The sequence below is a fragment of the Rhizobium sp. LC145 genome (assembly GCF_001005825.1).
Classification (GTDB): Bacteria; Pseudomonadota; Alphaproteobacteria; order Rhizobiales; family Rhizobiaceae; genus Neorhizobium.
Map to the genome: position 1 here is coordinate 613287 of NZ_LBHV01000004.1, position 56946 is coordinate 670232.

The window sequence follows — 56946 nt, forward strand, 5'->3', positions numbered from 1 at the left end:
CTTGCGGGCATCTGGCATTGGGGCCATGGCGAAGTTGTCCTGCCGACCAAAGACCGCATGCTCTTCATGCCCCAGAAGGGCTATCTGCCGGCTGTCACGCTGCGTGAGGTTCTGACTTACCCGGCCAATCCCGCCGACTATGACGATGAGAGCCTGATGCTGGCCTTGAACGACGCGGGCCTGGTTCGCATGACGCGCCTGCTCGATTCGGCGGATCGCTGGGACAGGGTTCTGGACGAGGACGACCAGGTGCGGCTGCGCATTGCCAACGCGCTCATCCTCGCGCCGCGTTGGCTGATCATCGAAAATGCGCTTGAAGGCCTGGATCGCGAAACGCAGGAAACGCTCGCCCGGCTGCTCGCCGGAATGCGGGAGACGACGATCGTCTATATCGGCCGCTCGGACGTCTACCACGAAATCCTGTCGCCGCGGCAGATACATCTGGAGGTGATTGCCGGCGGCCAGGCAAACGGCTCGAAATAGGCGAGCTTCACTCGCCCGATATGGCGGTGGGGCGCGGCGGCGAGCGCCGCGCCCCAGCTTGTCAGAAGCCGATATAAGGCAGGACTTCCACGCCGCCGCGATAGATCATTTCCAGCGCGACATAGAGGATCACGGCCAGACCGACATAGGCGATCCAGCGGTGCTTGTTGAGGAGGCGCGCGATGAAGCTCGCCGCGATACCCATCAGTGCGATCGACAGCACGAGACCGAAAATCAGCACTTCCGGATGCTCGTGAGCAGCCCCTGCGACGGCGAGAACGTTGTCGAGCGACATCGAGACGTCAGCGATGACGATCTGCCAGGCGGCCTGCGCAAAGGTCTTGCGCGGCGCATTGCCGGCAACTGTCCCGTCCGCGTTGAGATCGGCATTCTCCAGAGCTTCCGTCGCTTCTTCTTCCTGCCCGTGGTTGGCGCGCAGTTCACGCCACATCTTCCAGCAGACCCAGAGCAGCAGGATACCGCCGGCGAGCAGCAGTCCGACGATCTGAAGGAGCTGTGTCGTGACGAGGGCAAAGCCGATACGCAGCACGGTCGCGGCGATAATACCGATGAGAATCGCCTTGGCGCGCTGCTCCTTCGGCAGGCCGGCGGCCGCAAGGCCGATGATGATGGCATTGTCCCCGGCCAGAACAAGGTCGATCATGATGACTTGCAGGAGCGCCGAAAAGGCCTCCGGCGTGAAGAATTCAGTCATTTGGCACCCGATCTCTTAAAATCTCAAAAGAGGGGCACCTGCATGCGTGGCCGACGCAATGGATCGATCGTTCTGAAGCCGCATATGCCGCCGCTGCAGAGTAGATCGTCAGAGTTATCGCCGGATTTCCACGGACACCAGGCACCCAGTTAGACGATCCAGTCCGACATCACAGCTCATGCGAGCTGCCAGAGGGGCCCGGTCTGGTGGCGAGACAATTAGCCTGAGGAAATAAAAAATCAAGTGGCCATAATACTGTCCACATTGACTGCCCCGCCTATCCCGGCTTTCGAACGGTATCGCCACCCTCCTTAACGGAACCGGATGTGGTGTAACCGCATTGACAGCGCTATGTTCATGAAGAAGAAATCTGCGACCTCTATCGGGATATCCTGCATATCCTTCGTCCCATCCGATTCCACGAAGAGTGAACAATGAAAGTAGCAGTCGCCGGGCTGGGTTACGTCGGTCTCTCGAATGCCGTCCTGATCGCCCAGAACCACGAAGTCGTCGCCGTCGACATCGCTCCGCAGCGCGTCGAAAGCGTCTTGAATCGTAAGTCTCCGATCGTGGACCCCGATATCGAGGCCTTCCTTTCGACCCGAAAACTGAACCTTACCGCGACGACGGACGGCAGCAAGGCCTACAGGGATGCGGATTTCGTCATCGTGGCGACGCCGACCAACTACGACCCGCAGACCAACTATTTCAACACGAAGGCAGTCGAGGCCGCGGTGGATACGGTCCTTTCCGTCAACCGGAACGCCACCATCGTCATCAAGTCGACCATTCCCGTCGGCTACACGGAACATTTGCGCAAGCGGACCGGATATCGCGACATCATCTTCTCGCCCGAGTTCCTGCGTGAAGGTAAGGCGCTGCACGACAATCTCTATCCTTCCCGGATCATCGTCGGCGACAAATCCGAAAGGGCCAGGATCTTTGCGGAACTGCTGCAGGAAGGGGCGATCCACAAGGACGCTCCCGTCATCTTCACCGGATCGAGCGAGGCGGAGGCGATCAAGCTGTTCGCCAATACCTATCTCGCCATGCGGGTTGCCTATTTCAACGAGGTGGACACCTATGCCGCCTCGCGCAGCCTGGCGACCAAGGAAATCATCGACGGCGTCTGCCTCGACCCCCGGATCGGCAGCCATTACAACAATCCCTCCTTCGGCTATGGCGGCTACTGCCTCCCGAAGGATACCAAGCAATTGCTGGCGAACTACAGCGAAGTTCCCCAGGCACTCATCCGAGCGATCGTCGATTCCAACTCGACGCGCAAGGACTTCATCGCCGACAGCATCTACCGCATGGACCCGAAAGTGGTGGGCGTCTACCGCCTGACCATGAAGGTGGGATCGGACAATTTCCGTGATTCCTCCGTCCAAGGCGTGATGAAGCGCATCAAGGCGAAGGGCATCGAGGTCGTGGTCTACGAGCCGTCCTACAACGAGCCGGAATTCTTCAGGTCGACGGTCATCCGCGATCTCGAGGAGTTCAAGGCGCGCAGCGACGTGATCCTCGCCAACCGCATCACGCCCGAGATCGCCGACGTTAAGGACAAGATCTATACGCGCGATCTCTTCGGCGTGGATTGAGCGGCCGGCCGCTCATACAACCGTTGCCCGCCCCTCGTCGATCTTCAGCACGGTCAGGTGACCGGAGAAAAAGGCACCCGTATCGATCCCGATCCGCCCCGGCCCGAACTCCAGTTCCTGAACCGGGGTGTGCCCATGGATCACGAGATAGGGCAATTTCGGGCCTTCCGTCAGGAAAGGGTCCCTGATCCACAGGAGATCCTGATCGCTCTGCTCTTCGAGAGAGATTCCCGGCCGAACGCCCGCATGCACGAAGAAATATTCCCCGATGCGGAAGGTGATCGGCAGCTCCTCGAGGAATTGGCGATGTTTCTGCGGCACGGCGTGTTCGAGAACCGAGCGAAGCGCCTCGCCGTCGGCACCGTAACGGGAGATCAGGTCCTGGGGATCGATGCCGTACGACATCAGGGTCTGCCGACCGCCGAGCTCGAGCCAGTCCCATAAGCGTTTCGGGTTCTGCAGGAAGCGCAGAAAAAGTTCGTCGTGATTGCCGCATAGGGCAATTCTTCTGAGATTATGGCGGTTCGGCGCGATGAGATGATCCAGAACCTCAGCCGAACGCGGCCCCCGATCGACGTAATCGCCGAGCAGCACCACGAGGCCGGGCCGCCCGCGCGCCATGATATCGGCCTGGATACGTTCCTCGGCAGCCAGGAGTTCGTCCAGGCAGCCATGCACGTCACCGATGACATAGATGGGGTAGCGCGGCGGCCTCTCGCCGAGATCGATCCGGCGCCGTGGGGGATTTCTCGACTCCGGAGAGTTCTTTCGCGCCAGCCAGCGCCCGATCTTCAGCATCATGCGCTCTTTCCGCCGGCCGCCCAGGTCTTGACCAGCGCAAGACCTTGTTGAAGCAGGGCCTTGGCGGCGTCTTCCGTCTCGGCTTCGACGTAGCAGCGCATCTCCGGCGCATTGCCGGAAGGACGGAAATGAATAATACGGCCATCCGCCAGGCTCACCCGCAGCCCATCCGTCTCGCTGGTCCAGGCAACCGGCCCGATCGGCGCGAGGAAAGCGGCGAGATTGTCCCGCGAGGCGCCAAGATGCGCCATCAGCGCGGCGCTGGTTTCAACCGGGAAATGTTCCAGACGGTCGGCGGCGGCGAATGGAAGCCCATAACCGGCGACGATCTCGGAGAGCGGGCGCTTCCGTTCCGCAGCGAGGTAGAGGGCCGCCAGCACCGGCAGGAAGCTGTCCCGCGTCGGCAGCGGGCTGATCCGGCCGGACGCGACGGAGAATTCGGAGGCCGTCAGCAAGCCGCCATTCGCCTCGAACCCCATGACTCCGCTCGCCCCTTCATCAAGCGCCTGCATCATTCCGGCGATCACGAAGGGAGAGCCGACCTTCGTGCGCACAACGCGGAAGCTGCCGGCCTTCTCGATCCCGGAATTGGATGTAACGGGGGTGACGACCACCTGGGCACCCAGGAAATTCGCTGCGATGAGACCGAGAAGATCGCCGCGCAAGGGCTCGCCGGTCTCATCCGCCACCAGCGGCCGGTCGCCGTCGCCATCGGCCGAGACGATCGCATCGAGCGCGTGCTTGGCTGCCCAATTGCGCAAGAGGCCGATGGTCTCCTCGGATACGGCTTCCGTATCCACGGGCACGAAATCCTCAGAGCGCCCGAGCGGCAGGGTCTCTGCCCCATAGCCCTCGAGCACCGTCACCAGCAGATCGCGTGCGGTGGTGGAATGCTGATAGACCCCGACCTTAAGGCCGGAAAGCGCCTTCGGCGGAAGAATGGCGGCATTGCGGGCGATGAACAGCGCTTCGGCATCCGCCGACTGGTCATTGGCGGCTCCCGGCGTGGCGTCGATCTCATCCCACTTCAGGCTTGCGGCGATCGCGGTAATGCGCGCTTCGTCCTGCTTGTCGATTTCGCCATCCGGTCGATAGAACTTGATGCCGTTCCGATCGGCCGGGATATGCGATCCGGTCACCATCAGCGAGGCTGCGCCGATCTGGAGACCCTGGAGCGCCAGAGCGGGCGTCGGCAGAGCGCCGCAATCGAGCGGCATCAGGCCAGCGCGGGCGAGCGCGCCGATGCAGGTGGCGGCAATGCCGGGGCTTGATGGACGGAAATCACGACCGACAAGCACGGGATCGCCCGCCTTCGCCATGCCGCTTCCCAGAAGATGCCGGGCAAACGCCGTGGCATAGAGCGCCGAAGCATGCCCTTCCAGATCGACGACAAGCCCGCGAAGGCCGCTGGTTCCGAATTTGAGGCTCAAGGCGCTCTTCCTGCTAAGTGCCGTTTCTGAAACGATGATTTCCATCAACGAGTTCTATGGAGCCATGTTCCAGATGGCAACCGCCTTCGCGCCGATTGAAAGGCATTCCGGTTCAGCAGGTAAAATCGGGTGGTGCACAGAGAGAGCGGTTTGCGGGCCCGATCGTCGTGCTGACGGACGCAAACCGGAACTATCCTGGAGGTAGCGGCTAATCCCGCAGAATCTTGGCGAGATAGCTTCCGTAGGCGCTCTTGCCAAGGTTCGTGGCAAGCAGTTCAAGCCCCCCGGCGTCTATATAGCCCATGCGGTAGGCCACCTCTTCGGGACAGGCGATCTTCAATCCCTGCCGTCGCTCCAGCGTACCCACGAAATCGGAAGCTTCGAGCAGGCTGTCGGGCGTGCCGGTATCCAGCCAGGCGAAACCGCGTCCCATCAGCGTTACGGAAAGGCTGCCGCGTTCGAGATAGGTGCGGTTGACATCGGTGATCTCCAGCTCGCCGCGCGCCGACGGCTTCAGATCGGCCGCGATATCGACGACCTGATGATCATAGAAATAAAGGCCGGTAACCGCCCAGCTGGACTTGGGGTGGGCTGGCTTCTCCTCGATGGATATGGCCGTCATGTCCCGGTCGAACTCCACCACGCCGTATCGTTCCGGATCGGTCACGTGATAGGCGAAGATGGTCGCGCCTTCGGTTTTCGTAGCGCCTTGCTGCAAAAGCTCCGGCAGGCTGTGGCCGTAGAAGATGTTGTCCCCGAGAACGAGAGCGGAGGGCCCGCCCGCGACGAAATCGGCGCCGATGATGAAGGCCTGGGCCAGGCCCTCCGGCCGCGGCTGCGCCGCATATTCCAGCGACAGGCCCCATTGGGAACCATCGCCCAGCAATCGCTGGAAGTTTTCCAGATCATGCGGCGTCGTGATGATGAGGATATCGCGGATTCCCGCCAGCATCAGCGTCGTCAGCGGATAATAGATCATCGGCTTGTCGTAGATAGGCATCAACTGCTTCGAGACCGCCTGGGTGATCGGGTAGAGCCGGGTGCCTGATCCGCCGGCGAGAATGATGCCCTTCATGATTTCACTTCCTCCCGTTGCCCTTCGAGCAGCACTTTCATGGTAGAAGCCAGCGAAACCCTCCAGTCGGGAAGCCTCAGGCCGTAGACCTGCTCCAGCTTGCCGGTGGAAAGCCGCGAATTGGCCGGCCGCCTGGCGGAAGTCGGGTATTCGGCGGTGGTGATCGGCCGCACCCGCACGCTCCTTCGGCCATACCCTTCGGCCAGCCGGAAGATTTCCTCGGCGAACTCCGCCCAGCTTGCCTCCCCCGTGGCAGCCATGTGGAACACGCCGCGCAGGTGCGGATCGGCGCTTTCCCGCAGCCTGCCGGCCGCCACCAGAAGCGCCTGCGCGATATCGAGCGCGGAGGTGGGGCAGCCGAGCTGGTCTGCGACGACGCAGACCTCATCCCGCGTCTCCGCGAGCTGCAGCATGCTCTTCAGAAAATTCTTTCCGTAAGGCGAGTAGATCCAGGCCGTGCGGAAGATCGCGTGGTTCAGCGTCGCTTGGCCGACCCGCCGCTCGCCTTCGAGCTTGGAGGCGCCGTAGACGGAGAGCGGCCCGACCGTGTCTTCCTCCGCATAGGGAGCGGGTTTTTGCCCGTCGAACACGTAATCCGTCGAAAGATGGATTATCGGAACCGACAATTCGCCGGCAACCTTGGCGACCTCGCCCGCGCCAAGGGCATTGACCGCGAAGGCGAGCTCCTTCTCGGTTTCGGCTTTGTCGACCGCCGTATAGGCTGCCGCGGAGATGATGACATCCGGCCTTGCGGCAAGAATGGCTTCCCGGATCGAGTGCGGCTCGGCTAGATCGAGCTCCGGCCGGCCCAGCCGCACCAGGTCGATGCCATGGGCTGGCGCTGCGCTCGCAAGCGCTTGCGCCACCTGACCTTGCTTGCCGGTCACCGCCACGCGCATCGGCTACACCTTCGTGAGCGTTCCAAGCCGCTCCCCCGAATAAACCTTCTCGCGCAAGGGGCGCCACCAGAGTTCGTTGTCGAGATACCAGATGATGGTCTTCTCTATGCCCGTGTCGAAGCTCTCGCGCGGGTTCCAGTCGAGTTCCGCCCTCAGTTTCGTCGCATCGATTGCATATCTGGCGTCATGCCCGGGGCGATCCGTGACATGGCTGATGAGCTTCTCGTGAGGTGCGCCCTGCGGTTTCAGCCGGTCCATGATGGCACAGATCCGCTTGACCACGTCGATGTTTCTGCGCTCGTTCTGACCTCCGACATTGTACTTTTCGCCGATCCTGCCGCGGGAGGCGATGAGATGCAGCGCGCGGGCGTGATCCTCGACATAGAGCCAATCGCGCACATTCGCTCCGCTGCCATAGATCGGCAGCGCCTTCTGCTCGAGCGCGTTGAGGATGGTGAGCGGGATAAGCTTTTCCGGAAAATGGAAGGGGCCGTAATTGTTCGAACAGTTCGAGACGACCACCGGTAATCCATAGGTCCGATGCCAGGCGATCGCCAGGTGATCGCTGGCAGCCTTCGAGGCCGAGTAGGGCGAGGACGGATCGTACGGCGTCATCTCATGAAAAAGCCCTTCGTCCCCGAGCGAACCGTAGACCTCGTCGGTGGAGACATGCAGGAAGCGGAAACCCTCCTTTTCCTCCCCCGAAAGACCGTTCCAATGGTGCAGAGCCGCCTGGAGCAGTTCGAAAGTGCCCATGACATTGGTGTTGATGAAGTCGGCCGCGCCGTTGATCGAGCGATCCACGTGACTTTCGGCGGCAAGATGCATCACCCGATCGGGCCGGAACTCGGCAAAGGCCTGCCGCATGACCCCGCCATCACAGACATCGGCCCGCAGAAAACGATAATTGGGCATGCTCTCGACGGAGCCGAGCGAAGCCAGATTGCCGGCATAGGTGAGCTTGTCGATATTCAGGACTTCAGCCCCCACGTCGTGGACGAGGTGACGCACCACGGCAGATCCTATGAAGCCTGCACCGCCGGTAACCAGAATACGCACGAGGAAGCCTCCAACCTCAATTGAGCGTCAGGGAAACAGATCGGCCTGGTCCGCGAGTATCGGATGTCCCCTGTCCTTGTCGGACAGAACAGCCTCCGCCTCGCCGATGCCCCACTCGATATTCAGCGCCGGATCGTTCCAGGCGATCCCCCGGTCGCTTTCGGGATTGTAGTAATCGGTGACTTGATAGAAGACCTCCGCATTATCGGTCAGCGTGACAAAGCCGTGCGCGAAACCTTCGGGAACCCAGAGCTGCCGGCCGTTTTCAGCGGAAAGCTCCGCGGCGACATGCCTGCCGAAGGTCGGCGAGGAGCGCCTGATGTCCAGGGCGATATCCCGGATCGCCCCTCTCAGGCACCGGACGAGCTTGCCTTGAGCCGCAAGCGGCGTTTGGAAATGCAATCCTCGGACCACGCCCTTTGATCTGGAAAACGACTGATTGTGCTGAACGAAACGGACATTCGGCGCATGCAGGGCGAAAACATCCTCCCGAAACGTCTCGCAAAACCATCCTCGACGATCTTCATGGCGTCGCGGGGTGATCAGCAACGGTCCCTGGATGGATAGTTTTTCGACAAGCATTCAATCCAACACTTTCTCGAACAGGAGAGCCCGCGACGGCCGGAAACTGTCAGCCATCCTTCCTATCAGAAAATTCCGTGCGGTGGATATCATCCGATTTGCCGATCCCCTCCCCCACTCAGGTGAGGTAGGCGGCTTCCGGATATCGACGGTGGGGGGCAGGTCGAGCCTAGCTCTTCCCCTCGGGCGCGCGGCCGTACCCTTGCGAAGTGAAGGAACCGCCCTGGAAGCGGCGGGCGACCGGATCATCCGGATCAGCGGCCACCTTGTCTGCAAAAGCTTCGGCATTGTCTTCGGCGCGGTAGCCGATGCGCGCCGCATCATCCTCTCCCCACCAGGAGCGCGTATTGGCCGAAACGCCCCACAAAAGGGCATGGCCGGTCTTTTCCGCTTCGATTGCGGCGATCACCATCCGCAACAGGTCCGGATAGGAAAACCAGGTGGAGAGATGGCGGATTTCCGTGGGCTCACGGATGGCTGAGCCGATGCGGATATGCACGCTTTCGATCCCGAACTTGTCGAAATAGAAGCTGCCGACATCTTCCGCGAAAAGCTTCGAAACGCCGTAGAAACCGTCCGGCCTCGGCCGATCCCTGACGCTGAGCTTCTTGCCGCGCTCGTAAAAGCCGATCGTGTGGTTCGAACTCGCGAAGATGACCCGCGCGCGGTTGACCCGCGCCGCTTCGAAGACATTGACCGTGCCGACGATATTGCCGGGCAGGATGGTTTCGAAGGATTTCTCGACGGCAACGCCGCCGAAATGGATGATCGTATCGGCACCCTCGGCGACCTTCGCAATCTTCTCCGCATCCGCAAGATCGGCCTGCACGAAACGTGCACCTTCCGGAACCTCGCCCGGAAACGGCAGGATATCGGTCAGCACGAGCCCCGGATAGCGCGAGGCAAGCTCGACGGCCAGGAAGCGGCCGAGCACGCCGGACGCGCCGGTCAACAGAACCTTGCGGCTTGCTGCGTCTGGCATCGGATCAAAGTCCCTTCATGCGTGAAACTGCAGCGCCCGCGACCGGCGCCTTGGCGAGGAAGATGCCGCCCGACAGCGGATATTCCGCAAGCCGCGCTGCGTTGAGCCTGTGGCTCGTGACAAGCATTGTCTTCATATCGGGCCCACAGAAGCACGGCATGGTCGGCGCGCTCGCCGGCACCGGATATTGCGCGACGATTTTGCCGTCCGGGTCATAGCGGTTCAACCGGGCTGCGGAAACGCCGGCACTCCAGTAGAAGCCTTCGGCATCGCAGGCGCCGCCGTCCGGCCGACCCGTCTCCTCGTCGGGATGAGCGATCCGCACGCCTTTGCCGATCTCTCCGGTCGCCGGATCGAAATCATGCCTGTCCAGCCATTTGCCCGCCGAATCCGTGTGGAACATCGTCCGCCCATCCGGCGCCCAGGCAAGCCCGTTCGAGGTGAACATGCCCGTCTTCTTCTTCACGATGCTTCCGTCCGCCGAGACCCGATAGAGCGTGCCGATCGGTTCGCGGTCGGTGCGCTGGTCCATCGTGCCGACCCAGAAGCAACCATCGGGCCCCACCTTGCCGTCGTTGAAGCGGTTGGTCTCGATCTCGCCCTCAAGCCGAGCAAGCGTCCGCCGCTCCCCGGTATCGGGATCGAAGAGGATCACTTCCCGCGCCAGTGCGACGACCAGCCGGCCGCTTTCGCAAAGGCCGAGCGAGCCGGCATTCGCCTCGAAGCTCCAGTCGCCGACGATCTCGCCGTTAAGTTTCAGCGCAATCACACGATTGTTGGTGATATCGCAAAGAAAGACCTGGCTGCGTCGTTCGTCCCAGACCGGGCTTTCCCCAAGCGACAGGGTAAGTCCTTCGATTGCCGTGAATTCCATCCGATCCCTCCCACCGGTCCTTCCCACTGGTTCTTCCATGTCCGGCCGCCGCTTCAGGCGGCGATCGGCTCCCAGCTTTTCAGCATCTGTTCAAGCTTGCTGCGGTCCACAGCATCCAATGCGGGAAGCCCCGGTCGGCGCACCGGCCCGACATCCTCGCCACGCAGCATGAGCGCTTCCTTGACGACCGTGACATTGGCACCATTGTTGAACTTGGTGCGCAACGTCTCGAAGCCTGCAATCTCCGCGACGAGCCTGCGAGCCGCCGCATAGTCGCCAGCCTCCAGCGCCTTCCATACCGCAAGAGAGCGCAGCGGATCGACATTGACAAGGCCGGACGTGAAACCCCTGGCTCCCAGCGCATAAAAGGGCGCTGCCCAGCCTTCCGCAAGACCGCAGATCCAGACGGCATCCGTCCCTTCGGTGGCACGAACGCATTCCGAAAGCAGCATCAGGTTGGAGGACGCGAATTTCACGCCGGCGATGTTCGGATGGGTCGCGACCCGCACGAGATCGGCCACGGGGATCGCATCAGAACGGATATAGGCCACCAGCGGCAGTTCGGAGGCTTCCGCGATCGCGATGAAATAATCCGCCTGACAGTGCGGCGCCGCAAAGGGATCGAGCGGGTGGTGTACCATGATACCATCCGCCCCTTCCCGCTTCGCGGCAGCAGCGGTTGCGATCGCCTCGCGTTCCGACCGGCCCGCCGCGGCGGTCACCGCCGCTTTGCCGTCAGCCGCGGCGATGCAGATCGCCTGCAGCCGAAGTACCTCCTCGAAGCGGAGGCTGTAGAACTCACCGGTATTGCCGCCCGAAACGACGTTGTGGACACCCGCATCGGCAATGCGGCGGATGATCTTGCCGGTGAGACCGGGCTCGATCTCCCCGTCTTTCGAGTAGGCGGTAACATGAACGCCCGAAATACCCGTCAGGACGCGCTTGTATTCGCGAATATCCATTCCCCGTTTCCCTTAGTTTTCGGAATGAGCCAGAAAGGCGAGGTGTTTCTCGCCCGAACGTATGACGTGATCGCGCATCAGCCGCTCTGCCAAATCGGGATTTCGCGTGATGATCGCGTTTGCAATGGCCTGATGCTCTTCGAAGGCAAGCAGCCGCTCCGGTTCATCGGAAAGCGCGTTTACACTCGCCGCATGGTCATAAATCTGCTGCCCGCTCTGGAGCCGGCGCAGATAATTGCAGCCCGATGCCTCGTAGATCAGATTGTGGAACTGCTCGTTGAGCCCGATAAGGTGCAACACATCGCTGGTTCTGGAGCCTGCCCGCATGAGCGGCAGAAGTTCCCGCATTCGCTTGATGTGATCCTCGGTGATACGCTTGGCGGCCTGACGCGCGATCATGCTCTCGAGCGCTGCCCGCGCCAGCATCATCTCTTCCGCCTGGGCAGCATCGAAGGTGACATAGATGCCGCGACGCGCTTCCGAACGCACGAGGCCTTCCGCCTCCAGCACGCGCAGCGCTTCCTTCAGCGGGGTCGTGCTGATGCCGAGCTGGGCTGCGAGCTGCCGCTCGTTGAACTTGTCGCCGCTTTTCAGCCGGCCGGAGAGGATCGCTTCGCGGACGAGGCCATAGACGTGGTCACGCAGGCTTTTCAGGAAAACCGGCTCGACTGACAGGAATGGATCCTGATCGGTCATCCTATCCTCCCGCGCCTCTCAGATGCCCAATCGCTACCATCTGAAATTTGATATATCAAGGCTGAAATTTGATATATCAATCCGCAAAAAGCCTGCTAAGTTGCCTGCCGGGAAGAGGTGGTCCCACCTCCCTATGTTCCGTTCCGCGAGTTTAGGAGACAAATCGGAAGGAGCATCGGACAGGGCCAAACAGGATATTCTGGAAGACGATCAATGAAAAAGGCAGATACTCTCCGCAGCGCGAGATGGTTCGCGCCCGACGACCTGCGTTCGTCCGGTCACCGGTCGCGTTTGATGCAGATGGGCTACGACGAGAAGGACTGGGGCAAGAAGCCCATCATCGGCATTCTCAATACGTGGTCGGATCTCAATGCCTGCCATGCCCATTTCAAGGAACGCGTCGAGGACGTGAAGCGTGGCGTTCTGCAGGCGGGCGGCTTTCCGGTGGAGCTTCCGGTGCAGTCGCTTTCCGAAAGCGCGTTGAAGCCAACGTCCATGCTCTACCGCAACTTTCTGGCCATGGAGGCCGAGGAACTGCTGCGGGCGCACCCGATCGACGGGACGGTGCTGATGGGCGGCTGCGACAAGACCACTCCTGCCCTCATCATGGGCGCGGTCAGCGCCGGCCTGCCGACGATCTTCCTGCCGGCCGGCCCGATGCTGCGCGGCAACTACAAGGGTGAATGGCTGGGCTCGGGCTCGGATGCCTGGAAATACTGGGACGAGCGGCGCGCCGGCACGATCTCCGACGAGCAATGGGTCGGCGTCGAGGAAGGCATCGCCCGCTCCTACGGCCACTGCATGACCTTCGGCACCGCGAGCACCATGACCGCGATCACCGAATCCCTCGGCCTGACGCTGCCTGGGGCGAGCTCCATCCCGGCTGCCGATGCCAACCACATCCGCATGAGCACGCGCTGCGGCCGCCGGGCCGTGGAAATGGTCTGGGAAGACCTGACGCCGGGAAAGATCATCACGCCTGCCTCGGTCAAGAACGCCGTGACGGTGGCGATGGCGACCGGCTGTTCCACCAATGCGGTGGTGCACCTGATCGCGATGGCCCGCCGCGCCGGCGTGCCGCTTTCGCTGGACGATCTCGATCTCGCTGGCCGCACGACGCCGGTGGTGGCCAATATACGGCCCTCCGGCAAGAAATACCTGATGGAGGATTTCTATTACGCCGGCGGGCTGAGAGCCCTGATGGCCGAGATCAAGGACCTTCTCGATCTCGATGCGATGACCGTCAGCGGCTTCCCGCTCGGAGAAACGCTGAAGGGCGCCAAGGTCTACAATGACGACGTCATCCGCCCGCTTTCCAACCCGATCTATCCGGAGGGCTCGCTTGCGGTTTTGAGGGGCAATCTCGCCCCCGACGGCTGCGTGATGAAGCCCGCCGCCTGCGAGGAGCGCCTGCGCGTGCATGAAGGCCCGGCTCTCGTCTTCGACAGCTATCCCGAGATGAAGGCGATGATCGACCGCGACGATCTCGACGTGACGCCGGATCACGTGCTGATCCTGCGCAATGCCGGCCCCAAGGGTGGCCCCGGCATGCCGGAATGGGGCATGCTGCCGATCCCGAAGAAGATCCTCAAGCAGGGCTATCGCGACATGCTGCGCATTTCGGATGCTCGCATGAGCGGCACCAGCTATGGCGCCTGCATCCTGCATGTCGCGCCCGAATCCCATGTCGGAGGGCCGCTCGCACTGGTCAAGACGGGCGACATCATCCGCGTCGATGTGCCGAACCGGCGGATCGACATGCTGGTGGATGAGGCGACGCTTGCCCGTCGCCGTGCCGAATGGGTGCCGCCGGCAGAGAAATATGAGCGCGGCTACGGCTGGATGTTCTCCAAACACATCAAGCAGGCCAATGAAGGTTGCGACTTCGACTTCCTGGAACGGGAATTCGGTGCCGCAGCCGGTGAACCGGACATTTACTAAGCGGGGAGACCTGATGACCGATTACGTGCTTTCCGATGCGACGCGCAAGAAATACGAAAGCGTGAGCTGCGCGACGCTCTGCACCGCGCTCTTCAAGCGCGGCCTGCGCAACCAGTTCATCCAGGATGTGCATCCGCTGAAACCCAAAGCCCGTAACATGGTGGGCCAGGCCTTCACCCTGCGCTATATCCCGGCACGCGAGGACCTGAACCCGCTTACCGTCTTCCAGAACCCGGAACATCCGCAACGCGCGGCGGTCGAGCGCTGCCCGCCCGGCCATGTGATGGTGATGGACAGCCGCAAGGACCCACGCGCGGCTTCCGCCGGCTCGATCCTCGTATCGCGGCTGATGGTGCGCGGCGTTGCCGGAGTCGTCACCGATGGCGGTTTCCGCGATAGCCCCGAGATCGCCGAACTCGATATCCCCGCCTATCACTCGCGGCCGTCCGCCCCGACCAACCTGACGCTCCACCAGGCGCTCGACATCAACGTGCCGATCGGCTGCGGCGACGTGGCGGTCTGGCCGGGCGACGTCGTCATCGGCGATGCCGAAGGCGTAGTGATCGTGCCCGCCCATCTCGCCGAAGAGATCGCCGACGAGGCAGTGGAGATGACCGCGTTCGAGGATTTCGTCACCGAGGAAGTGCTGAACGGCCGTTCCATCATCGGCCTCTATCCGGCGACGAAGGAAGAGACGAAGGCCGATTTCGCCAAATGGCGAGCCGCCAAGGGTCGCTAATCTCAACACGGCGCCGCGACGATCGATGTCGCGGTGCTCTACCGGCCTAAATCGGCAAGATAGGTATTTTCCGCTTTCGACTTGGCGAATGCCGCGGGGTCGATCTTCGCGATCAGCAGCGCTTCGCCTTCCACCGGCCCTTCGGCAAGCAGGCTGCCATCCGGTGCTGCGATCCGCGAAAGCCCCGCATAGGCGAAGTTCTCGTCCGCCCCGCAATGATTGATGTAAGCGACGAAAACCTGGTTCTCGAACGCGCGCACCCGGATCATATGCTCGGCGATGAAACTGCCGGACCAGCCTTTCGGCAATGCGGTCGGCACCACCACGAGATCGGCCCCGGCCTTTGCCAGACGACGCACGTTTTCCGGAAACTCCACATCATAGCAGATCAGGAATCCGAGCCTGAGGTTTCCCACAGTCACCAGCACCTCGCGCTGGTCTTCCTGACGGAACCATTGCCGCTCGTAGGGTCCGTAGAGATTGCACTTGCGGTAGACCGCGGTCTGCCCCTTGTCGTCGGTGAAGAAAGCGCTGTTGAAGACGGCTTCATGGGTCTTCTCGGCAAAACCCGCGACGATCGCCAGACCATGCCTTTCAGCCATTTCCGAAAGCCGCTCGGTGACCTCGCCATGGGCGGGAACGGCAAGCGACGGAAACTTCTCCGCCGCGCCATAGCCGGTCAACGCCAGTTCCGGCCCGATCAGCAGATCGGCCCCCTCAGCCTTCGCCCTTTCGGCGGCGCGATCGATCTTGGCGAGGTTCGCCTCGACATCACCCACGATCGATTCCATCTGGAGACCGGCAATCTTCATTTGTCTTCCGCCATGGCTCCGAGCAGTTTCGGCAGGTCGCCGAAGCGGGCGACGAGGCCGAAGACCACCGCTGCGATTGCCAGGAACAACACCGTGACCGAGGCCATGGTGGGCGTATAGCCGTAGCGCAGCGCGTTGAAGATCTTGATCGGCAGGGTTTCCATCGTGAAGCCCACCGTCATGTAGGCGACGATGTACTCATTGAGCGACAGTACGAAGGCGAAGGCATAGCCGGAGACCACATAGGGCAGGATCAGCGGCATCACGACGGTGCGGAAGATCGTCCTGTCATCCGCGCCCATGGTCGCGGCCGCTTCCACCAGCGAACGGTCGATCGCCGAAAAGCCGAGCGACAGCGTCACCAACGGCAGGGTCACGAAGAAGATCGCGTGGCTGATGACCGCGGTCCAAGGCTGGCCATAAAAGCCGGTCGTCGCCCAGAAGGTGAGCAGCCCCAATGCGGTGATGACCGGCGGCAGGGTGAAGGGTGCTACGCCGAGAAGCCGGAAGATGTTTGCCCAGGGCGCTACCCGCCGCCACAGGAACCAGGCAAGCGGCAGCGCGACGAGCAGCGCCAGCGCGGCCGAAAGCGCAGCCAGCGTGACGGAAGCGATGAGCGCATTGCGCCATTCGCTGTTGGTGAAGATCTCGCCATACCAGGAGAGCGAAAAACCCTGCGGCGGAAAGGCGAGCGTCTGTTTCTGGTTGACCGAGACGCCGGCGACGACGATCAGCGGCAGGGCCAGGAACAGGCCGACGAGGAAGAAGAAAAGGCGGCGCAGCGCGGTCATGCGGCCTCCTTCTGGCGTCCGGCATAAAGCGCCAGTCCCACGAGACCAAGCGTGACCAGCACGAGGAAGACGGCCATGGCCGCCGCGAACGGCATGTTCGACTGGTAGATCGCCTGGTCGGTGATCAGCACCGAAAGCGTCCAGTGCTGCGGCCGGCCGAGAAGCTGCGGCAGAAGATAGGAGCCAAGCGCGAAGATGAAGACCATGATCAGCGTCGCAAGGATGGTGTTCCTGAGCGCCGGCACGACGACGGTGAAAAAGGCCTTTACCGGAGAGGCGCCGAGGGTGCGCGCCGCTTCCGTCAGCGTCGGGTCGAGCCGCACCAGCGCCGGATAGAGAACCAGCACGGTATAGGGAAAGGCCTGGTAGGTCATCGCGGTCATCACCGCGCCGAAGCTCGGCGTCAGCGCCTGCGGCTGCGCCATCAGCCCCAGCCAGACGAAGAGATTGGTGAGACCCGCCGTGCGCGAGAACAGTGTAGACCAGGCAAAACCGATCATCACTTCCGAGAGCGACAGGATCGAGAGCAGCGCCACCAGCCAGAGGATCTGCACCTTCCGCGCCGTACGGGACAGGAGATAGGTGAAGGGAATGCCGATGACGACGCAGGCAATCGCCACCGCGATCGCCAGCATCAGCGAGAAGCCCAGAACCCGGCCGAAGAACAGGCTGAGGAAGCGTGCATAATTGTCCAGCACGAAGGCCGGCTGGTAGAAGCCGCCCTGCTCGCGCTGGAAGAAGGAAACCGCGATCATCGTGGCGAAGGGCACCACGAAGAACACGGTCAGCATGCCGGCCGGAAAGAAGAGCGGCCCATAGTCGGCGAGGCGCTGGGGCGGTTCGCGTCTCATTTTGCGAGCACCACGCTGGTTTCCGGATCGAGGCGGATGCCGACGCTCTGGCCGACCGTCACTTCCGGCCGGTTGCGCGGCGAGGAAACCGCGACGATCTGCTGGCCGCCCGCTTCCACGAAGGTTTCGATCGCGCCGCCGAGATCACGGATGAAGCTGACCGTGCCCGCGATTACGCCATGGCCGGGAGCAGTCAGTTGAACATCCTCCGGACGGACGGAGAGCGTTCCCTTCGCGCCCTGGGGGATCGAAAGCCCTTCGACCATCTCGCCGAGCACGGTGGCGCGCCCGGCATTATCCGCCGAGAAGGGAATGAGGTTGGTCTGGCCGATGAAATCCGCGACAAAACTGTCGGCCGGCCGGCGATAGATTTCGACCGGTGGCGCGGCCTGGCGGATTTCGCCGCCGTTCATGACGACGACCGTATCGGCCATGGTCATCGCCTCGCGCTGATCGTGGGTAACGACGATCGTGGTAATGCCGAGCCGCTGCTGGAGTTGGCGCAGTTCCACCTGCATGGCCTCGCGCAGCTTGGCGTCGAGCGCCGAAAGTGGCTCATCCAGCAGGAAGAGCTTGGGCGAGATGGCAAGCGCCCTGGCGATCGCCACGCGCTGGCGCTGTCCGCCGGAAAGCTTGCTGACGGAGCGGTCGGCAAAGCCCGGCAGATGGATCATCGCCAGAAGTTCGTCTACCCGCTTCTTCTGCTCCTCCTTACCGACGCCGCGGATGCGCAGCGAATAGGCGATGTTCTCGCCGACCGTCAGGTGCGGAAAGAGCGCCAGCGACTGGAAGACCATGCCGAGCTCGCGCTTGTGGGTCGGCACTTCGGTAATGTCGTGACCGGCAAGATTGATCGAGCCTCGGGTCGGCAGGTCGAGCCCGGCGATCATCCGCATCAGCGTGGTCTTGCCGCAACCGGATGGGCCAAGGAGGCACACGAACGTACCGTCGGGCACCGAGAGGCTGACATCGTTGACGGCGGTAAACGTGCCGAACTGCTTCGTCACGTGCTCAAGGTTCAATCCCGACATTCGGTCTCCGCTGCTAAGCCCCTCCCCCTTGTGGGGAGGGGTTGGGGAGGGGAACATTAGAGCGTGGGTATAACCCCTCCCGGCCCTTCGGGCCACCCTCCCCACAAGGGGGAGGGATGGGTGCCACACGCTTGCTTCTCCCCGCAAGCGCGGAGAGGGGATGAAAACTTACCCCGCAATCATCTCCGTCCACTTCTGGTTCAGGAAGTCGGACTTGCTCTGATAGAGATCGTAGCGCGGAATGATCGGCTCGATATCGGAGGAAACCGCTGCGAATTCCTGGTCCGTCAGGTCGAGCAGGTCGCGCTTGACGGTGGGTGAGGTGCCGACCTTGCGCGACAGCGTCGCCTGGATCGCCGGCTGGCACATGTAATCGATGAAGACATGCGCCTCCTCGGTCTTCTCCGAAGCCCGAGACACGGCCCAGGAGCCGGAATCCAGGATACCGCCTTCCTTCGGGAAGGTAGAGCGGACCGGGAAGCCGTCGGCCGCGGCAAGACCCGTCACGTCGTGATAATATTGCCCCATCGGGATTTCGCCGGATTTCAGCGCCTGCTCGAACTGCGCCTCGTCGCGATACCAGAGCCGCACGTTCGGCTTCACTTCGGCGAGCTTCTCCAGCGCTTTGATGATGCCCTCGTCGGTATCCAGCGCATTGGTGCCCCCAAGGTGGGTTTTCGCCGTCACTTCCAGCAGGAAGGAATTGGAGACGAGCGCCAGCAGCCCGAGCTTGTCGGCATTGGCGGGGTCCCAAAGCGCTGCCCAGGATGTGGGCGCTTCCTTGTAGACGTCGGTATTGGTCACCAGCGTGATGTACCAGGAAACGGCACCGATGCCGGCGATGCGCCCATCCGGATACTTGTTGATGAAACGGTCGATGAGGTTCTTGCTGTTCGGCAGCTTGGCGGCATCGAGCGGCGCCCAAAGATCGTTCGCCTGGCCCTTCAGGATCGCAACCTGAGACATCATCGAAACGTCTGCCGGGGCGGCGCCTGCGCGTGCGGCCTGCTCGAGCTGCACCAGCCAGGCCTCGCCGGTCGGCTCCGCGACCGATTCGACGGCAATGCCGGTCGCCTTGGTGAAATCGGCGAAGATGTTCTTGTCGAAAGAATCCTTGAAGAAGCCGCCATAGACGCCGACCTTCAGGCTCTTCTCCTGGGCCCGCAGCACCGCCGGCATGGCCAGCATGGAGACACCGGCAAGGCCGGCCCCGAGTACGGCGCGGCGGCCGAGTTTGGCGTTGAGAATGTCACGCATGATCTTTACTCCTTTATTTGCCCGCGCGGCCTAGGCCTGCCGGACGAGTTCCCACTCTTTATAGCGCATTTATCTCAGGCCCGCCCCTTCACGGAAGGGCTGAAGACCATCAAGCTGAGGATTTCAAACAATATCTGCGCGCCTGTCTGGGCGGTATTGCTGGTCGCGTCGTATTGCGGCGCGACCTCCACCACATCGCCACCGACGAGATTGATGCCCTTGAGGCCGCGGATGAGCTCCAGGACCTCGCGGGTGGTAAGCCCGCCGATCTCCGGCGTGCCCGTGCCGGGCGCGAAGCTCGGATCGAGGCTGTCGATATCGAAGGAAAGATAGGTCGGCCCGTCGCCGACGATCGCCTTGGCCTTTTCGATGATCGCCGGAATGCCCATGCCGGTCACCTCTTCCGCATGGATCACCGTCATGCCGGAGGCATAGGAGAACTCCCAGAGATATTCCGCGGCACCCCGAATGCCGATCTGGATCGTCCGGGTCGGGTCGAGCACGCCGTCCAGAACCGCATTGCGGAAAGGTCCTGCGTGATGGAACTTCGTCTCGTCGAAAAAGCCGCTCGTGTCGCAATGGGCATCGATATGGATAAGGCCGACCGGCGCCTTCTTTCCAACCGCCTTCAGGATCGGATGCGTGATCGAATGGTCGCCACCGACCGAGAGCGGCAGCACGCCCGCATCGACGATCTGGCCGATGCGCTTTTCGATGTCCTCGTGGCTCATCTCTAGGCGATAGCGGCTGCGGAAGGGAACGTCGCCGATATCCGCGACCCGCAGGTCGAAGACCGGCGCGCATTCCAGCACATGATTATAGGGACCAATGCGCTCGATGGTGCGCAAGGCCCTGGGTCCAAACCGGGAGCCCGGCCGGTTGGTGACGCCGAGGTCCATCGGTATGCCGAGGATCGCCACCTGCAGGTCCTCGAAATCCGGGTTTTCGGAATCCACCGGCAGGTGCGGCGCGCTCACGAAGGTGGGAACGCCGGAATAGGGCGCGACGCGGGTGCCGCGCTTGTTGAAGATCTTGTCGGCGACCTTGCGAAACTTCGGATCGAAGATTTCGCTGCCCTGGCCGTCGAGAAATTTCGTCCGCAATTCCTCGAGCTTCTTCGCGTCGAATGCCATGATTGCTTCACCTGTTCCTGAGTCTGCGCGTGCAGCCTATTTTTTGTTCCCTGAGGATCGCAGCCTCTGTTTTCATCATTATCCGCCGAGACGGGCTGGAAAAGCAATTGAGATTGTTCTAGCAGATGATGTGAGAAAAACTCACACTGGAGCATTCCGGAAATGACGAGCCGGCTCCCTCCCCTCAATCCCCTGCGCGCCTTCGAAGCGACGGCGAGGCGCGGCTCCGTCTCGGCGGCTGCCAGGGAGCTGAACGTCACCCACGGCGCCGTCAGCCACCAGATCAAGGCGCTGGAGGAATCTCTCGGCGTCACCTTGTTCGAGCGCGGCTCCAAACGACTGAAGCTTACTTCCGAAGGCGCACTTCTACTGCCGGCCGTCACCCAGGCTTTCGGCGAAATCGCGGCGGCGACCGCGCAGATGAAGCGCCCGGCCACCAGCGGCGAACTGTCGATCACCTGCGTTCCGGCGCTCTTCTCTTTCTGGATCGTGCCGCGCCTCAATTCCTTCACCGAGCAATTTCCGGGCGTCAGGCTCAAGCTCACCGCATCGAACGATCCCGCTGGACTGCATTCCCCTGATGTCGACGTCTGCATTCTCTACGGAGACGGCAATTGGCCCGATGCCTGGGCGCGCCTTTGGAGCAACCTGCGGCTTTTTCCCGTGGCGAGCCCGACGCTCCTGAACAGCCGACCGCTACGCTCCATCCGTGATCTGGAAGACCACGTACTGCTGCACGGCGATGCCGACGGGCGCGAGTGGAATACATGGTTTGCCGCGGCCGATGCGATCGACCTGCCCCGTCGCCAGCAGCATTTCATGGGCGATGCGCGGTTTTCCACGGAAGCCGCCTTGCATGGGCACGGCATCGCGCTCGGCGATACGATCACGGCGAGCAAGCTCATCGCTAAGGGGGAGCTGATCGTGCCCTTCGACCTGAGCGTTCCGGCAAACGATGCCTTCTATGTCGCCTGCAGGCCTGCCGTGCGGTCGACCCCGATCATCCGAGTCTTTATCGACTGGCTCTTCGCATCGCTGGAAGCCGATCATCTGCCGCAGGTGCAGACCTCCGCGCGCACGCTTATCCGCTCGCGAGGCGGCAAGGGCGCGGAAAAACCCGGCTCGTAATGCTCCTTTCCTCTCCGCCTTGAACTCGTTCCTTTCGCCGCTGCAGACCATGGACAGCGGGAATTGGAACGAATATTCCATCGCTCCTCTTGAGATCGGAAGACGAGAATGGCCGAGAATCCAAGGATTCCCGGTAAATTCTCCGTTTTCCACTTCCAGCACCGTTGACGCCAATCCAAAAAATGGAATAAATTATCCGCATTCCAGGGAAGCGGTGCATTTGTTCCGTTTCGCCGCCCGCGTTGGGAGCGCGGGGGAATGCGCAACCGGCCGGAGGGCCGGTTTCCGGCGAGAACAGGTGGCACCGGACACCGCTTGAGGAGGAAATCACCATGAAGAAGCTCTTTTTGGGTGCCGCGCTTTCCGTCTTGCTGAGCACCGCCGCGCATGCCGAAACCGTCGGCGTATCCATGGCGCTGTTCGACGACAACTTCCTGACCGTGCTGCGCAACGGCATGCAGGATTACGCCAAGACCATGGATGGCGTGACGCTGCAGGTGGAAGACGCCCAGAACGACGTGGCCAAGCAGCAGAGCCAGATCCAGAACTTCATCGCCGCGGGCGTCGATGCCATTATCGTCAACCCGGTCGATACCGATGCCACCACCGCGATGTCGAAGATCGCCGCGGATGCGGGCATTCCGCTCGTCTATGTCAATCGCGAGCCGGTCAACGTCGACACCCTGCCGGACAAACAGGCCTTCGTGGCCTCGGAGGAAATCGTTGCCGGCACGCTGGAAGCCAAGGAAGTCTGCCGCCTTCTCGGCGGCAAGGGCAAGGCCGTCATCATGATGGGCGAGCTTTCCAATCAAGGCGCGCGCATGCGCACCAAGGCGGTGCACGACATTGTCGCCACGGACGAATGCAAGGGCATGGAGATCGTCGAAGAGCAGACGGCGAACTGGCAGCGCACGCAAGGCTCCGACCTTGTCACCAACTGGCTGTCGAGCGGAATCGAGTTCAACGCCGTCATCTCCAACAATGACGAGATGGCGATCGGCGCCATTCAGGCGCTGAAAGCCGCCGGCAAGGACATGAAGGACGTCGTCGTCGCGGGTGTCGATGCCACGCAGGATGCGCTTGCCGCCATGCAGGCCGGAGACCTCGACGTAACGGTGTTCCAGGATGCGGCGGGCCAGGGCAAGGGCGCGTTGGACGCAGCCCTGAAGCTCGCCAAGGGCGAGACGGTCGAGAAGAAGGTCTACATCCCCTTCCAGCTCGTGACACCGGAAAACGTTCAGGAATTCGTCGCCAAGAACTGACGTGACCGAACCCGGGATGCGGGGACCCGCCCCGCATCCCGATTTGCCCGATCAAGCCTTGAGGAGATGGCGATGGTTGTCAGCCCGTCGACAATGGCTGCCGTGCGCAAGAGCGGCGCAGTTCCAAATGCGGAATACCTGCTTTCCGCCGAAGGTATCCGCAAGGAATTTCCGGGCGTGGTCGCCCTTGACGACGTCTCCTTCCGGCTAAAGCGCGGCAGCGTGCATGCGCTGATGGGCGAGAACGGCGCCGGGAAATCGACCCTCATGAAGATACTTGCCGGCATCTACCAGCCGGACAAGGGCAACGTGCAGCTGAAGGGTGTCGACATCCGCCTTTCCTCCCCGCTCGACGCGCTGGAGAACGGCATTGCGATGATCCATCAGGAACTGAACCTGATGGCCTATATGACGGTCGCGGAGAATATCTGGATTCGCCGCGAGCCGCTCAACCGTTTCGGCCTGGTCGATCACGGCGAGATGTACCGGCGCACGGAGGAGCTCTTCGACCGCCTCAATATCGGCATCGATCCCGAGGCGAAGGTCGGGGACCTCTCCGTCGCCAATCGTCAGATGGTCGAGATCGCAAAGGCGGTCTCCTATGAATCCGACGTCCTCATCATGGACGAGCCGACCTCGGCGCTGACCGAGCGCGAGGTTGATCATCTCTTCCGTATCATCCGCGGGCTGCGCGACCAGGGCATCGGCATCGTCTACATCACCCACAAGATGAACGAGCTCTTCGAGATCGCCGACGAGCTCTCCGTATTCCGCGACGGCAAATATATCGGCACCCACGCCTCCACTGAGGTCACCCGCGACGACATCATCCGCATGATGGTGGGCCGAGAAATAACCCAGATGTTCCCGAAGGAGGAGGTGCCGATCGGCAATGTCGTCCTTTCGGTGAAGAACCTGACGCTGAAGAGTGTTTTCAACGACGTTTCGTTCGATCTGCGTGCCGGCGAAATCCTCGGTGTGGCGGGCCTCGTCGGCTCCGGCCGGTCGAACGTCGCCGAAACCCTGTTCGGCGTGACGCCCGCAAGCTCCGGCACCATCGAGATCGACGGAAAACCGGTGGCGATCGATACGCCTACGACAGCCATCCGCAATCGCATGGCTTTCCTGACCGAAGACCGCAAGGACACCGGCTGCCTGCTGATCCTCGACGTGCTGGAGAACATGCAGCTCGCGGTGCTTCAGGACAAGTTCGTCAAGAACGGTTTCGTGCAGGAAAACCAGCTGGAGGAAGTCTGCGAGGAGATGTGCCGCAAGCTGCGCGTCAAAACGCCGAGCCTCGCCGAGCGGGTGGAGAACCTTTCCGGCGGCAACCAGCAGAAAGTGCTGATCGGCCGCTGGATGCTCACCCATCCGCGTATCCTCATTCTCGACGAGCCGACACGCGGCATCGATGTCGGCGCCAAGGCGGAGATCCACCGTCTCGTCTGCGAAATGGCCCGCACCGGGGTGGCGGTCATCATGATCTCTTCGGAAATGCCGGAAATCCTCGGCATGAGCGACCGGATCATGGTGATGCACGAGGGCCGGGTGACCGGCTTCCTCGATCGGGCGGAAGCGACGCAGATCAAGGTCATGGATCTCGCCTCGCGCTGACGCCAACGAAGACTTCAGGAGGAGAAGACAATGAGCACGGACGCTGCCGCCAAAGGCAATCTCAAGGTAACCCCGGCGCGACGTCGGCGGCGCATGCCGCCCGAAGCGAACATCTTTCTCGTATTGATCGCCATAGCGCTCGTCTACGAGCTGCTCGGCTGGATCTTCGTCGGCCAGAGCTTCCTCTTCAACCAGCAGCGCCTGACGATCATGATCCTGCAGGTTTCGGTTATCGGCATCATCGCCGTCGGCGTGACGCAGGTCATCATCACCGGCGGCATTGATCTTTCCTCCGGCTCGGTGGTCGGCATGACGGCAATGCTGTCCGCCAGTGTCGCCCAGTCCTCCACCTGGCCGCGGGCGCTCTATCCGAGCCTCACCGACATGCCCTTCTTCGTGCCGATCGGCGTCGGCATCATCGCGGGCCTGCTGGCCGGCTTCATCAACGGCCAGCTCATAGCCAGGACGAAAATACCGCCCTTCATCGCAACCCTCGGCATGATGGTGACGGCCCGCGGCATTTCCAAATGGTACACCAAAGGCCAGCCGGTCTCCGGCCTGACCGAGAACTTCACCTTTATCGGAACGGGCATCTGGCCGGTCGTCGTATTCCTGGCTGTGGCGATCATCTTCCACATCGCGCTGCGCTATACCCGCTACGGCAAATTCACCTATGCGATCGGCGCCAATGTGCAGGCGGCCCGCGTCTCCGGCATCAATATCGAAGCGCACCTCGTGAAGGTCTATGCGATCGCCGGCATGCTGGCGGGCCTTGCAGGCGTGGTGACGGCGGCGCGCGCTCAGACGGCACAGGCAGGCATGGGCGTGATGTACGAGCTCGACGCCATTGCGGCAGCCGTCATCGGCGGCACCTCGCTCGCCGGCGGCGCGGGGCGCATCACCGGCACTGTGATCGGCACCGTCATCCTCGGTGTCATGACCTCCGGCTTCACTTTCCTGCGCGTGGACGCCTACTATCAGGAAATCGTCAAAGGCATGATTATCGTCGCCGCCGTGGTGACCGACGTCTACCGCCAGAAGAAGCGAGCCAAGGTTTAAAACTGCTTCAAGCCCTCCTCCCAACTGCGGCGCTTCGGCGCCGCTTTCTTTTTGGACCGTAACTCAAAAAAAGCCGCCCGAGAGGCGGCTTTTTTGAGTTTAGGGAGTATGGAGAGAAATCACACCTCGACCGAAATCCAGCGCTGTTCGGTGAATGAACGGGCCATGGCATGCACGCTGCGCTCGATCCTGAGACCATCGTCGAAGCCGATGAGATGCGCCTTCTCGCCCTTGATCGCCGAGATCAATTCCCGGCATTCGATGATCTTCAGATCGTTGAAGCCAAGGCCGTGGCCGGGGGCCGGGATGAAGCGATTATACGGAGCGTGCTCCGGCGCGGCGAGTACCTTGCGGAAGCCGTGCTCGGCCTTGCCGCCCTTGTTCTGGTAAAGCTCGAACTCGTTCATCCGCTCCTGGTCGAAAAGGATCGAACCTTCCGACCCGAAGATCTGCAGCGCGATGCGGCCCTTGCGACCCCAGGCGGAGCGGTTCGCCATCAGCACGGCCGAGACACCGCCCTGGAGACGCACCAGAACGCTCGCCACATCGTGGTTCTCGACGGCGCGCTTGCCGCCGCCGGCAAGCGGCCGCTCCGCATAGGGCTTCACCATATCGGCAATGACCGCGTCCACATGGCCGAACAGCGTAAAGAGCAACGAAAGCGGATGCACGGCGAAGTCGTCGAGCGCGCCATAGCCGGATGACGCCTCGCTCTTCCAATAGAAGAGCGCCTGCGGATCGGCCATGAAATCCTCGTCCATCTCGACCCGGACGTGGTTGACCGCGCCGACAGCTCCCTCGGCGATCAACGCCTTCATATGGCGGATCATCGGGTTCTGGATATAATTGTAGCCCATCGCGGCCACCTTGCCGGACCGCTTGGCCGCGGCCTGCATGCGCTCCGCATCGGCAAGCAGCGGCGCCATCGGCTTTTCGCACCAGACATGCTTGCCGGCCTCGAGTGCTGCGATCGCCATTTCGGCATGGAAGGCATTCGGCGTGGTGACGGAGACGATATCGACAGCCGGATCGGCGATCACGTCGCGCCAGTTACCGGTCGAGGTGGCGAAGCCGAGTTCCGCCGCCTTGCGGGCCGCAAGATCGGCATCGACCTCCGCAAGCGCCACCAGCCGCGGCCGCTCGACATCACCGAAGACGCTCGCCACCGAATTCCAGGCCAGCGCATGGCACTTGCCCATATAGCCGGTCCCGATCAGCCCGACACCCAAGCCAGCCATCTCATCCTCCCAATTCCGATGCCGAAGATATTCAGGCCGGCGCGTCAGGGGTTGTCGCGCCGGTATATCCAGTCATGATCCGGATGGTTCTTGAACCGCCATTTGCGGATCGGCCCGGCCATCACGTTGAGATAATACATTTCGTAGCCATAGGGCGCGCCGCAGGGATGGTGCCCCTTCGGCACCAGAACAAGATCCCCATCCGCGACCGCCATGGTCTCATCCAGCGATCCGTCCTCCGTGAACACGCGCTGGAAACCGAAACCCTGCGCCGGATTGAGCCGGTGATAATAGGTTTCCTCCAGATAGGTCATCTCCGGATAGTTGTCCTCGTCATGCCGATGCGGTGGATAGGATGACCAGTTGCCCGAGGGCGTGAAGACTTCCGTGACGAGCAGGCTCTCAGCAACATCGCGCTCTTCCATGGCGATCGGGAAGATATAGCGTGTATTGGCGCCCTTGCCGCGCTCGGTGAGCGAAAGCCCCTCGGGACCGATCACGCGCGCCTCCCGGCCGGGCTTGGCCGGCGCGGTGCAGACGGCAAGCTGGCAATCGGTCGTGGCGGTCGCGTTCCATTCGGCTCCGGCGGGAATGTAGACGCAATGCGGCGCCTTGCGCTCGAAGACGTTCATGCGGTCGCCGAGTTCGCCGAAATCCTTGCCGCCGCCGGAAATCTCCGCCTTGCCTTCCACCAGAACGAGGATCACTTCCGTCTCGCCGGTCTGCTCGGCGGCATTTTCGCCTGGTTTCAGCTTGTAGAACCCAAAGCCGACATAACCCCAGCCGGCATCCTTCGGCGTCACATCGTGCACCTTGCCGCTGGTGCCCTTCGGTTTGCGCAACAGGTTGGTCATGCTCTCGCCTCCTCCGCCGGCCCCTTGTCGAGGCCGACTGCCTGCGCCATCGCCTTGAGCGAGGAAAGGCCCATGCTCTGGTATTCGAAGGGATTGCGGACATCCGGGTCCTGCTCCGCTTCGATCACCAGCCAGCCCTGGTAGCCGTGCTGGGTTGCAATCCGAAGGACCGGCGTGAACTCGACACCGCCTGCCGCATCGCCCGGCACGGTGAAGACGCCGCGCCGCACGCCCTCAAGAAAGGAAAGCCCCTCCTCCCGCACTTGGGCGGCGATCTCCGGCCGCACGTTCTTGGCATGGATATGCCCGACGCGCGCCATGTGCTTTCGGGCGGCACGCTCCGGATTTCCGCCGCCGAAGAGGCAATGGCCGGTATCGAGCAGCAGTTTCGCATGCGGGCCGGTGTGCAGCATCAGCCTGTCGATCTCGTCCTCGCTCTCGACCACCGTGCCCATATGATGATGGTAGACGAGCGTGATGCCCTGCCCTGCGGCAAACTCCGCCAGTGCCTCGACGCCCGCGCCGAAAGCTTGCCATCGGTCTTCCGCAAGGCGCGGCCGGTCGTTCAACGCCTTGCCATCGTCGCCATGGATAGCGTTCGACGTTTCGCAGACGATGATGACTTTCGAGCCCATCGCCTTCAGAAGATCGAGCGCCGGCTGCATCGCCGCCTTCTCCTCCTCGATCGAGTTGGTCAGCAGGTTCAGCGAGTGCCAACCGGAGACATAACGCAGCCCGCGCGGCTCCAGCACCGCCTTCAGCGCATCCGGCTCCTGCGGGAACTTATGGCCCTTTTCGATGCCGTCGAAGCCGATCTTCGAGGCCTCGTCTAGACATTGGTCGAGGCTGATGTGAGCGCCGAGCGTGCGGTCGTCGTCGTTCGACCAGGCAATGGGATTGGTGCCATACAAAATCATCTTATCGTCTTTCCTTCAGCGCAGTCTCATAAGCGGCGCGAGCCTCGTTCACTTCCCTGCGCGCCGAAACCTCCGGCACCGCCACATCCCACCAGAAGCCGCCCGCATCCGGCGTCGGATAAGGATCGGTATCGATGACGATCACGCTTGCGGCCTCGGCCTCCCGCGCCTCGGCAAGCGCCGTTTCCAGTTCCGCGATGGTCGAGACCTTACGCGCGCCCGCTCCCATGGAGGCGGCATGCGCGGCAAAATCAATCTGCATCGGATTGGCCTGGCTGGTGTGCTTGTAGAGGTTGTTGAACTCTGCCCCGCCGGTCGCCATCTGCAGGCGGTTGATGCAGCCGTAGCCGCGATTGTCGGTAACCACCACGGTGATCTTCATGCCCATGGCAACCGCGGTTGCCAACTCCGAATTCATCATCATGTAGGAGCCGTCGCCCACCATCACGATCACGTCGCGGTCCGGTTCCGCCAGCTTGATACCGAGCCCGCCGGCGATCTCGTAGCCCATGCAGGAAAAGCCGTATTCCATGTGATAGGAAAGCGGCCTGCCCGCCTTCCAGAGCTGGTGCAGCTCTCCAGGCATGGTGCCGGCGGCGCACATGACCACGGTATTGTCGCGCGAGGCGCGCTGTACGGCGCCGATCACCTGCATGTCCGTCGGCAGCACGTTGCCTTCCTTCGGCGCAGCCGTCACCGCGTCGGCCTTCGCGAACCACTCGGCTTTCAGCCGGCCATCCGGCGCCTCGAAGCGATGTTCGCCGAGCGCGGCGCTGATCAGCTCAAGGCCCACTTTCGCGTCGGAGACAAGCGGAATGGCCTCATGCTTGACGCTGTCATAGGACTGGACGTTCAAGGAAAGGATGCGCCGCTTCGGGTTCTTGAAGAGCGCCCAGGAGCCGGTGGTGAAATCCTGGAATCGCGTACCGACACCGATCACCAGATCGGCATTCTCGCAGACCGCATTGGCGCTCGTGGCACCGGTCACGCCCACGGGCCCAAAGTTACAGGCATGGTCCCATGGCAGTGCGGATTTGCCGGCCTGGCTCTCGACCACCGGAATGCAGAACCTGGCGGCAAAATCCTGCAACACCTCCGTCGCACCGGAGTAATGCACGCCGCCGCCTGCCACGATGACCGGATGTTTCGCGGTCCTGATCGCCTCAACGGCACGTTTCAGCTCGCTCTCGTCCGGCCTCGGCCGCCGCCAGTGCCAAACCTTCTTCTCGAAGAAGCTCTCGGGATAATCATAAGCTTCGGCCTGCACATCCTGGCAGAAGGCGAGCGTCACCGGGCCGCAATCGGCCGGATCGGTCATCACCCGCATGGCGCGCGGAAGCGCGGTTAACAGGTGTTCCGGCCGGCTGATACGGTCGAAATAACGGCTGACCGGTCGGAAGCAATCGTTGACGGTGGCGATGCCGTCGCTGAAATCCTCAATCTGCTGCAGCACCGGATCGGGCCCGCGATTGGCAAAGACATCGCCCGGAATGAATAGCACCGGCAAACGGTTCACATGCGCGAGCGCCGCCGCCGTCACCATATTGGCAGCACCCGGTCCGATCGAGGACGTCACCGCCATGGCTCGCTTGCGGCAAAGCTGCTTGGCATAGGCGATCGCCGCATGCGCCATGGACTGCTCGTTCTGGCCGCGATAGGTCGGAAGCTCATCCTGGACGCCTGCGAGCGCCTCGCCGATGCCTGCGACATTGCCGTGGCCGAAGATCGCCCACACGCCGGAAATGAAGGGCACGCCCTCCTCGGTCATCTGATTGGCGAGGTAGCGCACCATCGCCTGCGCCGCCGTCAGCCTCACGGTTTTCATCTTGTCTCTCCCTTTCCGCTTTTCGCCTCCGCGCGAACCGCATCCCAGAACATGCAGAGGTCGCGGTATTTGCCTGCCATATCGGCCACCGCCTCCTCGTCGCCGATCTCGCCCGCAAACCATCGCCGCGCAGCCTCGCCGAAGATCGTTCGCCCCACAGCAAAACCTTTGACGAGATCGAAGCGTGCGGCCGTCTTGAGGCTCTCCCTGAGCTCCGCCATCGGCGCATCGAGACCAAGCACAACGATACCACGCGTATAGGGATCGTGCTTCAGGATCGCTTCGCAGGCATTGGCCCAGGAAGCTTCGGTCTTCATCGGCTCGAGCTTCCACCAGTCCGGATAGATGCCGATTTCGTAGAAACGCTCGATCACCCGCGCCACCGTCCGGTCATCCGTCGGGCCAACCTTGGAGGGAATGACTTCCAGCAGCATTTCCAGCCGGTTCCGACGCGTCGCCGCAAAGAGGCGCTGGATGACGGCTTCCTGCTCGGCTCGCATCTGCCGCGCATCGTCCGGATGATAGAAGCAGAGCACCTTGGCGACGTTATCGAGCGGCCATTCGTTGAGCCCGCCGAAATCGGGGCCAAGCTCCGGCTCAAGCGTCAGCGGTCGCGACCCCGGCCATTCGACCGGCCGGCCGATCCAGAGACCGGTCCCCGTCGCCTTGTAGAGGGTCTCGCGCCCAAGGCGGTTGTCACAGAGAATGCCGTAGCCGTGCCGGTCCCCCGAAACCTCCAGTGCGGCCCTGAGGCAGAGCGCCTTGAAGTCGTCGATCAAGGCCTGTTCTTTCCCGGCTTCCTTGGCGATGGCTTCCAGTTGCATGCGATGATCGAACGCGAAAACCCGGATTTCCGGCCAGTCGCCTGTGCGCGTGGTGGACCAGTGAACCTGTTCCAGCGCCGCGTCCTTGCGCAGCGCCTTGTTTTGTATGCCGGTGCGGAAGAAATACTGCAGCTCCTCCCAGCTTGGATAGGCGGGCGTGCAGCCATGCCGCGAAACCGCGAAAGCACCGCAGGCATTCGCGTATTTCAAAGCCGTCGGCCAATCCTCGCCGGTGAGCCAGCCCTTCATGAGGCCGGCCATGAAGCCGTCACCGGCGCCGAGCACGTTGAAGACTTCGATCGGGAAGCCCTGCCCGGTTTGCCCGTCGTCCAGGCTGCCCGGAATTTGGCCCTCGAAAACCACCGCGCCGAGCGGCCCGCGCTTGCAGACCAGCGCCGCATTCGAAACTCTGCGCACCGCCTTCAGCGCATCCAGCGTATCGGTAGAGCCGCCGGCGATATGGAATTCCTCCTCCGTGCCGACGATCAGGTCGAAAAGATGAAGCGTGGATTGCAGCTTGGCAGTCACCTTGCGAGATTCGATGAAGCGGCTTTCGCCCGCCTCGTGCCCCGCAAGCCCCCAGAGATTGGGGCGGTAATCGATATCGAGCGCGGTACGGGCGCCGTTCTCCCTTGCAAGCCGCAAGGCCTTCAATACGGCCGCTTCGGTATTCGGGTGGGACAGATGCGTGCCGGTGGCGCAGACGCAACGCGCCTCGGCGATGAAGGCCGGATCGATATCGTCCTCGCAAAGCGCCATGTCGGCGCAGTTCTCGCGGTAGAAGATCAGCGGGAACTGATGCTCGTCGCGAATGCCGAGCAGAACCAGCGCTGTCAGCCGTTCCGGATCGGTCTTGACCCCGCGGACATCGACATTTTCGCGGATGAGCTGTTCGCGGATGAAGCGGCCCATATGCTCTGCGCCGACCCGCGTGATCACCGCCGATCTGAGCCCAAGCCGGGCAGCGCCCGCGGCGATATTGGTCGGCGAACCTCCGATATATTTGTTGAAGGAAGCCATGTCCTCCAGGCGTCCGCCGACCTGAGCGCCATAGAGATCGACGGACGATCTGCCGATCGTGATGAGATCGAGTGGCGTCAAAGTTCCCTCCCTGCCGACGGCGAAGCCCGCTTCCGGAACCGCCCCTCCGTTCGGCAATTCCGGACACTGTCAATAATAGACTATAAATTCCATTTTTTCACATTTCAATATGAATATTCAGCCAGACCGTCGTGTCCCGACAGCAACCGAAAGCGCGATCGCGAGACAGAGGGTCGCCGAAAGCGAGCGGAAAGCGCCGAAATCCACCTCCGAGACAGAGAGCGCAATCGCATCGAATTTCCGCAAAGGGCTGACGATCGTATCCGTGAGCGCCACCACCGGAATGCCGCGTTCCCTTACCGACTCCACGAGCTCTATGGTCTCGGACGAATAAGGGGAAAAGGTGATGGCGAGCAGCACATCCCCGGAGCGGATGGCATTGCGATTGTCGAGACGACCGACGGCGCTGTGCAGCATGGCCGGCACATCCATCTTCTCGAAGGCGTAAGCCATATAGCTGGCAACGGGAAAGGAACGCCTCAGCCCGATGATATGGATCATATGGGCGCCGGCGAGCGCCTGCACCGCCTGTTCTATGGTCTGCGGCTCGATCGTCTTCAGGAGGTTTTCCAGCGAAGCGCGCCCCGCCTCCACGAACTCTGCAAGCAGCGCAGAGGGGCTGCCCTCCGCCTTTTCCCGCAGATGATGCAGGCGCGTCGAATAGTCCGGCCAGCCGCCCACATAGGAATCGCGAAACAGCCGCTGCATTTCCGAAAAGCCGGAAAAGCCGAGAATCTGGCAAAAGCGCATGAACGCGGAAGGCTGGACGCCGGCTCCTTCCGCCATCTCCGCCACCGTGGAGACAGCAATGCGGTCCTTGTTGGCCGCAACATAGTCGGCGCATTGGCGCAAACGCTTCGGAAGGTCTTCCGACACTTCCAGCAAGCGCTCCTCGAACGCCTTGATGGTGGCCGGCCCGCCGGTCTCTCCCATGACTTCACTTCCCGTTTCACCGCTTGACATGAACGAAATCGCAATCTAGCAAAATAGAACATATATTCCAAATCGAGATTTGGACAATTCGAGCACTATCAGTTCGGGCCTATGGCGCAAGCAGAAGACGGCTTTGAATGGAATGGCTCAGGCATCCTTGAGAGGAGACACATGGTGACGAAACTGGCGCTGCTCGGAGCCGGGCGCATTGGCAAGGTGCATGCCCGCGCGATCGCGGAGGACAAGCGGGCGAAGCTCGTCGCGGTCGTGGACGCCATGCCTGCGGCGGCTCAGGCGATCGCCGACGGCGCCGGCTGCCGGGTCAGCACGGTGGATGCGGTAGAAGCCGATCCGGCGATCGATGCGGTCATCATCTGCACCCCCACGAATACCCATGCCGACCTGATCGAGCGTTTCGCCAAGGCCGGCAAGGCGATCTTCTGCGAAAAGCCAATTGATCTCGACGTAGCTCGTGCGAGAGCCTGCCTAGAAACGGTGCGCAAGACCGGCGCCAAGGTCATGCTCGGCTTCAACCGCCGCTTCGACCCGCATTTCCGCGCCGTGCGCCAGGCAATCGACGACGGAAAGATCGGCACGGTGGAAATGGTGACCATCACCAGCCGCGATCCAGGCCCGCCGCCCGCGGAATATATCAAGGTCTCCGGCGGCATCTTCCGCGACATGACCATTCATGATTTCGACATGGCCCGCTTCCTGCTCGGGGAAGAGATCGTCAGCGTCATGGCCTCGGGCTCCGTGCTCGTCGATCCCAAGATTGGCGAACTCGGCGACTACGACAGCGCGAGCCTGATCCTCACGACGGCGAGCGGACGGCAATGCGTGATCTCGAATTCGCGGCGCGCAAGCTACGGCTACGATCAGCGCATCGAGGTGCACGGCTCGCTCGGCTCGGTTTCAGCGGAAAACCAGCGGCCGGTATCGATCGAGCTCGCCACCAAAGACGGCTATACCCGCCCGCCGCTGCATGATTTCTTCATGACGCGCTACACGGCGGCCTATGCCGCGGAAATCTCCGCCTTCATCGACAACCTGGAGGGTGGCACGCCGCCTTCGCCCACAGCGGAGGACGGGTTGATCGCGCTGACGCTCGCGGATGCGGCCGTTCGCGCGGCGAGAGAAGGCAAGGCGGTCACCGTCAGCTATTGAAGCCTCATCTCGGGATTGGCGGGGGATCGGCCGCATAGTGCCGCTCCCCGCGCCGGCAGAGATAGACCTCCGGTTCGGGATTGGCCTCGATCACGAAACCGGAGCTCCTGAGCATGGCTTCCGTCGCCGCCTTGTTCGGGAAGAACCAGTTGGTCGGGTCGGAAGCATAGCGCTCCTCCACGAAGAAGAGCTTCGGGTAATCCGGGCGGTCGAAGATATCCTCCTCGGAGAAGTCATAGTCTCCCGCAAGGTCGGGAATGCGCTCACTGCCCCGCTGCAGGCACTGGAACAGCATGAGGTCGCCGACGACGTGATCGTGGATCAGGTCGAGCGCGAGCAGCGGATGGCGCAGGTGATAGAGCACGCCCATGAAGATCACGAGATCGAACATCGCGCCGAGCTTCGCCACGTCATAGACCGACATTTCCCGGAATTCGATTTCCAAGCCCGAATATTCCGCCGCGAACCTCGCCTGCCGCAGATAGTGCGGATCGGAATCGATTCCGAGCACCCGGCCGGCATTGCGCCGCTTCATCTCGAGTGAATAGAAACCCGCATTGCAGCCGATGTCGAGCACGCTGCGGCCCTGGAGATCGTCGGGCAATACGTGCTTGAACTTCGCCCATTTGAAGGCGGGATAGTCTCCGAGGAAATGATCCGGCGCGGTCCTGACCCCGCCGATCTCCATGTTGTGGAACCAGGGGCCCAGTTCCGCGATCTTTTCCTCCAGATCCGATCTTGCCCTGTTCGTCCTCGCATCCATGCCTTCAAGCTCCCAGGGAAATGCCCGTCGAATTCGACAACCGCCGAAGAGGCGGTTTGATCCGCGGTCGCTCATGATGGAGAGGCGTCGTGGAGAACCAGTCCACCGTCTGGCGCAATCCTTGCGAAAGCGGTATGGTCGGCTCCCATTTCAAAAGCGCCTTGGCCAGGGAAATGTCGGGCCGACGGCGCTGCGGATCGTCCTTCGGCAATGATCTGTGGACGATCTTGGAGGAGGACGGCACCATGGCGAGCACCATGTCCGCCAGTTCGTTGATGGTGAATTCCCCCGGATTGCCGAGATTGACGGGACCTTTGGGATTGGGGTCGACGTCCATCAGCGCGATCAGGCCAGCCACCATATCAGAGACGTAGCAGAAGGAGCGGGTCTGTTCTCCGCTGCCATAGATGGTGAGCGGCTCGCCCGACTGTGCCTGGACGATCAGGTTGGAGACGATGCGCCCGTCATTCGGCTGCATGCGCGGGCCATAGGTGTTGAAGATGCGGGCGACGCGCGCGTCCACACGGCCGGCGCGAAGCACATCGAAGCAAAGCGTCTCTGCCGCACGCTTGCCCTCGTCATAACAGGCTCTCGGACCGGTGCAGTTGACGTTTCCCTGATAATCCTCCCGCTGCGGATGGACTTGCGGATTGCCGTAGACTTCGCTTGTCGACGCCTGCAGGAAGGAAGCTCCATGCCGTTCGGCGAGCGCCAGCAGATTGCCGGTGCCGGCCACGCAGGTCATCATCGTATGGATAGGATCCGCCTGGTATTGCGGCGGCGAGGCAGCGCAGGCGAGATTGTAGATCTGGTCCAGCTGCTCGTCCATGTCATGGAGATCGCAGATATCCTTCTCGATCATTCGAAACTCGGGATGGTTCATCAGCGGCCGCACATTGGCTTCCGATCCGGTGATGTAGCTGTCGACGCAGATCACCCGGTCGCCCTGGGCGAGCAGCGCATCGCAAAGATGCGAGCCGACGAAACCGGCACCGCCGGCCACGAGAATGGTCTTGCCTTTTCCGTTTCGGGTCCGTTGCAGCATTCGACACTCTCCTTGAGCTTCAAGCTGAAATCCGTTCCTGGATGGCGAGCGGCGCCCGCGCCTCTATGTTCTCAAGCGCGCTTACGAGCTCGCGGGCGCGGGCAAGGCCGGTATGACCGCCGATCACGCGCGCCTCAGCCGCCGCCGCGATAGCCTTGCGGTGGTCTTCGTCGATCCGCGTCAGGGCCTCGACCACGTCTTCGGCCTGCCGTGCGATGACCAACGCCTCGCCATCCGGCAGAAGGTCATCGAGCCCGCGCCAGAAATCGCTGATGATCGGCGTGCCGCAGGCAGCGGCTTCGAACAGCCGCACGCTCGGCGACCAGCCCGCCGCGATCATGTCGGATCGCGTGACGTTGAGCGTAAAGCGCTGTCGGCTGTAGAAGGAGGGATGTTCTGCAGGCGGCAGATGTTCGATCCGCTCGACATTCTCCGGCCAGTCGATCTCTCTGGGATATTTCGGGCCGGCCACCACGAAGCGCATCTGCGGCAGCCGGTGCGCAGGCTCGATCAACAGGCTTTCGAGCGTCGGCTGGCGGTCCGGGCTATAGGTGCCGAGATAGCCGAGATCCCAGCATAGGCCCTCGCCCGTGTTCCTGTACCGGCCGGCATCAACGGAGCAATAGAGCGCCACAGCGTTACGCGAGCGGTACTCGCGTTCCAGCCGCGTCAGCACCTCGCCGCCCGAAAAAGAGAAATAGGCATCGAAAAGCGGCACTTGCCTGAGCGCCAGATATTCCTCATCGCCGCGGTCGAGCTTGGCGAGTGTGACCGGCGTGTCGATATCGTAAAAGCAGAGCCGCCTCGGCCGAAGCGCCACCACCTCGTCGATCAACGCGACACCGGCCGGCACATAGGAGCCGATGATGACCGCATCGGCAGACCGGATGCGGTCGGAATAGAGCTGAACCACCTCATCGATGTCGGAATAGTAGGCAAGTTGGCAGAAGTCCGGATCGGACATGTCGCGCTGGTTCGCATACCAGGGCACGTCCCGTTCCAGGAACAGCACGGAATGCCCCTCCGCCTCGAGGCCGCGGATCAATGCCCTGAATGTAGTGGCATGGCCGTTTCCCCAGGAAGAAGAAAGCGTCAGGCCGAGGAAGACGATGTCGAGCGGTTTCGTCATGCGGCGGCCTCCCCTCTGGCGGCATGAGCGCGGAAGATCGCATCCACCTTCTCGGCGCGATGGACATAGGTGTGCTCGGCAAGCACGCGGGCGAGCGCCCGCTCCCCGATCGTCTTTGCCCGCTCACGGCTGAGGCCGGCGAGAAGATCGGCAACATCCTGTCCGTCGCGGGCGACCAGCACCTCCTCGCCCGGCTTCAGGAAGAGATCGATTCCTTCCCAATGATCGGTGATGAGGCAGGCGCCTGCTCCAGCGGCCTCGAAGACACGGGTTGCCGGCGAGAAGCCGTTTTCCGCCATGCTCGCGCGCGAGATATTGAGCACCGCCTTGGGCGTGACGTTGAAGGCGTTATGATCCCGCGTTGAGACATGGCCGATATATCCGACATTCGGCGGCATCGGCTTGTCCTGCCAGCCGGAGCCGCCGAGCAGGAACGTCTGTCCCGGCAGACGGAAAGCGGGTTCGAGGAAGAAATGCTCGACGCGCGCTTCACGGTCCGGCAGGCGGTTTCCGAGAAAGCCGAGATCGGCGGCAAAGCGCCGGTTCTCCGGCACCGGGTGATGGGTTTCGGGATCGAGGGCGTTATAGATGGGCACGCAATCCGCCGCCCCGACCGCGCGGTAGGCATCCACCACCGGTTCACCGCCGCCATAGGTGAGCACGAGATCGACATCGGCAAGCGCCAGGCGCAGCGGATGACCGGGATTCGCGCGGAGTTCGGCAAGTGTGGCCGGCGCATCCACATCCCAGAATATCTTCAACGCACCCGACCGGGCGGCGGATAACACCTGCGAAAGCAAAAGATCGTCCTCGAAGCCGACGCCGCTCGCCTTGACGACGATATCGGCTCGCCTTGCCTCCGCCGCCACGCGGCCGAGCGCCTCGACCGTGCCTTCATAAACCACGACCTTGCACCAATCGGGCGGGTCGATATCGCGGTTCTTCTGCCGGTCGTAGACATCCGGCTCGTAGAAGGTGATGTCGTATCCCTTTTCCGCCAGCGCGCGAAGCAGCCCGCGATAATAGGTGGCGGCACCGTTCCAATAGGCGGAAATAAGGCTCGATCCGTAAAAGGCGATCTTCATTCGGCGGCCTCCCTTGGCTTCAGTTTCTGCATGACGCGAGCCGTACCGATTTCTTCGAGGATCGCGAACAGCTCATCGACGCGATGGCGGCAGGTATGCCGCGCCCGAACGGTCTCGAGCCCTGAGGCGGCAAGGTCCCTTGCGAGACCGGGGTCGGAAAGGACCTCGTTCAGCAGCCTTTCCATCTCCTTCCCGTTGCGGGCGACGAGATAATCCATGCCGGGACGGAAGAGATGCTCGGCATCGTCCCAAGGGGCAGAGACCAGCGGAATGCCGCAGGCGAGCGCTTCGAAGACGCGGATGGTCGGAATGCCCGGCAGGTTCCGCACATAGGGACGCCGGGGAATATGCATCGTCGCCCGGTGCCAGGCGAAGGCGAGTGGAACCTCCGCATTGGCGATCCAGCCGCCATAGGAGATGCCGGCATCCTTGAGTGCGGCAAGCGCCGGCTTGGGATATCGCACGCCGCGAACCATGGTCCTGAGCCCGAGCCTCCTGGCCGGTCGCACAAGAAACTCGGCGATCTCGGCGGACCGCTCGTCATCGCCCCAATTGCCGATCCAGATGAGATCGCCGGCCTTTTCCACGTCCGGCATCGGCCTGAACAACACGTCGTCCGCCGCCTCGTGCCAGGTGAACACCGCCCTGCCCCAGCCGGTCCGCAGATAACGCTGGCGCAGGGTTTCGCCGAAAGCAAGAACGCCGTCATAATCGCTGAGGTCGAGGCCGGCGATATCCTTCTCGGCCGAAACCGCACGATGATGGGTATCATGAAAGAGCAGCGTGAAGCGGCCGCCATTCCTGCGGGCGCGGCCAAGTCTCGCCACCAGCGCCGGTTCGGTCCATTCATGCACCACGACGACATCGGCATCTTCGATCGTGGCCTCGTGGTCGAAGCCATTCTCATAGATCCGTGACTTGAGTTCGGGAAAGGTCTCGCCGAATGTCCGCAGCGCGGCCGGCCCCTGTTCGCGCAGGAGGTTCTCCCGGCTCCAGGCCCCTTCCGGTTCGAGCGCCAGTGCCCGGTGCCCGCGTCGAACGAGATCACGCATTACGCCGCGAAGGAAATGCGCGTTGCCATGGTTCCAGTCCGAAACGAGCGAATGGGTGTAGAAGACGAACTTCATGGTCACTCCGCGGCCGTCAGGGTGTGGTTGCGCCGAAAAAGGTGCTCGTAGATGCTCTTCACGACAGCCGCCTGCGCCTCGACGGTGAAGGCATTCGATCGCTCATAGGCCTTCACCGCGATCGCGGCCCGATGATCGGTATTCTCCGCCAATCCGTTGACGGCATCGGCAAACGCCTGTGAAGCACGCGGATCAGCAAAGACGGCGCAGCCATCCCACAGCTCCCGGTAGACCGGGATATCGGAAAGCACGAGGGCGGCACCGGCACGCGCCGCTTCCAGGGGTGCGAGGCCAAACGGCTCGTAGATCGACGGCGAAACGAAGATCGCCGCCTGCCGCATCAACACCATGGCCCGGCGGTGGGAGAGTTCGCCCCGATGATAAACGTTGCCAAGCTCCAGATATTGCCCGTTGGGGCCGCTATTTGCGCCGGCCATGATCACCGGCCAGCGGATTGCGCGGGCGGCCCGGTCGAGGATCGCGCCGTTCTTGCCCTCGTCCCACCAGCGCCCGACGGCAAGGACGAAATCCTTTTTCGGACCCGGCAGGTTTTCCAGGCTGCTTGCATTATGAACCACGTGCAGGTTGGAGATCGGGCCATAGGCCTCTTCCAGCATCAGAGCATGGCTGTGGCTCGGCGCCAGCACCGCGTCCGCCCGGTCGAAGCCTTCCCGATTGAGGCTATATTGCCAGCGCCAGTCGTCCGGCACGGACGTACCGCGTACCGCGGCGAACCAGGTCACGACGCAGGAATGGGAAAACACCACCACGGGCACGGGCACGCGGAGCCCTGCCGCCTGGGAGGGAAGATTGAGATGGACGAGATCGACATTCTCCCTCGCCACGAGGTCGGCTATCAGCTGCGGCACAGCCTCGACGGCAGCCTCGCCGCGCACCATCCAATCGAGCGGCGCCTCAAGCCAGACGAGCTTGCCGATCGCTTCGGCTTCCTTCCTTTGGTCGTCGGATGGCGGTGGACCGAAGCCGGCAAAGACGACCTCCGTATCCCTTGCCTTCAGCGCCGCGGCCAGATCCATCGCATAACGCCATACCCCGCCGACGGCATCGAGGCTCATCAGTACGCGGCGGACACCGGCCTTGTTCTTTGCTCCGTTCATGCCGTAACCCTCCTTCGTTCGTCGAGGATCGGCGCGCCTCCGAAGCGATGCTCGACCAACCATTCGGCCAGATGCCGAAGGCCGGCCCGCCAGCGCACCCGCGCCTGCCATCCGAGGCGGTTTTCCAGCTTCCGCGTATCGGCCACGAAGAAATACTGGTCACCCGCGCGCCATTCGCTGAAGGAGGTTTCGAGCGGCCGGCCGGTGAGTTTTTCGATCTCGTGCAGCACGGAGAGGATGCTGACTGCGTTTCCAGTGCCGCCGCCGAGATTGAACACCTGCCCGCTCACCCGGTCGATCGCCGCAAGCACGGCGCGATAGGCCGCGACCGCATCGTCCACGTGCAGGACGTCGCGCACCTGCTTTCCGTTGCCGTAGATGGAGACCGGCTCGCCGGCGAGCGCGCGAATGAGGAAATGCGCCACCCATCCCTGGTCCTCGGTCCCGAACTGACGCGGTCCGTAGATGCAGCTCATCCGGAGCACGGCGGTCGGAATACCGAAGGACTTGGCATAATCGAGCACGTACTGGTCGGCGACACCCTTGGAGCATCCATAGGGCGTGCAGAAGTCGAGCGGCCGAGCTTCCCCGATACCGTGCTCACGCACGTCCTCGCTGGCGGGAATATAGCGGTCGTCGAGCTCCAGCATCCTGACATCCTCAAGCGCACCGTAAACCTTGTTGGTGCTTGCGAAGATCACCGGCGCCTTTCTGCCCGCCCGGCGCACCGCCTCCAGCACATTGATGGTGCCGCGGGCATTCGCCTCGAAATCCGCGATTGGATCGGCAAGACTGGTCGTCACCGCCGTCTGGGCTGCGAAATGGAAGACCGCCTTCGCGTCGACAAAGGCCGTTTCGATCGCGCCGGGATCCCGCACGTCTGCCAGCACCGGATGCACCCGGTCGCCATGCCGCTTCCTGAGCCAGGCGAGGTTCTGTTCGACGCCCGGCCGGCTGAGATTGTCGAGGATCACGACTTCCTCGCCTTCGGCGAGAAAGCTTTCCGCGAGATTGGTTCCGATGAAGCCGCTGCCGCCCGTCACGACGATCGGAGCCGCCTTGCGGGATGCGGAACCGGATGCGCTCATGACACAAGTCCCCGCTCTTCCAGTTGCCGTTTCATTTCCGCGCCGCGATCGACAGCCACCGCGCCGCGCACCCATTCGGCGAACTCACCGAGCGAATTTTCCAGCCGGTATCGCGGCTCGAAACCCAGGAGTTCGCGTGCCTTGGAGATATCGGCGAAGCAATTGCGGATATCGCCGGAGCGCGCCTTGTGCATGATGTCGGGCGTGATCCCCGGCACACCCATCGCCTCCGCCAGCAGCAGGGCGACATCGGCGACCGTATAGGATTGGCCGCTGGCAATATTGATGACGTGGCCGGCCGCATTCGGCTTTTCGATCGCCAGGCGGAAAGCACGGGCGACATCCTTCACATGCACGAAATCGCGCCTCTGCCTGCCGTCCTCGAAGATCATCGGCGATTGGCCGTTCGCGAGCCGCGAGGCGAAATTCGCGAGCACCCCCGTATAGGGGTTGGAGAGTGCCTGACCCGCCCCGAAGACGTTGAACAATCTGAGGGCGATCGCCTCGACGCCATAGGCTTCGCCGTAGATCAGCACCTGCTTCTCTTGCGCATATTTCGTAAGCGCATAGATGGAGGCGAGATCGACCGGCTTTTCCTCGTCGGTCGGCACAGGCGTGAGCGCCTCGCCATTGGGACCGAGCGGCTCCCACTCGCCCGCCTTGACCCGCGACGCCCTGCGCCGGACCTGCCCCAGCCTCTGGCCATCGGCGGTCTTGTAGAGGCCCTCGCCATAGACGCTCATCGACGAGGCGACGACGACACGTTTCACCGGCGTGCCGATCATGGATTCGAGCAGGACAGCCGTCCCGAGATCATTGCAGCCGACGTAACGGGCGATCTCGTACATGGATTGCCCCACGCCCACTTCGGCGGCGAGATGGATGACGGAGTCGACATCCTGCAAGGCCTCGGTGACGGCCCCTTTGTCACAGACATCGCCCCGCAGGAATTCGACACCTTCCGGCACACTGGCAGAGCCTTCGCCGTGGACCTGATCGATCATCGCGTCGAGGATGCGGATCGAATAGCCGCCACTGCGCATTTCCTCTGTGACATAGCGGCCAATGAAGCCGCATCCTCCGGTAATGAGCACTTTTTGAAGCACGGAGCCCACCTGTCGTTCGAGGGTTGATGATGATGCATACGAGGGCGGAACAAAGCTTCAGCAGAAATGTTCCGGCCGTTTTCCCTTTCAGGCGAAGGGGCTAGCCGCAGGTTCATCTTTGACATCAACTTCAATGTCTTCTTTGCCAGGAACCGAACCTGGCTTCCGCCATTAATCCTTCGCGAGATTGCGGCTCCGCAAAACCGGAAGGGGCGAGGATGAACAGCGTCATGACGAAGGTACGGACGATGCCGGCCGCCGTGGTTACCGGCCCCGGCCGGCTGGAGGTGCGGCACGTACCGGTCCCGGAGCCGGGTTCCGGCGAGGTGCGCGTGAAACTCGATGGGTGCGGTGTCTGTGCATCCAACCTTGCTCCATGGGCCGGGCCCGAATGGATGCGCTTTCCGACGGAGCCCGGAGGCCTCGGCCACGAGGGTTGGGGGGCGATCGACGCGATTGGTGAAGGCGTTGAAGGGCTCGATGTGGGAGATCGTGTCGCCGCATTGAGCTATCACGCCTATGCCGGATACGACACCGCGCCGGCCGATGCGGTCGTCAAACTGCCCGAGCAGCTCGCAGGCAAACCGTTTCCCGGAGAACCGCTCGGCTGCGCCATGAACATCTTGCGCCGCGCCGAAATCTCCGCCGGACAGACGGTGGCGATCATCGGCATCGGCTTTCTGGGCACCCTGCTGACGCAGCTTTCATCAAGGGCAGGAACACGCGTGATCGCCATTTCGCGGCGTCGCTTCTCACTCGATCTGGCGAAGGCGATGGGCGCTGCGGACGTGATCGAGATGAAGGATCACTGGGAGATCATCGAGAAAGTGAGGCAGCTCACCGGCGGAAATTTCTGCGACCGAGTGATCGAGGCGACCGGCAAACAATGGCCGCTCGACCTCGCCGCCGAACTCACCCGCGAACGAGGCAGGCTCATCATCGCCGGCTATCATCAGGACGGGCCGCGACAGGTGAACATGCAGCTCTGGAACTGGCGGGGGCTGGACGTCGTCAACGCCCATGAGCGGGATGCGCAAGTCTATATGCAAGGCATCCGGGAAGCCGTCGATGCCGTGACGGAAGGCCGGCTCGATCCGCTGCCTCTCTATACACATCGCTATCGGCTGGAAGAACTGGACGAGGCTCTCAACGCCACGCGCGATCGCCCCGAAGGTTTCCTCAAGGCATTGGTGATCTATCCATGAACGAAATGGCCCCGGAACGAAATCTGCGCTCTCCTTCCAGGTCGGTGAGGTTGGGCTTCCTCGGTGTCGGCTGGATCGGCCGTCATCGGATGAAGGCAATCCTCGAGACCGGCGCAGCAGAGGCCGTGGTGATCGCCGATCCTTCCCCCGAAATGGTGGCGGAGGCGCGAGAACTCGCCCCGGCAGCCGAGCTCGCGGCCGGTCTCGACGAATTGCTCGGCTATGACCTCGACGGCATTGTGATCGCGACCCCGAGCGCTCGGCACGCGGAACAGTCGATCCGCGCATTGCGAAAGGGCATCTCTGTTTTTTGCCAGAAACCGCTCGGCCGCACCGCGGAAGAAGTTCGATTGGTCGTGGAAGCGGCCCGCGCCGCCGACCGGCTGCTCGCTGTCGATCTCTCCTATCGCCAGACGGAAGCCATGCGCAAAATCCGCGATCTGATCCGGTCAGGGGAACTCGGCGAAATCTTCGCGACCGACCTTACCTTCCACAACGCCTATGGCCCGGACAAGCCCTGGTTCTATGACAAGGCGCTGTCCGGCGGCGGCTGCGTGATGGATCTCGGCGTCCATTTGGTGGACCTGGCGCTCTGGTCGTTGGATTTTCCAAAGGTGGCCCAGGTCCAAAGCCACTTGATGAACGGCGGTACTCCCCTGCCGGCAGGCAGCGAGCAGGTTGAGGACTTCGCCGTCTCTACACTCGTGCTCGAAAGCGGCGCGATCGTGCGGATCGCCTGTTCCTGGAGATTGCAGGCAGGCCGCGAGGCTGTTATCGGCGCGAGCTTCTTCGGAACGAATGGCGGCGCCGCGATGCGGAACGTCAATGGCTCGTTCTATGATTTCAAGGCTGAGCGGTTTCGGGGCACCTCCACGGAGATATTGACTGAGCCGCCGGATGCCTGGGGTGGCCGGGCCGCCGCCGAATGGGCCATTCGCCTCGCCGCGGGCGAGACCTATGACAGGTCCTGCGAAAAGCTGGTGGAAGTCGCCAGCGTGCTTGACGACATCTACCGGTCTGCCCGGTAGGCAGAGGGATCTGGCTGGGCACTGAAACCTATCTCTCTGCAAAATGTTAGCAGAACGGAAAGCCGCTTCTTCTCCAAGCCGAGGCTGACATCATGCTGGACCTCTCCTATGCCCGAAACCGAATGGTCGACGTTCACTTGGCCGGACGAGGCTTGAAGGATACGCATGTGCTCACCGCCATGCGCGAGGTTCCGCGGGAAGCCTTCGTCGAACCCGGCTTCGAGGAATTCGCCTACGAGGATTCGCCGCTGACGATCGGCGAAGGCCAAACCATTTCCCAGCCCTATATCGTGGCGCTGATGATCGAGAAGGCGCATATCGTCCCTGGCGATACTGTGCTTGAGGTCGGAACGGGTTCCGGCTATGCGGCGGCGGTCATAAGCCGGATCGCCGAGCAGGTCTATACGATCGAGCGATATGCCAGTCTCGGCGCTCAGGCCCGGCAGCGCTTCAAGCGGCTCGGTTTCGAGAATATCGCCGTACAGGTAGGCGACGGCACCAAAGGTTGGCCTGAAGCCGCCCCCTTCGATGCGATCCTGGTTGCAGCGGGCGGGCCGACGGCCCCACAGGCCCTCAAGGAACAACTCGAGATCGGCGGACGCCTGATCATCCCGATCGGCTCGGCTGGAGAACAGCGGCTCGTCCGGATCACCCGCATGAGCGCGACGACCTTCGAAGAGGAGGATTTCGGCGGCGTGCGCTTCGTGCCGCTCATCGGCGAACAGGGCTGGAGAGATGACCGCTTCGGACGGTTGAGGCCGGCGCGCGCTCCCACCCTGCCGCAACGGATCGCCGAGGTGGCCGAAGTGCTGCCGGATTTCGATGATCCCGCTTTCGGCCGGCTGTTCGATCGCTACGGCAACCGGCGTGTCGTGCTCCTTGGCGAGGCGAGCCACGGCACCTCTGAATTCTACCGTGCCCGCGCGGCGATCACCCGCCGCCTCATTGAGAAGCATGGCTTCACCATCGTCGCCGTCGAGGCCGACTGGCCGGATGCGAGCGCGATCGACCGCCATGTCAGGGATCGTGCCGGCGGGCGGGCGAAGGAACTGCCTTTCCAGCGCTTCCCCACCTGGATGTGGCGCAATCGTGAAATGGCGGATTTCATCGGCTGGATGCGCGCACATAACCTCTCGATTGCCGATCCCGAGCACCGGGCCGGCTTTTACGGCCTCGACATCTACAATATGAGCGCATCGATCTCAGCCGTTCTTGCCTATCTCGACCGGACCGATGCGGAAGCGGCGAAGATCGCTCGGCAGCGTTACGGCTGCCTGACCCCCTGGCAGAACGAGCCTTCCACCTATGGGCGCGCGGCGCTGACCGAAGGTTACGGCAGATGCGAGGAGGCGGTGATCGCCCAATGCCGGGAAATGCTCGGGCGCCAGCTCGACAGCGCCTCCGAAGATGGGGACGACCTGCTGGACGCCACTCAGAACGCCAGGCTGATCGCTTCCGCGGAACGCTATTATCGCATAATGTATTACGGCGGGGCGGAGTCCTGGAACCTGCGGGATACGCATATGTTCGAGACGCTGGAACATGTGCTTTTCGCGCGCAGCCCGGAGGCAAAGGCCGTCGTCTGGGCGCATAATTCCCATATCGGCGACGCCCGCCACACCGACATGGGCAGCGCGCGCGAGGAGGTGAATATCGGTCAGCTCTGCCGCGAGCGCTTCGGCAATCAGGCCGCCTTGATCGGCTTCAGCACGCATGAGGGTGAGGTTGCCGCCGCGAGCGACTGGGACGGCGACATGGAGGTCAAGACCATCCGTCCCGCGATGCGCGACAGTTTCGAGGAACTGTTCCATCAGGCGGGTGAGGAACGGTTTCTGCTGGATTTCGAAAGGGATGAAGCGCTCAGGAAGCGTCTCGAGGAACCGCTGCTGGAACGCTTTATCGGAGTCATCTACCGGCCCGAAACGGAACGATTGAGCCACTATATGTATGCCTCGCTCGCCAGGCAGTTCGACGCTTTCGTCTGGTTCGATAGGACCACTCCGGTCATCCCGCTGGGACCGGAGCATCCCCGCGAAGGGCAACCGGAGACCTATCCATTCGGCCTGTGAGAGGGTGATGCACGTGCGTTACGCCGTCATGCGCCGGCAGCTTTCCGCACATCTGCGGCAGGCATCGACGCATTCCTGCATGTCGCCTACCCGCTCGCAGTCATCTGCGCATTCGGCGCAGATCTCGGCACATTCGCGGCATGTGTGCTTGTGATGTGGCGTGCCGATCAGCATGAAATGGGCCGAGGTCCGGCAAATTTCGGCGCATGCCATCATCAGGCGGAAATGCGGTGGCTCGGTATGTTTGCCGCCCATTTCCAGGCAATGCTTCATCGCCGTGGACAGGCAGATGCTGTAGCAGCTCAAACACTCGTCGATGCATTCCCTCATGCCCGGATCGATATGAGCCATGGCGGCCTCCTTGGTCTTCAGCGGGGTAAAACGGCCGAACCGGGCTGAACGTCGTAAGTTCCACGAAGGGCTTATCCCCCGCCTGGATTGTTGGAGGGATTGCGATGGGGCGGCAAATCATTCGGCCTTATGACGGGTGTATTGCCGACCGGAGGAGCGGGTTCCACAAGGTCGCTGTCGCCGACATCAGGCGCCTTCAGCTCACCATTGCAGCGGTCGAGCTTCCGGGAAAGATTTTGCCCGTTGGATTCGGAGCGATCTCGAGGCTGGCTATCGTCCGGCACGGCGCAATCTCCGTTTGCCGGTCTTCTTTCCTCGGCAAAGCCGGATTGCGGCGCAAAGAAGCTCACCGCGATCAGCGAGACCGCAGCGGCAATCCGAACCCATTCTCTCTGCCTGAACATTATTTGCCTCCTTCAGCGATTCCAACCGTTGCAGAGGAGGACTGTTCCGTCGGACGCGCGGGAACCATCGCGTGAGGCGCCGGTTCCGGTCTTGACGATGAGAGACCGAAGGAGGTGCCACCATGCCAGGCAACAGCAAGATCACGACCGGCCTTAACGACCGCCCGAAATCCGCATCGATCGCCCAGAGCGGTCCCGGTATTCCGGACGATTCAGGCAGCCCGATCGAAGCCGATGACCGGCAGATCGAACGAATGAAGGAGAAATTGACGGAGAACCCTCGCGAAAAGCTCAAGAAGGAAGTGCAGGAGCGGATCGAGGCTTCGCAAAAGGGCTCCGAGTAATCGGATGCGTCACTCGACTCCTGCAAGTGTCAGATCGGCGGTCCGCGATCCCGCAAGGATCAAGTGACCATTGGGGAGATCATTGCCCGCAACCTTGGTTTCGACGGCATCCTCCGACAGGCCAAAATGACGCCAGCGGTCGACCAGCCTTTGCTCCAGCACATCGTGCGGCGGCGTGAGCATGATCGAATAGTCGAAAAGCCCCGCAAGCCCCGCCCAGCGTTCTTCCTTGAGCAGCAGATAATTGCCCTCGACGACGATGAAACGATGCTTCGGAGAAATGATGCGGGCCGCGGCGACCGCAAGCTCGCGGCTGCGTTCGAAGACCGGCACCAGAACCTCTTCTTCAGCCTGTCGCACCGCCGTGAGGATATCGGTCAAACCGCGAATGTCGAAGGTCTCCGGCGCACCCTTGCGTGATAGCAGGCCCTTTTCCTTAAGGACGGCATCATCCATGTGAAAGCCGTCCATCGGCAGAACCTCGGCTTGCTCGCCCTTGCCGCGAAGGGCCTGGACGAGCTTATCCGCGAAGGTCGACTTTCCCGCCCCCGGAGGCCCGGCGACGGCGATCAGGAAACGGCGCGCGTCGCCCGCCCGGCCGATGAGATCGTCCGCAATATCGTCCAGGCGTCGGTTCATGCCGGCACGGTTTCCGGGGTCACCGCCTTCGCGCCCGTCATCAGGGCCACCGCGTCGGACATCGTGTAGTCCTTGGGATTGATGACGGTGAGCCGCTTGCCGAGGCGGTGAATGTGGATGCGGTCCGCCACCTCGAAGACATGCGGCATGTTGTGAGAGATGAGCACGATCGGGATGCCCCGCTGCCGCACGTCCGAGATCAGCTCCAGCACCCTCCGGCTTTCCTTTACGCCGAGCGCCGCTGTCGGCTCGTCAAGGATGATGACCTTGGACCCGAAGGCGGCCGCGCGCGCGACGGCAACCCCCTGGCGCTGACCGCCGGAAAGCGTCTCGACCGCCTGATTGATATTCTGGATGGTCATCAGCCCGAGTTCCGAGAGCTTGGCGCGTGCGAATTTTTCCATCGCGCCGTGGTCGAGCTTGCGGAAAACCTTGCCCATGATGCCCGGTTTGCGGATCTCCCGCCCCAGGAACATGTTGTCGGCGATCGAAAGCGCCGGTGAAAGGGCGAGATTCTGGTAGACCGTTTCGATGCCGGCTTCACGAGCTTCCATGGGCGAGGAGAAATGCACCTCCTTGCCCTCCATCTGGATCTCGCCCTCGTCGGGACGGATAGCGCCGGAAATCGCCTTGATGAGCGAGGACTTCCCCGCGCCGTTGTCGCCGATCACGGCCAGGATTTCTCCGGGATAGAGATCGAAATCGGCATGGTCGAGGGCTGTGACGCGGCCGTAACGCTTCACCAACCCGCGAGCGGAGAGGATGGGTTGCCTGTTCTGTTCCTGAGCCATCAGACGGACGCCTTTCTGATCCACTGGTCCACTGCCACGGCGACGATGATGAGGACGCCGATGAGGAGATAGGTCCACTGCACATCCGTGCCGAGAAGGCGCAGGCCCAGCGAGAAGACGCCGACGATGAGCGCGCCGAACATCATTCCCAGAACGGAGCCTCGTCCGCCGAAGAGGGAAATGCCGCCGATCACCACTGCCGTGATGGATTCGATATTGGCGAACTGTCCGGCCGTCGGAGAAACCGAACCGATGCGGCCGATAAGGGCCCAGCCGGCGAGCGCGCAGATGAGGCCGGACATTGTGTAGACCGAGATAAGCATGCGCTTGACGTTGACGCCGGAAAGCTCGGCCGCATCCGGATCGTCGCCGACGGCATAGAGATGCCGGCCCCACGGCGTGTGGTTCAGCACGTACCAGAGGAATGCGACCAGCAGCACCATGGCGATCACGCCATAGGTAAACACCGCTCCGCCGATCCGAAACGTGCTGCCGAAGAACTGCAGGATCGGTGCCGTCGTCTCTATATCCTGCGACCGGATCGTTTCATTGGCAGAATAGAGGAAGTTGGTCGCGAGCACGATCTGCCACATGCCGAGCGTCACGATGAAGGGCGGCAGCTTCATGCGCGCCACCAGAACCCCGTTGATATAGCCGCAGAGCGCGCCGACGCCGAAACCGCAGAGAATGGCGATTTCCGGCGGCAGGCCGTAACGGAACACGAACTGACCCATCACCACCGATGACAGAACCATCATGGCCCCTACCGAAAGGTCGATGCCGGCCGTCATGATGACGAGCGTCTGCGCGGCTCCCACGATGCCGGTAATCGCCACCTGCTGAAGGATCAGCGTCAACGAAAAGGCCGAAAAGAACTTGGTGCCGAGCAGCGATCCGAAGATCAGAAGCGAGATGATGAGCACGATGAGCGACACGGCCGAAGGGCTCGTATGCAGGAAATGCCGGAACTTCTGAACCGCCGAGCGTTCGTTGGCGTCGAATGACGCGATCTCGGTGGAACTGTCCTTCAGGACCTTTTCGTAATCGTGATGCGGCGCGGCCGCCGTTGGGTCGCTCATGAGTTTCCTCCGCCTCAAGCCCGCTCCCACGGTAAATCCAACCAGGACAAGACCCTTGGCGGGACGGGCTTATGCTGCGCCTTCTTCAGCGCACTGTCAAAAATCGGTGAAAGGTCGCGGGGATGCCGAAGCACCCCGCGCGAGTGTCAGCCGGGCATCAGCCCCAGCACTTGGCCAAGCCTTCCTTGGTGTCGATCGACTGCACGCCGGAAACGGGCTTGTCGGTCACCAGCGTCACGCCGGTATCGAAGAAATCCTTGCCTTCGGTCGGCTTCGGCTTCTCGCCGGTATCGGCGAACTTCTTGATCGCCTCGATGCCGAGTGCGGCCATCTGCAGGGGATACTGCTGCGAGGTTGCTCCGATCACGCCTTCCGCGACGTTCTTGACGCCCGGGCAGCCGCCGTCGACTGAAACGATGAGGACGTCCTTTTCGCGGCCAACTGCCTTCAGCGCCTCATAGGCGCCGGCGGCGGCCGGCTCGTTGATGGTGTGGACGACGTTGATGGTCGGGTCCTTCTGGAGAAGGTTTTCCATCGCCGTACGGCCACCCTCTTCGTTCCCGTTGGTGATGTCGTGGCCGACGATCCGCGGATCGTCCTCGTCGCCGATGCGGTTGGCATCCTTCGTGTCGATGCCAAAGCCCATCATGAAGCCCTGGTCGCGCAGGACGTCGACCGAGGGCTGCGACGGCGTCAGATCGAGGAAGGCAACCTTCGCCTCGCTCGCAGCATCGCCCAGCGTTTCCTTCGCCCACTGGCCGATCAGCTTGCCGGCGAGCAGGTTGTCGGTGGCGAACGTCATGTCGGCTGCGTCGATCGGCTCGAGCGGGGTGTCGAGCGCAATCACCAGGAGGCCCGCATCGCGCGCCTTCTTGATGTTCGGCACGATACCCTTGGTGTCGGAAGCCGTGATGAGGATGCCCTTTGCCCCATCGGCAATGCAGGTCTCGATCGCCGCGACCTGGCTTTCGCTGTCGCCGTCGATCTTGCCCGCGTAGGATTTCAGCGTCACGCCGAGCTCCTTTGCCTTGGCGGTCGCGCCTTCCTTCATCTTCACGAAGAACGGATTGGTATCGGTTTTGGTGATGAGGCAGGCGGATACGCCCTGGGCCGATGCAGGCCCTGAAAAGGCGACACCCAGCGCAAGCGCACCGAAGGCGGCGGATAGAACGGTCTTCTTCATGATTTCTCCTCCCAGAATTGCCGACAAAGCGGTTCAAGAACTATCAGGCGCGGTCCAAGCCGCAGAATCGCTCAAGGCTTCCTCCAAGCCGCCGCGCCCTTGCACCCGCTAATTAAGGGGGATTTGAAATTCTTGTCAATAAATAAATCCGATTGAATTATTAATTGGAAGGACGTAAAGGTTGGACAGGCGTGGCATCGGGAGGTTATGCCAATGTCCATGGAGGATACGCTTCACACATCCGTGTTTTCGCCGACGCTGACACCGGCCGGCGGAGCCAATCAGGTGCGCGTGCGCGCCTATAACGAGCGGCTCGTTCTTTCGCTTATCCGCCTCCACGGATCGCTGTCCAAGGCGGAAATCGCCAGGCGCAGCGGGCTTTCCGCCCAGACCGCATCCGTCATCATGCGTTCGCTCGAAAAGGAAGGCTTGCTGCTGCGCGGCGCGCCCGTGCGCGGCAAGGTGGGCCAGCCATCCATCCCCATGCAGCTCAATCCGGATGCTGTCTTTTCCTTCGGGGTCAAGATCGGCCGCCGCAGCGCAGACCTCGTATTGATGGATTTCGTCGGGCGTATCCGCCTCCAGCTTCACGAGACCTTCGCCTTTCCTCTGCCGGACCGCATCATGGCCTTCATCACGAAGGGTATCTCGTCGCTCGAGGCCAAGCTCGATGAAAAGCAGCGCGGCCGCATTGCCGGCATCGGTATCGCAGCCCCCTTCGAACTCTGGAACTGGGCGAAGGAAGTGGGCGCGCCCGAAGGGGCAATGGAGGTCTGGCGGAATTTCGACCTCCAGGCGGAGGCATCCGCCAGAATTTCCTATCCCGTCTATCTGCAGAACGACGCCACCAGCGCTTGTGGAGCCGAACTCGTCTTCGGCATCGGCCCCTCCTACCCGGATTTCGTCTATTTCTTCATCGGCTCCTTCATCGGCGGCGGCATCGTGCTGAATTCGGCGATATTTTCCGGCCGCACCGGAACCGCTGGCGCGGTTGGACCGCTTCCCGTACGCGGAAAGAACGGCGAGACGCGGCAGCTCCTGGAGATCGCCTCCATTTTCGTGCTGGAAAGAATGCTGCAGGAAAAGGGCATCGATCCCGAGCCGCTGTGGTACTCGGCCGACGAGTGGATCGATTTCGGCGAGCCCTTGGAAAACTGGATTCAGGAAACCGCGAAGGCGCTGGCGCAAGCGATCGTGGCCGCGGCTTCCATCATCGATTTCAGCGCCGCGGTGATCGACGGCGGTTTTCCGGACTGGGTGCGCGAACGGATCGTACGGGCGACAATCGAGGAGGCGAGAAAGCTTGATCTCCAGGGCGTCGTCATGCCCGAAATCGTCGAGGGCGCGGTCGGCCCCCAGGCCCGCGCGGTCGGCGGTGCCAGCCTGCCGATCTTTGCCCGCTATCTCACCGATCAGAGCGTGCTGTTCAAGGAGATCGCCTCAGATCGGCCTCATCCAGTCCAAAGTGATCGAGGATGATCTTCACGTTTCGCCGATGTGATTTGAAGTAGATATCGAACAGGTCGCCGATGACCGGCACGCTGCCGGCGACCGCATCGGCGGCGAGATTGCCGAACATCTGCGCCATCTTCTCCTTCGGAAGACCGAACCGGCGCGCCTCGTTGATGATCAGCAGACCGATGAGCGCACCGCTGGCGTCACCGACGACCGGCAAAAGTCCGAGAACGGAATCGGCGCCGAAGCGGATGTTCGTGCCGGGCACGCGGATCGCCGTATCCATGAGCCGCGCGAGCGCTGAAACTCGTCGTAACCGGCGCAGCCGCTCGATACCTTCGAAATCCTGTGTTCGCCCGCCGAACCCGGCTGCATGGGCAGTGCTGGTCATCACGTGGCCTCCTCAGGCCGTTACCTGCTCGAATGAGCAGATGGCGATGGCAAGCGGGTATTTCCAGAAGAGTGGCCAAAGAGCGGCTTGGGTTCTAGGCTTCCTTCGGAGGCTGGTCCGCCAGGCTCTTCGCCTCTTCGGCAAGCTCGGCGAGGCGGCGGGTTATCTCCGCCAGGGCTGCTTCGGCGGCAGCGTCGTGCGCCGGCTCGGCTTCCATTTCCTCGGTGGTTACAGGTTCTTTCGATTTTTCGTCCGGCATAGGAATACCCCTTGATTTTTAGGGAGTTTGGGATGGCTCAATTAGTGCGCCATTAACCATCGACAAGGGAGCGGCGTGAGGTTCGCGGTGAAAGGGAAACTTCACGCCGCTCTTGGAAGGACCGTGCGGCTGCCAGGATCGACGATCACCCGCTGTTCGTTGACGACAGCATAGGCATAGGCAGGTTCCTCGGGGACAGGCATCAGCACCACCTGCTCCGGAATGGGCCTGCCCACGACCACGGGCTGTTCGACGATCACGGCCTGCGGCGGCAACGGCTGTTCGCGCACATAGGTCACGACCCTGTCCGGTGGCGGATCGATGGCCGTACCGGCGACCGCGCCCACGGCGCCGCCAACCGCAGCGCCAACCGGCCCGCCGATGATGGCTCCCGTCACGGCACCGCCCACCGCACCGTTGACCGTGCTTTCCTGCGCCTGTGCCACCGAGGCAAGGCTAAGGATCGCAGCCGACATGATAAGCAGCTTTTTCATGGCAATTCTCCTTTCATGCTTGATCGGAAAACGCCTGCTGTTCAAGGCCGTTCCTGTTTCGGACCTTTGCCTTGAGGCATCGGACTTTTGACCGATAGAAGCGCCTTACCTTCGGCCGGCAGGCGAGCCGCAGCGAAAAGGCCGCGCCTCGCGGCGCGGCCTCGTTCGGTCGGCACGGATTTGGATCCGGCCTATCCTTTCAGGCTCGCCTCTTCCCCATAGTATGACAGGTATCGCTCGCGGAACCGCTCCGGCGCGCCTGGATCGGCGTAGCGATGCAGGTCTTCCATATCCGTCTTGTTGAGGATCACGCCGATCAGTTTCGAGGCGATCTGCGGCTCGCTGTTGAGGACATTCTGAACGGTCTTGGCCGGTGTGACACCCCATTCCGTCACGAAGACGAACCCGTCCACGTGATGGGCGAACGCCTTGGCGTCGATCACCGGAACGAGCGGCGCGAGGTCGACGACGATGACATCGAACTTTTCGCTCACCGTCTCCAGGAACTTGCTCATGCCCTGCGAAGCGAGGAGTTCGCTTGTATGGGCAAGCTTCTTGCTGCGCGAGGTCATCGGCATGATCGTCAGCCGCGTGCGGCGGTCGACGCGCGCAGCACTCGTCCAGGGCGTCTCCCCCAGGATGACCTCGACAAGACCCACCTGAGGCTCCGTCGCCAGCATGCGGCTGAGGCCGGGATTGCGAAGGTCACCGTCGATCACCAGCGTTCGCAGCCCTGAAGCGGCGACCAGACCGGCGAAATTCGCTGCGACGGTGGATTTTCCTTCGCCCGGCAGCGAGGAGACGACGCCGATCACCCGGCAGGTTCTGCCCTGCAGCACGATATCGGAAGCGAGTTTGGTGTTGCGCAGTGTCTCGGCGAAACTCGATCGAGGCGCATCGACGGAAATACGCATCATCTTCCGAAGCGAGATCGGGTCCCCTTCGGGCAGCCGCGCCTCGTCGGTCTCTTCCTTGGCGGATGTTCCGGGTGTTTCGGCCGTCTGTTGGCCGCCGATCAGCGGCAGATAGCCAAGGAACCGGACGCCGAGCTTGTCCTGAACGTCCTGACCCGTGCGGAAGAACCGCTCGCGAAACTCCAGAAGCGTCGCAAGCGCGCCGCCCGCCATCAGGCCAAGCACCAGGGAAAGCGCCATGGTCATTGTCTTGCGCGGACTGGAGGGCGCGGTCGGCACGCCTGCGTCGGAGATCACGCGAGCCTTGGCGATCGGAAAGGACTGCCGCTGCGACGCCTCCTCGAAGCGCCCGAGATAAGATTCGTAGAGCGTTTTAAGCGCCGCCGCCTTCTGCTCCAGCTCCCGCAGCTGCACCATTTCGACATTGGCTTCGGAATTGTGGCCGGCCACGCGATCGATGCTTTCCCTCAGCGATCTCTCACGCGAGCTCGCCACTTCGTATTCGTTGCGGAAACTGCCCGTGAGGTTCTGGAGCTCGCGATAAATCTGGTTGGAGACGTCGTTCTTTTCCCCCTTCAGCGCGACGGCCTGAGGGTGGTCTGCTCCGAATTGCTGGATGATGCCCTGCTCACGTTCGGTAATGGCGGTGTAACGCTTGCGCAGGTCCTGGAGGACCGAATTGTCGGCATCTCGCGAGGAGACGACCGCATTGTTGACAGCCGACTCCGGCCCCTGGTCGATGATCGCCCTGTACTGGTTATAGCGCGCCGAGGCCGTCGCCGCATCGGCCTGCGCGACGATGAGCTGGCTGTTGAGATCGGACAATTGCTGCGAGGACAGGAGTTCGCCGCGCGGCGATATCAGCCCTTTTTCGATCTTGTATTTTTCAACCGCCATCGCCGCTTCCTGCGAGCGCGTGTTGAGATCGTTGAGCCTTTCCTGCAACCAGACGGAGGCCCGCTCCGTCGCGTCGAAATTGGCGTTGAGCTGCTCTTCCAGATAGGAGCTGGCATAGGTGCGCGCCATCATAGCGGAAAGCTGCGGATCGGGAGAGCGGATCGAGACCGCGATCACCGAGCTGCGGCCCACCCGTTCCACGGTCAGCGACTGCTGCAGGACGGCGGCCACCATCTCCCGGCGTCCGGCCCTTGCCGCCTCCTCAGAAACCGGCGGCTTGCCGGGTGTCAGCAGGGAGACGATGCTCTTGATGCTGCCCTTGACGAGAGCGGCCGGAGATTGCGGC

Annotated in this window: 54 protein-coding genes and 1 pseudogene (2 of these 55 running past the window's edge); 14 read left to right on the forward strand and 41 right to left on the reverse strand. The window is 62.3% G+C overall.

Translation table 11 applies throughout. The annotated features are described in order from the left end of the window. Positions 1–483, forward strand: the final stretch of a protein-coding gene (locus tag YH62_RS14520) for an ABC transporter ATP-binding protein/permease (protein ID WP_046794910.1). Its footprint begins 1293 nt before the window's first position; the window shows 483 of its 1776 coding nt (coding positions 1294–1776); its start codon lies off the left edge, out of view; it ends in the stop codon at positions 481–483. Between the two features lie 61 nt (positions 484–544). Here YH62_RS14520 and YH62_RS14525 read toward each other — a convergent pair whose 3' ends face one another. Continuing rightward, positions 545–1198 carry a TerC family protein gene (locus YH62_RS14525; protein ID WP_046794911.1) on the reverse strand — a complete coding sequence of 218 codons (654 nt, stop codon included), beginning with the start codon at positions 1196–1198 and terminating at the stop codon, positions 545–547. A 434-nt stretch (positions 1199–1632) separates the two neighbouring features. Here YH62_RS14525 and YH62_RS14530 point away from each other — a divergent pair, with 434 nt between their 5' ends. Then, positions 1633–2799 carry a nucleotide sugar dehydrogenase gene (locus YH62_RS14530; protein WP_046794912.1) on the forward strand — a complete coding sequence of 389 codons (1167 nt, stop codon included), beginning with the start codon at positions 1633–1635 and terminating at the stop codon, positions 2797–2799. Between the two features lie 12 nt (positions 2800–2811). Here YH62_RS14530 and YH62_RS14535 read toward each other — a convergent pair whose 3' ends face one another. From YH62_RS14535 to YH62_RS14580, 10 genes are all read right to left on the reverse strand, one after another. Then, positions 2812–3600: a metallophosphoesterase family protein gene (locus tag YH62_RS14535; RefSeq protein ID WP_245282092.1), complete on the reverse strand. Its 789-nt coding sequence runs from the start codon at positions 3598–3600 to the stop codon at positions 2812–2814. Beyond that, positions 3597–5030, reverse strand: a complete 1434-nt coding sequence (locus YH62_RS14540; protein WP_170986273.1) for a phosphomannomutase — start codon at positions 5028–5030, stop codon at positions 3597–3599. The genes YH62_RS14535 and YH62_RS14540 overlap by 4 nt, the downstream gene beginning before the upstream one ends. A gap of 208 nt (positions 5031–5238) precedes the next feature. After that, positions 5239–6105, reverse strand: a complete 867-nt coding sequence (gene rfbA, locus YH62_RS14545) for a glucose-1-phosphate thymidylyltransferase RfbA (RefSeq protein ID WP_046794914.1) — start codon at positions 6103–6105, stop codon at positions 5239–5241. Continuing rightward, on the reverse strand, positions 6102–7004 hold the full coding sequence (rfbD, locus tag YH62_RS14550) for a dTDP-4-dehydrorhamnose reductase (RefSeq protein ID WP_046794915.1): 903 nt from the start codon (positions 7002–7004) through the stop codon (positions 6102–6104). Before rfbD ends, rfbA begins: the two co-directional genes overlap by 4 nt. Before the next feature lie 3 nt (positions 7005–7007). Continuing rightward, complete coding sequence (rfbB, locus tag YH62_RS14555; protein ID WP_046794916.1) at positions 7008–8063, reverse strand: dTDP-glucose 4,6-dehydratase; 1056 nt, start codon at positions 8061–8063, stop codon at positions 7008–7010. 27 nt (positions 8064–8090) lie between these two features. Continuing rightward, positions 8091–8645, reverse strand: a complete 555-nt coding sequence (rfbC, locus tag YH62_RS14560) for a dTDP-4-dehydrorhamnose 3,5-epimerase (RefSeq protein WP_046794917.1) — start codon at positions 8643–8645, stop codon at positions 8091–8093. Positions 8646–8814: 169 nt separating this feature from the next. Then, positions 8815–9627, reverse strand: a complete 813-nt coding sequence (locus tag YH62_RS14565; protein WP_046794918.1) for an NAD(P)-dependent oxidoreductase — start codon at positions 9625–9627, stop codon at positions 8815–8817. Positions 9628–9631: 4 nt separating this feature from the next. After that, on the reverse strand, positions 9632–10501 hold the full coding sequence (locus YH62_RS14570; protein ID WP_046794919.1) for an SMP-30/gluconolactonase/LRE family protein: 870 nt from the start codon (positions 10499–10501) through the stop codon (positions 9632–9634). Between the two features lie 53 nt (positions 10502–10554). Continuing rightward, positions 10555–11463 carry a dihydrodipicolinate synthase family protein gene (locus tag YH62_RS14575; RefSeq protein WP_046794920.1) on the reverse strand — a complete coding sequence of 303 codons (909 nt, stop codon included), beginning with the start codon at positions 11461–11463 and terminating at the stop codon, positions 10555–10557. Between the two features lie 12 nt (positions 11464–11475). Further along, the gene (locus tag YH62_RS14580) at positions 11476–12159 is read right to left on the reverse strand and encodes a GntR family transcriptional regulator (protein ID WP_046794921.1); all 684 of its coding nucleotides are present in this window, start codon (positions 12157–12159) and stop codon (positions 11476–11478) included. A gap of 213 nt (positions 12160–12372) precedes the next feature. Here YH62_RS14580 and araD point away from each other — a divergent pair, with 213 nt between their 5' ends. Next, positions 12373–14100 carry an L-arabinonate dehydratase gene (gene araD / locus YH62_RS14585; RefSeq protein ID WP_046794922.1) on the forward strand — a complete coding sequence of 576 codons (1728 nt, stop codon included), beginning with the start codon at positions 12373–12375 and terminating at the stop codon, positions 14098–14100. Between the two features lie 13 nt (positions 14101–14113). Further along, positions 14114–14839 carry a ribonuclease activity regulator RraA gene (locus tag YH62_RS14590; RefSeq protein WP_046794923.1) on the forward strand — a complete coding sequence of 242 codons (726 nt, stop codon included), beginning with the start codon at positions 14114–14116 and terminating at the stop codon, positions 14837–14839. 38 nt (positions 14840–14877) lie between these two features. On the opposite strand, the gene YH62_RS14595 is transcribed toward YH62_RS14590, so the two are convergent. The 6 genes from YH62_RS14595 to speB form a co-directional block, all read right to left on the reverse strand. After that, positions 14878–15651: a carbon-nitrogen hydrolase family protein gene (locus YH62_RS14595; RefSeq protein WP_046794924.1), complete on the reverse strand. Its 774-nt coding sequence runs from the start codon at positions 15649–15651 to the stop codon at positions 14878–14880. After that, complete coding sequence (locus YH62_RS14600) at positions 15648–16442, reverse strand: ABC transporter permease (protein ID WP_046794925.1); 795 nt, start codon at positions 16440–16442, stop codon at positions 15648–15650. The genes YH62_RS14595 and YH62_RS14600 overlap by 4 nt, the downstream gene beginning before the upstream one ends. Continuing rightward, positions 16439–17293, reverse strand: a complete 855-nt coding sequence (locus YH62_RS14605; protein ID WP_046794926.1) for an ABC transporter permease — start codon at positions 17291–17293, stop codon at positions 16439–16441. Before YH62_RS14605 ends, YH62_RS14600 begins: the two co-directional genes overlap by 4 nt. Further along, positions 17290–18324, reverse strand: a complete 1035-nt coding sequence (locus YH62_RS14610) for an ABC transporter ATP-binding protein (protein WP_046794927.1) — start codon at positions 18322–18324, stop codon at positions 17290–17292. The genes YH62_RS14605 and YH62_RS14610 overlap by 4 nt, the downstream gene beginning before the upstream one ends. 168 nt (positions 18325–18492) lie before the next feature. Beyond that, on the reverse strand, positions 18493–19581 hold the full coding sequence (locus YH62_RS14615) for an ABC transporter substrate-binding protein (protein WP_046794928.1): 1089 nt from the start codon (positions 19579–19581) through the stop codon (positions 18493–18495). A 74-nt stretch (positions 19582–19655) separates the two neighbouring features. Continuing rightward, entirely contained in the window at positions 19656–20714 is a 1059-nt protein-coding gene (gene speB, locus YH62_RS14620; RefSeq protein ID WP_046794929.1) for an agmatinase, read from the reverse strand. A gap of 162 nt (positions 20715–20876) precedes the next feature. On the opposite strand from speB, the gene gcvA reads away from it, so the two are divergent. The 4 genes from gcvA to YH62_RS14640 all read left to right on the forward strand — a co-directional run bounded on the left by gcvA (position 20877) and on the right by YH62_RS14640 (position 25777). Beyond that, positions 20877–21842: a transcriptional regulator GcvA gene (gene gcvA, locus YH62_RS14625; RefSeq protein ID WP_046794930.1), complete on the forward strand. Its 966-nt coding sequence runs from the start codon at positions 20877–20879 to the stop codon at positions 21840–21842. A 332-nt stretch (positions 21843–22174) separates the two neighbouring features. After that, complete coding sequence (locus YH62_RS14630) at positions 22175–23104, forward strand: sugar ABC transporter substrate-binding protein (RefSeq protein WP_046794931.1); 930 nt, start codon at positions 22175–22177, stop codon at positions 23102–23104. Between the two features lie 72 nt (positions 23105–23176). After that, the gene (locus tag YH62_RS14635) at positions 23177–24718 is read left to right on the forward strand and encodes a sugar ABC transporter ATP-binding protein (RefSeq protein WP_046794932.1); all 1542 of its coding nucleotides are present in this window, start codon (positions 23177–23179) and stop codon (positions 24716–24718) included. A gap of 30 nt (positions 24719–24748) precedes the next feature. After that, a complete protein-coding gene (locus YH62_RS14640) occupies positions 24749–25777 on the forward strand; it encodes an ABC transporter permease (protein WP_046794933.1) in 1029 nt (342 codons plus the stop codon). 119 nt (positions 25778–25896) lie between these two features. Here YH62_RS14640 and YH62_RS14645 read toward each other — a convergent pair whose 3' ends face one another. The 6 genes from YH62_RS14645 to YH62_RS14670 form a co-directional block, all read right to left on the reverse strand. Next, on the reverse strand, positions 25897–27015 hold the full coding sequence (locus YH62_RS14645) for a Gfo/Idh/MocA family oxidoreductase (RefSeq protein ID WP_046794934.1): 1119 nt from the start codon (positions 27013–27015) through the stop codon (positions 25897–25899). A 44-nt stretch (positions 27016–27059) separates the two neighbouring features. Continuing rightward, the gene (iolB, locus tag YH62_RS14650; protein WP_046794935.1) at positions 27060–27869 is read right to left on the reverse strand and encodes a 5-deoxy-glucuronate isomerase; all 810 of its coding nucleotides are present in this window, start codon (positions 27867–27869) and stop codon (positions 27060–27062) included. Next, entirely contained in the window at positions 27866–28786 is a 921-nt protein-coding gene (gene iolE, locus YH62_RS14655; protein WP_046794936.1) for a myo-inosose-2 dehydratase, read from the reverse strand. The genes iolB and iolE overlap by 4 nt, the downstream gene beginning before the upstream one ends. 1 nt (position 28787) lies before the next feature. Beyond that, on the reverse strand, positions 28788–30611 hold the full coding sequence (iolD, locus tag YH62_RS14660) for a 3D-(3,5/4)-trihydroxycyclohexane-1,2-dione acylhydrolase (decyclizing) (protein ID WP_046794937.1): 1824 nt from the start codon (positions 30609–30611) through the stop codon (positions 28788–28790). Beyond that, positions 30608–32536: a 5-dehydro-2-deoxygluconokinase gene (iolC, locus tag YH62_RS14665; RefSeq protein ID WP_046795110.1), complete on the reverse strand. Its 1929-nt coding sequence runs from the start codon at positions 32534–32536 to the stop codon at positions 30608–30610. Before iolC ends, iolD begins: the two co-directional genes overlap by 4 nt. Positions 32537–32653: 117 nt before the next feature. Then, positions 32654–33469 (reverse strand): MurR/RpiR family transcriptional regulator, encoded by an 816-nt coding sequence (locus YH62_RS14670; protein ID WP_046794938.1) that lies wholly within the window; start codon positions 33467–33469, stop codon positions 32654–32656. A 171-nt stretch (positions 33470–33640) separates the two neighbouring features. Here YH62_RS14670 and iolG point away from each other — a divergent pair, with 171 nt between their 5' ends. Next, the gene (iolG, locus tag YH62_RS14675) at positions 33641–34636 is read left to right on the forward strand and encodes an inositol 2-dehydrogenase (protein ID WP_046794939.1); all 996 of its coding nucleotides are present in this window, start codon (positions 33641–33643) and stop codon (positions 34634–34636) included. 4 nt (positions 34637–34640) lie between these two features. On the opposite strand, the gene YH62_RS14680 is transcribed toward iolG, so the two are convergent. From YH62_RS14680 to YH62_RS14715, 8 genes and pseudogenes are all read right to left on the reverse strand, one after another. Then, complete coding sequence (locus YH62_RS14680; protein ID WP_046794940.1) at positions 34641–35399, reverse strand: TIGR04290 family methyltransferase; 759 nt, start codon at positions 35397–35399, stop codon at positions 34641–34643. A 4-nt stretch (positions 35400–35403) separates the two neighbouring features. Then, entirely contained in the window at positions 35404–36444 is a 1041-nt protein-coding gene (locus YH62_RS14685; RefSeq protein ID WP_046794941.1) for a UDP-glucuronic acid decarboxylase family protein, read from the reverse strand. Between the two features lie 19 nt (positions 36445–36463). Next, a complete protein-coding gene (locus tag YH62_RS14690) occupies positions 36464–37573 on the reverse strand; it encodes a glycosyltransferase (RefSeq protein ID WP_046794942.1) in 1110 nt (369 codons plus the stop codon). Then, the gene (locus tag YH62_RS14695; RefSeq protein ID WP_046794943.1) at positions 37570–38658 is read right to left on the reverse strand and encodes a glycosyltransferase; all 1089 of its coding nucleotides are present in this window, start codon (positions 38656–38658) and stop codon (positions 37570–37572) included. Before YH62_RS14695 ends, YH62_RS14690 begins: the two co-directional genes overlap by 4 nt. Next, entirely contained in the window at positions 38655–39785 is a 1131-nt protein-coding gene (locus YH62_RS14700) for a glycosyltransferase (RefSeq protein ID WP_046794944.1), read from the reverse strand. The genes YH62_RS14695 and YH62_RS14700 overlap by 4 nt, the downstream gene beginning before the upstream one ends. Before the next feature lie 2 nt (positions 39786–39787). Continuing rightward, positions 39788–40861 (reverse strand): glycosyltransferase family 4 protein, encoded by a 1074-nt coding sequence (locus YH62_RS14705; protein ID WP_046795111.1) that lies wholly within the window; start codon positions 40859–40861, stop codon positions 39788–39790. A 38-nt stretch (positions 40862–40899) separates the two neighbouring features. After that, positions 40900–41961: pseudogene (locus YH62_RS14710) on the reverse strand (SDR family NAD(P)-dependent oxidoreductase); the annotation flags it as partial. Positions 41962–41987: 26 nt separating this feature from the next. After that, entirely contained in the window at positions 41988–43097 is a 1110-nt protein-coding gene (locus YH62_RS14715) for an NAD-dependent epimerase/dehydratase family protein (protein WP_082118368.1), read from the reverse strand. Positions 43098–43315: 218 nt separating this feature from the next. On the opposite strand from YH62_RS14715, the gene YH62_RS14720 reads away from it, so the two are divergent. The 3 genes from YH62_RS14720 (at position 43316) to YH62_RS14730 (ending at position 47399) form a co-directional block, all read left to right on the forward strand. Further along, a complete protein-coding gene (locus YH62_RS14720; RefSeq protein ID WP_046794947.1) occupies positions 43316–44302 on the forward strand; it encodes a zinc-binding dehydrogenase in 987 nt (328 codons plus the stop codon). After that, a complete protein-coding gene (locus YH62_RS14725; protein WP_046794948.1) occupies positions 44299–45330 on the forward strand; it encodes a Gfo/Idh/MocA family oxidoreductase in 1032 nt (343 codons plus the stop codon). Before YH62_RS14720 ends, YH62_RS14725 begins: the two co-directional genes overlap by 4 nt. A 92-nt stretch (positions 45331–45422) precedes the next feature. Beyond that, on the forward strand, positions 45423–47399 hold the full coding sequence (locus YH62_RS14730) for a protein-L-isoaspartate(D-aspartate) O-methyltransferase (RefSeq protein WP_046794949.1): 1977 nt from the start codon (positions 45423–45425) through the stop codon (positions 47397–47399). Positions 47400–47417: 18 nt separating this feature from the next. On the opposite strand, the gene YH62_RS14735 is transcribed toward YH62_RS14730, so the two are convergent. Then, complete coding sequence (locus YH62_RS14735) at positions 47418–47750, reverse strand: four-helix bundle copper-binding protein (RefSeq protein WP_046794950.1); 333 nt, start codon at positions 47748–47750, stop codon at positions 47418–47420. 71 nt (positions 47751–47821) lie between these two features. Beyond that, a complete protein-coding gene (locus tag YH62_RS14740; RefSeq protein ID WP_046794951.1) occupies positions 47822–48154 on the reverse strand; it encodes a hypothetical protein in 333 nt (110 codons plus the stop codon). Positions 48155–48276: 122 nt separating this feature from the next. Between YH62_RS14740 and YH62_RS14745 the strand changes: the two genes are divergently transcribed. Further along, positions 48277–48498 (forward strand): hypothetical protein, encoded by a 222-nt coding sequence (locus YH62_RS14745; RefSeq protein WP_046794952.1) that lies wholly within the window; start codon positions 48277–48279, stop codon positions 48496–48498. Positions 48499–48507: 9 nt separating this feature from the next. On the opposite strand, the gene YH62_RS14750 is transcribed toward YH62_RS14745, so the two are convergent. From YH62_RS14750 to YH62_RS14765, 4 genes are all read right to left on the reverse strand, one after another. After that, positions 48508–49137: a nucleoside triphosphate hydrolase gene (locus YH62_RS14750; protein ID WP_046794953.1), complete on the reverse strand. Its 630-nt coding sequence runs from the start codon at positions 49135–49137 to the stop codon at positions 48508–48510. Further along, positions 49134–49928 carry an ATP-binding cassette domain-containing protein gene (locus YH62_RS14755; RefSeq protein ID WP_046794954.1) on the reverse strand — a complete coding sequence of 265 codons (795 nt, stop codon included), beginning with the start codon at positions 49926–49928 and terminating at the stop codon, positions 49134–49136. The genes YH62_RS14750 and YH62_RS14755 overlap by 4 nt, the downstream gene beginning before the upstream one ends. After that, positions 49928–51007, reverse strand: coding sequence for an ABC transporter permease (locus YH62_RS14760; RefSeq protein WP_046794955.1), 1080 nt, complete (start codon positions 51005–51007; stop codon positions 49928–49930). The genes YH62_RS14755 and YH62_RS14760 overlap by 1 nt, the downstream gene beginning before the upstream one ends. 157 nt (positions 51008–51164) lie before the next feature. Next, a complete protein-coding gene (locus YH62_RS14765) occupies positions 51165–52190 on the reverse strand; it encodes a sugar ABC transporter substrate-binding protein (RefSeq protein ID WP_046794956.1) in 1026 nt (341 codons plus the stop codon). A gap of 213 nt (positions 52191–52403) precedes the next feature. Between YH62_RS14765 and YH62_RS14770 the strand changes: the two genes are divergently transcribed. After that, the gene (locus tag YH62_RS14770; RefSeq protein ID WP_046794957.1) at positions 52404–53669 is read left to right on the forward strand and encodes an ROK family transcriptional regulator; all 1266 of its coding nucleotides are present in this window, start codon (positions 52404–52406) and stop codon (positions 53667–53669) included. Here the strand turns inward: YH62_RS14770 and YH62_RS14775 are convergent. The 4 genes from YH62_RS14775 to YH62_RS14785 form a co-directional block, all read right to left on the reverse strand. Beyond that, positions 53617–54036: a DUF4112 domain-containing protein gene (locus YH62_RS14775; RefSeq protein WP_046794958.1), complete on the reverse strand. Its 420-nt coding sequence runs from the start codon at positions 54034–54036 to the stop codon at positions 53617–53619. The two genes, YH62_RS14770 and YH62_RS14775, sit on opposite strands and share 53 nt — an antisense overlap. A gap of 94 nt (positions 54037–54130) precedes the next feature. Beyond that, positions 54131–54295: a hypothetical protein gene (locus tag YH62_RS30110; RefSeq protein ID WP_156176947.1), complete on the reverse strand. Its 165-nt coding sequence runs from the start codon at positions 54293–54295 to the stop codon at positions 54131–54133. Positions 54296–54396: 101 nt separating this feature from the next. Next, positions 54397–54789 (reverse strand): DUF1236 domain-containing protein, encoded by a 393-nt coding sequence (locus tag YH62_RS14780; RefSeq protein WP_046794959.1) that lies wholly within the window; start codon positions 54787–54789, stop codon positions 54397–54399. A 191-nt stretch (positions 54790–54980) separates the two neighbouring features. Further along, positions 54981–56946, reverse strand: the 3' portion of a protein-coding gene (locus tag YH62_RS14785) for a polysaccharide biosynthesis tyrosine autokinase (protein WP_046794960.1). Its footprint extends 371 nt past the window's final position; the window shows 1966 of its 2337 coding nt (coding positions 372–2337); its start codon lies off the right edge, out of view; it ends in the stop codon at positions 54981–54983.

Coding starts and splice junctions, on each gene's coding strand:
- rfbA (WP_046794914.1), bottom strand. CDS start 6,105: ATGAAGGGCATCATTCTCGCCGGCGGATCAGGCACCCGGCTCTACCCG.
- YH62_RS14600 (WP_046794925.1), bottom strand. CDS start 16,442: ATGACCGCGCTGCGCCGCCTTTTCTTCTTCCTCGTCGGCCTGTTCCTG.
- YH62_RS30110 (WP_156176947.1), bottom strand. CDS start 54,295: ATGCCGGACGAAAAATCGAAAGAACCTGTAACCACCGAGGAAATGGAA.
- YH62_RS14720 (WP_046794947.1), top strand. CDS start 43,316: ATGAACAGCGTCATGACGAAGGTACGGACGATGCCGGCCGCCGTGGTT.
- rfbC (WP_046794917.1), bottom strand. CDS start 8,645: ATGCTTGTCGAAAAACTATCCATCCAGGGACCGTTGCTGATCACCCCG.
- YH62_RS14740 (WP_046794951.1), bottom strand. CDS start 48,154: ATGTTCAGGCAGAGAGAATGGGTTCGGATTGCCGCTGCGGTCTCGCTG.
- iolD (WP_046794937.1), bottom strand. CDS start 30,611: ATGAAAACCGTGAGGCTGACGGCGGCGCAGGCGATGGTGCGCTACCTC.
- YH62_RS14640 (WP_046794933.1), top strand. CDS start 24,749: ATGAGCACGGACGCTGCCGCCAAAGGCAATCTCAAGGTAACCCCGGCG.
- YH62_RS14765 (WP_046794956.1), bottom strand. CDS start 52,190: ATGAAGAAGACCGTTCTATCCGCCGCCTTCGGTGCGCTTGCGCTGGGT.
- speB (WP_046794929.1), bottom strand. CDS start 20,714: ATGGCATTCGACGCGAAGAAGCTCGAGGAATTGCGGACGAAATTTCTC.
- YH62_RS14695 (WP_046794943.1), bottom strand. CDS start 38,658: ATGAAGATCGCCTTTTACGGATCGAGCCTTATTTCCGCCTATTGGAAC.
- YH62_RS14610 (WP_046794927.1), bottom strand. CDS start 18,324: ATGTCGGGATTGAACCTTGAGCACGTGACGAAGCAGTTCGGCACGTTT.
- iolE (WP_046794936.1), bottom strand. CDS start 28,786: ATGATTTTGTATGGCACCAATCCCATTGCCTGGTCGAACGACGACGAC.
- gcvA (WP_046794930.1), top strand. CDS start 20,877: ATGACGAGCCGGCTCCCTCCCCTCAATCCCCTGCGCGCCTTCGAAGCG.
- YH62_RS14745 (WP_046794952.1), top strand. CDS start 48,277: ATGCCAGGCAACAGCAAGATCACGACCGGCCTTAACGACCGCCCGAAA.
- iolG (WP_046794939.1), top strand. CDS start 33,641: ATGGTGACGAAACTGGCGCTGCTCGGAGCCGGGCGCATTGGCAAGGTG.
- YH62_RS14770 (WP_046794957.1), top strand. CDS start 52,404: ATGTCCATGGAGGATACGCTTCACACATCCGTGTTTTCGCCGACGCTG.
- YH62_RS14735 (WP_046794950.1), bottom strand. CDS start 47,750: ATGGCTCATATCGATCCGGGCATGAGGGAATGCATCGACGAGTGTTTG.
- YH62_RS14780 (WP_046794959.1), bottom strand. CDS start 54,789: ATGAAAAAGCTGCTTATCATGTCGGCTGCGATCCTTAGCCTTGCCTCG.
- YH62_RS14535 (WP_245282092.1), bottom strand. CDS start 3,600: ATGATGCTGAAGATCGGGCGCTGGCTGGCGCGAAAGAACTCTCCGGAG.
- YH62_RS14705 (WP_046795111.1), bottom strand. CDS start 40,861: ATGAGCCTCGATGCCGTCGGCGGGGTATGGCGTTATGCGATGGATCTG.
- YH62_RS14775 (WP_046794958.1), bottom strand. CDS start 54,036: ATGACCAGCACTGCCCATGCAGCCGGGTTCGGCGGGCGAACACAGGAT.
- iolB (WP_046794935.1), bottom strand. CDS start 27,869: ATGACCAACCTGTTGCGCAAACCGAAGGGCACCAGCGGCAAGGTGCAC.
- YH62_RS14615 (WP_046794928.1), bottom strand. CDS start 19,581: ATGCGTGACATTCTCAACGCCAAACTCGGCCGCCGCGCCGTACTCGGG.
- YH62_RS14680 (WP_046794940.1), bottom strand. CDS start 35,399: ATGGATGCGAGGACGAACAGGGCAAGATCGGATCTGGAGGAAAAGATC.
- YH62_RS14590 (WP_046794923.1), top strand. CDS start 14,114: ATGACCGATTACGTGCTTTCCGATGCGACGCGCAAGAAATACGAAAGC.
- rfbD (WP_046794915.1), bottom strand. CDS start 7,004: ATGCGCGTGGCGGTGACCGGCAAGCAAGGTCAGGTGGCGCAAGCGCTT.
- araD (WP_046794922.1), top strand. CDS start 12,373: ATGAAAAAGGCAGATACTCTCCGCAGCGCGAGATGGTTCGCGCCCGAC.
- YH62_RS14750 (WP_046794953.1), bottom strand. CDS start 49,137: ATGAACCGACGCCTGGACGATATTGCGGACGATCTCATCGGCCGGGCG.
- YH62_RS14605 (WP_046794926.1), bottom strand. CDS start 17,293: ATGAGACGCGAACCGCCCCAGCGCCTCGCCGACTATGGGCCGCTCTTC.
- YH62_RS14725 (WP_046794948.1), top strand. CDS start 44,299: ATGAACGAAATGGCCCCGGAACGAAATCTGCGCTCTCCTTCCAGGTCG.
- YH62_RS14755 (WP_046794954.1), bottom strand. CDS start 49,928: ATGGCTCAGGAACAGAACAGGCAACCCATCCTCTCCGCTCGCGGGTTG.
- YH62_RS14685 (WP_046794941.1), bottom strand. CDS start 36,444: ATGCTGCAACGGACCCGAAACGGAAAAGGCAAGACCATTCTCGTGGCC.
- YH62_RS14530 (WP_046794912.1), top strand. CDS start 1,633: ATGAAAGTAGCAGTCGCCGGGCTGGGTTACGTCGGTCTCTCGAATGCC.
- YH62_RS14595 (WP_046794924.1), bottom strand. CDS start 15,651: ATGAAGATTGCCGGTCTCCAGATGGAATCGATCGTGGGTGATGTCGAG.
- YH62_RS14645 (WP_046794934.1), bottom strand. CDS start 27,015: ATGGCTGGCTTGGGTGTCGGGCTGATCGGGACCGGCTATATGGGCAAG.
- YH62_RS14700 (WP_046794944.1), bottom strand. CDS start 39,785: ATGAAGTTCGTCTTCTACACCCATTCGCTCGTTTCGGACTGGAACCAT.
- YH62_RS14525 (WP_046794911.1), bottom strand. CDS start 1,198: ATGACTGAATTCTTCACGCCGGAGGCCTTTTCGGCGCTCCTGCAAGTC.
- YH62_RS14690 (WP_046794942.1), bottom strand. CDS start 37,573: ATGACGAAACCGCTCGACATCGTCTTCCTCGGCCTGACGCTTTCTTCT.
- YH62_RS14630 (WP_046794931.1), top strand. CDS start 22,175: ATGAAGAAGCTCTTTTTGGGTGCCGCGCTTTCCGTCTTGCTGAGCACC.
- YH62_RS14575 (WP_046794920.1), bottom strand. CDS start 11,463: ATGGATATTCGCGAATACAAGCGCGTCCTGACGGGTATTTCGGGCGTT.
- YH62_RS14635 (WP_046794932.1), top strand. CDS start 23,177: ATGGTTGTCAGCCCGTCGACAATGGCTGCCGTGCGCAAGAGCGGCGCA.
- YH62_RS14570 (WP_046794919.1), bottom strand. CDS start 10,501: ATGGAATTCACGGCAATCGAAGGACTTACCCTGTCGCTTGGGGAAAGC.
- YH62_RS14730 (WP_046794949.1), top strand. CDS start 45,423: ATGCTGGACCTCTCCTATGCCCGAAACCGAATGGTCGACGTTCACTTG.
- YH62_RS14565 (WP_046794918.1), bottom strand. CDS start 9,627: ATGCCAGACGCAGCAAGCCGCAAGGTTCTGTTGACCGGCGCGTCCGGC.
- YH62_RS14760 (WP_046794955.1), bottom strand. CDS start 51,007: ATGAGCGACCCAACGGCGGCCGCGCCGCATCACGATTACGAAAAGGTC.
- YH62_RS14670 (WP_046794938.1), bottom strand. CDS start 33,469: ATGGGAGAGACCGGCGGGCCGGCCACCATCAAGGCGTTCGAGGAGCGC.
- YH62_RS14580 (WP_046794921.1), bottom strand. CDS start 12,159: ATGACCGATCAGGATCCATTCCTGTCAGTCGAGCCGGTTTTCCTGAAA.